Genomic DNA, 55,632 nt, shown 5'->3' on the forward strand with positions numbered 1-55,632 from the left:
GGTTCGGAGCACCCGTGCGGAGAAATCGGCTGGGGAGGGCGTGGCGATTCCCTGTTGCCACGATAGCAGAACGCGTTCGTTTCCTTTCAAGTACGTTATCGATCTTCCTCTTCACCGCGGTCTTTCGTGACGGTCCGGTCCCCCTCCGGCGGGGCCTCCTCGGTATCCGGATGCCGCTCCCCGCCGGCCTCCGTCATCTCCTCGGTCGATGGGCCGGTGCCCTGTCCACTCCGACCCTCCTCGCTTTCGGCCGGCTCGTCGGGCGCACCCGGCTGGGGACCCAGCGTCCGCTGCTCGTCGCTATCGTCGCGTGCATCAGTACCTTCGTCACGCTCGATGACGGGATCAGTGCCCTCCCCGGCCGGTTCCGCCGGAGACGAACGCTCGTCCTCGAGCCGGATCGCGGTCTCGGTGACCTCGGCCACGGCGCTCTCGTCCATCGGGACGATCTCCTCGTCGGTCTCCCACTCGAGGATCGCCTGAATCGTGCTCGTCGCTCCCTCGTTCGCATCGACGTAGGCCGTCTCCGCCTCGGTCATCCGAACGGTTCCCAGCAGGTCGCCGCTCGCGGTTTCGACCCGCTTGCCGACGTCGTCGTCGGTGAACGTTGCGCACATGCGTCGGCGTAGTGCCACCTCGCGAAAACTCGTGGTGCCTGCAGTGTCCTGTGGGTCGGTGATGGAGGTCTGGCCGTCCTCGAGTCGGGATCACTACCCTCTCAAATCGATCGCAGTTACTGCTCGCTCAGATCTGCCGTAGTTACTGCTCGCTCAGACCGCCCGTTGTCACTGCCCGCCCAGATCGGCCGCCTTCTCGAGTTCGCTCCGGAGCGTCGTCGAGTCGAACTCGTGGTCCGGACGGAGGCGGACGAAATCGAGGAACTCCCGCGCCGAGAGCAGTTTCGCCGGGCCGTAGGCCGTCGCGGCCGCGTCGACGGCATTCCGCGGCCCGATGCGGGGCTCGAGGACGGCCAGCGCGCAGGCGAGATCGTACGCGGTCGTCTCGTCGACGCGGTCCTCGTGGACGCTGGTCGCGTCGATAAAGTAGAACTCGCCCTCACAGCGCAGGATGTTCTCGGCCCGCAGGTCGCCGTGGGCGAGCCCGTGCTCGTGGAGCGTGGCGAGCATCGCGAACAGTTCGGGAGCTCGCTCGGCAACGACGTCGTCCGGAATGTCATCGAGCGACTCGAACTCGGGGAGATACTCGAGGACGAGCACGCCGAGTCCGTTGACCTCGAAGGCATCGATCGGCTGGGGGGCGTTGACGCCGATCTCGTGCATTCGCTCGGTCGCCGCGTACTCGTGTTCGACCATCTCGCGGGGCGTATCGAACCGATCGAAAAAGCCCTCGGTTCCCGAGGAGAACGCGCCGACGTTCCGGCCGGTCGTCAGTACCGCGTGAACGAGGGCGTTCTGCCGAGAGACGATCTTGACGAACCATTCCTCGTCGATGACACACGGCGTCGAGAGCCAGTTGTCGGCCTCGAGGAACTCCACCCGGACGCACTCGCGGTCGTAGCGGTCCGCCAGCGTCCGGACGACGCGCTCGATGCGGCCCCACTCGATGGTCCCTCGTGCGAGCCGGCGGATGTCCATACGTTTCAGTCACGGGCGTCCGCGTTAAATGCGTCCCGAACTGTTACGGAGGCGACGAGTCGGCTCGAGCCGCAAGCGGACGCGCCCGTCTCCTGTTGACGGAACAATACTACTATCACCGGAGACCTCCTACTCGAGCGTAATGTTCGCGATAGACGATCTAAGCGACGCGATAGATGTCACGAGGGAGTTTCTGACGCCGGTCCGTCCCGGAACGTGGCTCAAGCTGGCGCTCATCGTCTTCTTCGTCGGCGGCACCGGATTCGGGGGCCAGTCGTTCTCCGGTGGCGGCGGCGGGATCGGCAGTGAAACGCCACCCGACACGGGAACTGATCCGGGGACGGCCGTCGATTTCGCCGAGTGGCTGCCGATACTGATTGCGATCGCACTGTTCTTCCTCGTCATCGGGCTCGGATTCCTCTTCGTGAGTTCGCTGCTCGAGTTCACGCTGCTCGAGACGTTGCGCTCGGGCGAGGTTCACGTTCGTCGCTACACGTCGCGCAACGTCGGTCGCGGTGCCCACCTCTTCGGATTCCGCGTCGCGCTCGGGTTGCTCGCGCTGGTGCTCCTCGGCATCCCCCTGATCGCGATCGTTCTGTCGGGTATCGCGTGGGAGTTGATCGGCCTGTTCATCTTGTTTGCGATCCCGGTCGGCATCGGCTTCGCCGTCGTCGATCGGTTGACCACCGTCTTCGTCGCGCCGACGATGCTCGAGCGGGATCTCGGCGTCGTCGCCGCCTGGAAACGGATCTGGCCGACGCTGACCAGTCACTGGACGGAGTACGTCGTCTACCTCCTGCTCGTCTGGGTGCTCCAGCTAGTCATCGGCTTCGCGACGATGCTGCTCCTCCTCGTGCTGTTGATTCCGTTCCTGATTCTCTTCTTCATCCTCCTGCTCGTCCCGTTCCTGAACCTGCTCCTCCTCCTGTTCGTCCCGGTACTCGTCCTGCTGTTCGTCCTGTTCAGCGCCCTGATTCAGGTGCCGGTCGTCACGTATCTGCGATACTACGCGCTGTTGGTCCTCGGGGACACGGATCCGGAACTTGATCTGATCCCCGAGCAGCGAGCAGCGGTCCGTGATGGCGGCTCGGACCGCACCGGCGGAACGGGCGGTGGCTGGGACTCCGATGACGACGGCCCTGATGGGGACGACCGCGGATGGGACGACGAGTCCGATCAGTGGGGTCGCGACGAGTCCCAAGACGACGGGTGGGACGATACAGGCTCGCGAGACGATACTGACACGCGGGACGACACCGACTCCCGAGACGACACCGACTTCCGGGATACCACTGACTCGAGCGAGTCGGACGACGATCGCGACGACCGCGACGACCGCGGCGGCTGGTAACGCTCGATTCGACGGATCGCGCCGGGCGACTCGTCGGTGTCTTTATTCCTCGGCCAGGCAAGTATTGCGTATGCCCGTCGAGCTACCCGACGAACACCGGATGATCCGGGAGACCGTCAGGGACTTCTGCGAGACCGAAATCGAGCCGATCGCTCAGGAGATCGAGGACGAACACCGGTTCCCCGACGAGGTCTTCGACCAGCTCGCCGACCTCGACATGATGGGCGTGCCAATCACCGAGTCCTACGGCGGTCTCGGCGGCGATACGCTCATGTACGCGATCGTCGCCGAGGAACTCGGCCGCGTCTCCGGCGCGATCGGGCTCTCCTACGTCGCTCACACGTCTCTGGCCTCGAAACCCATCGAACTGTTCGGCACGAGCGCCCAGAAAGAGCGCTGGCTGCGCCCGCTCTCCGAGGGCGAGTACCTCGGCGGCTGGGCGCTGACCGAACCCGACAGCGGTTCGGATGCGTCAGATATGGAGACGACCGCGGAAAAGGAGGGCGACGAGTGGGTCCTCAACGGCACGAAACAGTTCATCACGAACGCCTCGGAGGCTGGCTCGATCCTCGTCAAGGCGGTCACGGATCCCGATGCCGGCTACGACGGCATCTCGACGTTCATCGTCGATCCCCGCGAGGACGACGGGTTCGAGGTGACGACCGTCTGGGAGAAGATGGGCCTCAACGCCTCGCCGACCTGCGAGATCCGACTCGAGGACGTTCGCCTCCCCGAGGACCGCCTGCTCGGCGAGGAAGGCGACGGCTGGGAACAGACCAAGAAGACCCTCGACGGCGGCCGCATCTCGATCGCCGCGCTCTCGACGGGGCTCGCACAGGGAGCCTACGAACACGCGAAGGCCTACAGCAAGGAGCGCGAGCAGTTCGGCCAGCCGATCTGCGAGTTCGACGCGATTCGAGACACGATCGTCGACATGTACCGCAAGACGGAACGAGCGCGGCTGCTCACTCGCCTGGCCGCCCGGAAATACGATCAGGGCGATCCGGTAACGAAGGAATCGGCCCTCGCGAAACTCGACGCCAGCGAGGCCGCTCGCGAGGTCGCCGAGGACGCCGTGCAAGTACTGGGCGGCTACGGCTACACCACCGACTTCGCCCCCCAGCGGTTCTACCGCGACGCGAAACTCATGGAGATCGGCGAGGGAACCAGCGAGATCCAGCACCTGGTGATCGGTCGGGAACTCGGACTCTGACGGTCCCACAGTCGCACGCACCGCGGGTACCGGCCGGTCGACCGTTTCGAGGCCGTCTAGAAGCCCTTGCTCGAGACAACGTTACCCGAGGATGCCGTCGTCACTTTCGTTGTCACCGCTTCCGTCGCCGCTTTCGTTCGTGCCGCTGCCGTCGTCGCTTTCGTTGTCGCTATCGTCCCCGCCATCCCCGGAACCGCCGGTCGAGTCGTCCGGATCGACCTCGGTGGTCACCGATTCGGTGAGCGTCGTGATGTTCGACCTCTCCTGGCTCTGCAGGTGGTGAGGGTAGACGCCGATGGTCACGAGCAGGTCGTCGTCGGCCTCGACGGCCTCGGTGATGTAAACGTCGACCTCGAGTTCCTGCCCGTCGAACGTTGCATCGGCAGTGAACCGCGACTGGGTCGTCGTCTGGTCGAGGATCGTGATCTCGCTGTCTTCCTCGTGGGAGATATCGTTGATTCCGTCGTAGTTGCTCCTGACGAGGTCGACGAGTTCCGGGGTCGACATTTCCCCGACGGGGTTGAGTTCTCGTCCGAAGATGCTGACCTGCGGAGTCGTCAACACGTTGTAGATGGCGGCGCGCCGCTCGCCGAGTCCCATGATCCCGACCTGTTTTTCGTGTTTAGTCATGTGGTTGAGGACCGTGACGGTCTCGTTCGTGGGACCGACGTCGCGCTCGATGGGGAGTTCCTCGATCTCGGTCTGTTCGTAGCCGGTCTCCTCGCGGGCGGCGGCCTCGACCCCCGCGGGCGAGGACTCGTGTTCGGCCATTCCAAGCAATCCCAGACAGCCCGATAGGCTCGCGAGGCCGGCGACCCCGAGGCCCGTGATGACGCGTCGTCGATTCAGTTGTGGATCCATTTCCTATCATATGGTGTTTCAGGTGGTAAGTGTTTATTGGAACAACGACCGTCTGTCAATATGGAATTGACTTCTCAGTTACGCTTGGAACGAATACAGACGACTGGAGGTCACTGAGCCTAATTTACCGGACAATTTCAGCAGACCTCACGGAAAGAGACAGTCGACAGAATGGACGGCAAAACGCCCGCCGAAACCACTGCTCGAGCCGCGCAAACGGCCGTCAGACTCGATTCAGGGCCAGCTACCGGCTTCCGAGAAGGCGTCGGCGACGCGCTGGATTGCGACGACGTACGCCGCGGTCCGGGGGTTCTCGAGGTTGTGTTCCTCGTAGGTGTCGACGAGGGCATCGAACGCGTCGACGATGACCGTCTCGAGTTCCTCGTTGACACGCTCTTCCGACCAGTAGAAGCGCTGGCGGTTCTGCACCCACTCGAAGTAGGAGACGGTGACGCCGCCGGCGTTCGCGAGGATGTCCGGGATAACGAAGACGTCCTTCTCCTCGAGGACCTCGTCGGCTTTCGGGGTCAGCGGTCCGTTCGCGGCCTCCGAAATGACGTCCGCCGTGACGTCCTTGGCGAGGTCGGCGTCGATGGCGTTCTCGAGCGCGGCCGGAATCAGCAGGTCGACGTCGAGCGTGAGCACGTCCTCGTTCGTGAGCTTCTGCTCGCTTTCCTCGTAGCCGACGATGCTGCCGGTCTCGTTCTTGTAGTCTTTCGCGGCGACCGGGTCGAAGCCGTCGGCGTTGTAGATACCGCCCGATGAGTCGCTGGCGGCGACGACGGTCGCGCCCATCTCGTCGATCAGTTTCGCGGCAATCCAGCCGGCGTTCCCGTAGCCCTGCACGGCGACGGTCGCGCCCTCGAGATCCTTGTCGAGGTAGTCGAAGGCCTCGCGTGCGGCGAGGACGGTCGAGCGGCCGGTCGCCTCAACGCGGCCCTCGCTGCCGCCGGAGTCGAGCGCCTTGCCCGTGATAACGCCCGGCTCGGTCGTGTTCTCGAGGGTCTCGTAGGTGTCTTTGATCCAGTTCATCTCCCGCTGGCCCGTGTTCACGTCGGGCGCGGGGACGTCGCGGTCCTCGCCGATCAGGGGGCGGAGCTCTTTCGCGAACGACCGGGTGAGCCGCTCGAGTTCCGCTTCGGAATAGTCGTCGGGGTCGATGATGATCCCGCCCTTGCCGCCGCCGAGGGGAATGTCGACGATCGCGGTCTTGTAGGTCATCCAGCCCGAGAGCGCCTTGACCTCGTCGCGGGAGACCTGCGGGTGGTATCGGATGCCGCCCTTGTACGGGCCGCGGTCGCCGTTGAACTGCGATCGGAAGGCCGTGAACCGCTCGAGTTCGCCGTCGTCGCGTTCGATCGTGAGGTTTGCCTCGAGGACACGTTCGGGGTATTTGAGCCGCTCGATCACGTCGTCGCCGACGTCGAGATACGCCGCGGCGTCGTCGATCTGTGTTTGCAGGCTTTCGAACGGGTTCGTCTCATCGGACATTGAGTACCACTTCCAAGGAAACAAAAATAAACGTAACGAATGCACCTCATAGTCCATAAGACACAATATAAGGTGTATTGGGATAATTATATACTGGGAAAAGATGACCTCAATTCAGGCTCAGTGACGCCTCAGTGCCACTCGTCCGCGGCCGCGGCACGCGAACGGATCCGCTCGGCCCGAGCGATAAGTGGTGCATCGATCATCTCGCCGTCAACTGCGAAGACACCCCGGCCCTCGGCGTCGGCATCGCGTTTGGCCGCGAAGACGCGCTCTGCCCACTCGCGTTCCTCCGCTGAGGGTGTGAACGCCTCGTTGATCACCGCGACCTGATCGGGATGGATCGCCAGTTTCCCGTCGTACCCCAATTGAATTGAGAACGTCGCGTCCTCTCGCAGGGCCGCCTCGTCCTCGAAATCGGTGACAAGGGTGTCGATCGCCGTGCAGTCGTGTGCCGCCGCTGCGAGCACGACGCGTTCTCGCGCGTAGAGCACCTCGAGACCCTCCGCGGACCGGGTCGCGCCGATATCCGCCGCGAGGTCCTCCGCGCCGAATACGAGCGCGTCGGTCGCGGGCACGGCCGCGATTTCCAGCGCAGCGAGGATTCCGCCGGCGCTCTCGAGCACCGGAAGGATCGGCAGGGACGCGTCGTATTTGTCGAGTTCGTCGGCGAGCGCGCGAATGTCGTCGGCCGAGCCGGCTTTCGGGAGCATGACGCTCTCGAGGGTCCCCTCCGCTCCCTCCCCGAGCAGGACATCGAGGTCGTCCGCGGCGGACGATCCCGTGGCGGCGTCGACCGCGTTGACTCGAACGCAGACCTCGCAGGCGGGATCGAAGCTGGGCTCCGATAGCACGTCTCGAACCGCCTCGCGGGCCTCGGCCTTGCGCTGGGGGGCGACGGCGTCCTCGAGGTCGAAGACGATCACATCCGCGCCGGCGCTGGGTGCTTTTCGAAGCATCTCGGGACGGTCGCCGGGAGTAAACAGGACGCTTCTGCGAACCATACCCATGCTTCGACCTTCCAGGATCAAAGTCGTCGGTGTGGCGGCGAGCCGTGACTGGTCGTGCGAGTCCGATACTGTCGACCATTACCGAGTGTCTGATTTGTCTCGGTGACTGACCCCCCTTATTCAGAGTGAAAGAGCAGATGAGAACCCAGTAGGTGATACCCTATGAGGATCTCGGCCAGGAGTGCCAGTCACGTGTTCGAAATACGCGGATCGGTCCCACCCCCTGTGCAGAGTGAAACAGGAACCCTCTCTAATAATAGCTGAACCGATTTATCCGCCGATCGTACAGCTGTCATCTAATCGGGCTACAGTGACTTCCAGTAGTTACTATAGCAGACGACACCATTTCACTTTGAATGGTGGATGGTCCTCTCACCTCGGCTCAACGGAAAGTAGAGGAGAAGTTGCAGGGCCCACACCCCCTGTTCAGAGTGAAACACAGTCCGGACGAAGACCGGGTGCCAATTGACTCGAACGACCTCGAGTTGAATCATTGGCCTACCACTGAAAAGATCCGTCTACCTGGTGCCCGTCACCATGGAAGTCGGTGAATCGTCGTTTTTGATCGAGTGATCGCACAGCTGTCGTACAATCGTGGTGTATTGATCGTTAGTGACTGTTAGAGGTGGTATTCCCTCACTCGCCAGTTTAGAGGTAGTATCCCCTCACCAGTCGACGAATGAACGGGTCCGGACAGCAAAGTAACTGTTTTACAGGAATCGACACCGCTATTCGTCGAGTTGTCACGAACGTAACTTATACCCAAATTCAGTCTGAATAGGGAGAAGTCATTTCGTCGGATAGAGTTCAGTCTGCATCCGGTCGGTGATTGTCAATCGAATACCCGCCCAATACCGCGCCTCTCACTGCTCTATTCAGTAATTATCAGTCTGAACTACCTTCAATAGCTTTATATTGACTGTCTTCCAGGATGGAACCATGGCTGAACAGACCGGTGGGGACCCGCTTTTCGAATCTCATGACCCCATCTTCAATCGAAAGGAACTCCTCCACGTCGGTCACGTTCCCAACGAGGACCGGATCGTCGGCCGTGACGACGAGATCCAGTCCGTCGCGGCCGAAGTCGGTGCGATTACCCGAGGCGATCCACCGAACAACGTGATGATCTACGGGAAAACCGGGACCGGAAAGAGCCTCATTTCTCGGCACGTTGCCACTCGTGCTCAGGACGCTGCCCAAAGAAACGGTATCGACTGTGCCGTCCTCTACGTCGATTGCTCCGAAGCGAACACTGAGACCCGTGCGACGCGCCAGTTGGCGCTCAATTTGAAAGACCAGACCGGCTATCAACAGAACATTCCGCTTCGAGGCGTCGGAACGATGGAATACTATCAGCACATCTGGGGGATTCTCGAGGACTGCTTCGATGCGGTCGTCGTCATCTTAGACGAAATCGACAAATTAGACAACAGTAATATTCTGATGCAGCTCTCGCGCGCTCGCGAGGCACAGAAGACGGATGCGTACATCGGTGTCATCGGAATCAGTAACAAGGTTCAGTATCGGGAGACGCTCGACGAACGCATCGATAGCAGCTTCGGGCATCGCGAACTCTTCTTTCATCCCTATGATGCCTCGCAGCTTCGTGAGATCATGCGCAACCGTCAGGATGCCTTCCAACCCGACATTTTGGAGGACGGCACGATTGAACTCTGTGCCGCTCTCGCCGCGAAGAAACACGGCGACGCGCGGAAGGCGATCGAAATCCTCAAGGAAGCCGGCGAACTCGCCCGCCGTACCGGGAGCGAGACTGTCTCGGAGAACTACATTCAGGAAGCACAGGAGGTTGCCGAAATCAACCGAATCGAGGAACTCACCAGCGGTGCAACTGTACACGCGAAACTCGCCCTGTACGCGCTCGCGAGTCGCATCATTACGGGGGATCGAGAGACGTACAAGACCCGAGAAGTGTACAAGCGCTACGTGAGTATCTGTGAACTGGTCGCCAACGACCCGATTACCGAGAACGGGCTCTACCGTCAACTCAAGGAACAGGCGTTTCTCGGTGTCATCGAGTCCGAAAAGACCGGCGGCGGTCGTTCACAGGGGAGTTACCTCCTGCATCGCCTCGTCACTGATCCAAAACACATCGTCAAGGCCGTTCGCCGGGATTCTTCTCTCGAGGGAGTGCCGACGTACGATCACCTTCGCGAAAACAGCCCGTCGGCAGGGGAACGCGAGGTCGATCTCGCGTCCTTCTCGTGAGATGAGACTCTTGCAACGACGATGTCTGTGAGAGACGGCTCTCGAGACGCGTTTTCACTCTGAACGAGGGGTGGGGGACTCACGAGAGTACGAGTATCGGGTGATAGCCAGTTGGTCTTGAGAGACATGTTTCGACGGACTGGGATTCGGTATCCCAGTCTATACCAGTTCAACGACTTCGGACCGGCGTCGCGATCGGCGATCGACGACCGACCCACAGACGGTACAGACGAGTAATCGCTCGTCCCCGGTCGTCCTGGTGTTCCAGTCGCCGGTAATCGGACTCTCGTGGCCACAGTCAGGACAGAAGAGCATGGTCTTTCGGTCTTCGGGCGGCGGATGTGAATCATCGTGATACGTGTACGTTGACATAGTCGTCGCTATGAACTCAACGTGAATAGGTGTTGTGTGGAACGAACGATCGTGACGAACTGGCCCGTCCCGTAGTGGGCAGCCCTGCGTACTAAGCGCTTCGTCGTAGTCGGACACCACGTGTCCATCGAAAGCACCAATCCAGCGACCGGAGACGTGGTCGACAGCTTCGAGGAGACGTCGGACGAGGAACGAGAGGATCGCCTCGAGCGCGCGAGCGAGACATTCGAAGAGTGGAGCGAGACGCCGATCGAGACGCGCCAGCGGCTCCTGGCGAAAGCGGCCGACGTCTTGCGGGAGAACGAGGACGACTACGCCCGCCTGATGACCGAAGAGATGGGGAAACCGATCGGGCAGGCCCACGACGAAGTCGCGAAGTGCGCGTGGGTCTGTGACTACTACGCCGAGACCGCCGCTGAGCACCTCCAGGACGAGGTCATCGCGAGCGACGAGAGCGCCCGCACGGTCGTGGCCTACCAGCCGCTCGGTCCAGTGCTGGCGATCATGCCCTGGAACTTCCCGTTCTGGCAGGTGTTTCGCTTCGCCGCGCCGAACCTCGCCGCGGGCAACGTCGGCCTGCTGAAACACGCCTCGAACGTCCCCGGCTGTGCGCAGGCCATTCAGGATGTCTTCGAGCAGGCGGGGTTCCCCGATGGCGCGTTCACGTCGCTCCTGATCAGTTCCGACGAGATCGACAACGTGATCGAGGACGACCGCGTCGCAGGCGTCACCCTCACCGGCAGCGACGGCGCGGGCCGAGCAGTCGCCGAGACCGCCGGAAGCCAGCTCAAGAAGAACGTCCTCGAGCTGGGCGGGAGCGACCCCTTCGTCGTCCTCGAGGACGCGCCGATGGACGAAACCGTTGAAACGGCGGTGCAGGCCCGACTCATCAACAACGGCCAGTCCTGTATCGCGGCCAAGCGTTTCATCGTGGTCGACGACGTCTACGACGAGTTCCTCGACCGGTTCGTCGACGAGATGGCGGCCCAGACCGTCGGTGATCCGATGAACGAGGACACCGACATCGGCCCGCAGGCCCGCGAGGACCTCATGGAGGACCTTCACGGACAGGTCGAGGAGACGCTCGAGCAGGGCGGGGAACTCGAACTCGGCGGCGAGCCGATGGACCGCGACGGGGCGTTCTACCCGCCGACGGTGCTCACCGACGTTCCCGAAAACGCGCCCGCGGATCAGGAGGAGCTGTTCGGCCCCGTCGCAACCGTCTTCCGGGTCCCCGACGAGGAAGCCGCCATCGAGAAGGCTAACGACACCCGCTTCGGGCTCGGCGCGAGCGTCTGGACCGAGGACCTCGAGCGCGGCGAGCGCGTCGCCCGCCAGTTCGAGTCGGGGCTGGCGTTCGTCAACGAACTCGTCAAGTCCGATCCCCGACTCCCCTTCGGCGGCGTGAAGGACTCGGGCTACGGCCGAGAACTCGCGCGACACGGCATTCGGGAATTCGTCAACACGAAGACGATCTGGGTCCAGCAGGACGCCGGTGAGGAGACCGACATGGTCGAATAACGTCGCGGTAGACAGTAGCTCAACGTCGGTTTTCGAACAGACGCGAGAACTGGCGCGGATACAGCCTCCCCTCACTCTGCGCGAGTGTCACGATAGCTGGCAATCGTTTCGGTGACGAGATAACTACTGACTGCAAGAACCATAACCGCGATTCCGATCGTACTGAGTGTGACAGTCGCGATCGTTCGGTCGCCGCCGTAGACGAGCGCTCCGCCACCGAGTAGCCCGCCGAGCATCGCCACGTAGCGCCACCGTGCCTCGACCGGAACCATCCCGTCGTCGCCCCGAAGGGCGAGATAGAGGTGTGCACCGCCGAAAATAATGCCATTAAAGAGCAGCGCTACTGCGATCGCAGCCGGTCCTGTCCCGACTCCGACATCGAAGTACGCAGTGACGAGCAATAGGAGGAACGCGACGGAAAGAGCGCCGATTTGGGCGGACAGCTCTCGAGAGACCATAGCGGATACTAATTCGGAACTAACATCAATCTTCTGAGAAAAGAAAAAGATTCCAAACTGGTCGCTCGGGTGTCGGAGAAACAGAGTGATACACGACCACTTACGGCCGTTTCGTTCGAAAGCATAACCGAGTCGGAGAATCACGACAGCGCCGAACTGCGCTATCGACGATCATCAGACGCCCCAGGGGTATGTTTCCGGCGGCGTCTCACCGCCCTCGATGTCGAACGGGTAGAGCGCCTCGGTCTCGTCGACGTGAACGAACGCGTCGTACCGATCCGGCAGCACCGTCCGGACGTAGTTGCCACCCTCGTAGTCGGGGTTATAGACGACGCCGATCGCTCGATGGCCGCGGGGATCCGCGAGCGGATCGTCGTCCGCATCGTCTGCGACCCCGTATCCGCGATCGAACTCGAGGATCCCGTCCTCGAGGCCGGCCCGATGAAACACGTCCTCGTAACTCCCCGCTTTCGCCTCGGGAACGGTCATCCGTTCCATCCGCGCGCCCCACTCGTCGCCGGCGACGACGGTTCCGCGGTGGGAGCCGAAACCGACCGCGGCGACGTCCGAATCGTCGTCACAGACCTCCTCGCGGGCGAGCTGACCGAGGTTGAGCTTGCCCCGATCTCGCATCGTCGTCGCGCGAGCGTCGCCGACGTGCGTGTTGTGCGCCCAGACGATCCCGGGCCCGTCGTGGAACTCGAGCAGCCGCTCGAGCGTCTCGCTCATGTGGCGGTCGCGGACGTTCCAGGACTCGCGCCCGCCGCGGGCCATCGCGCGGTAGTAGGACTCGGCGTTCTTCGCGACGAGCGCGTTCTGTTCGGCGGCGAAGTCGGCGAGCGGGTCGTCGGCGTCGACGGATTCACTACGGTCGTCCACACGGCCCGCATGTCGCTCGGAAACCTCCTCGCGGAGCTCTCGCAAGACCTCGAGTACCTCCTCCTCGCAGTCCTCGGGAACGAGCCGGATCGACGAGGCGTACTCACGGGCGTCCTCGCCGTAGGGCTCGAAACAGTGGTAGGCATCCCGGGCGCGGTCGGCCAGTTCGGGGTCCCTATCCTGCAGGTAGTCGATCACGGCGGCCATCGACTCGTAGAGGCTGTAGACGTCGAGTCCGTAGAACCCTGCCCGCTCGCTGACGGGCCGGTCGGCGTTGTACTCGGCCAGCCAGTCGAGGAACTCGGCGACCTCCCAGTTAGCCCACATCCACGTCGGCCACCGATCGAAGTCGGCGAGCACCGCACTGGCGTCGTCGGCCTCCGTTCGGCCCGTCACGTACTCCGTCACCTCGTAGCAGTCCGTCCAGTCGCCCTCGACTGCGACGAACGAGAAATCGCGTTCCTCGAGCAGGCGCACCGTCAGCCGCGCTCGGAGCCGATAATACTCCGAGGTTCCGTGCGAGGCCTCGCCCAGCAGGACGACATCCGCGTCCGCGATCCCATCGGCGAGGCCGTCGAACCCGTCGTCGACCGCCGTTGCGCGCTCGGCGACGGTGTCCGCTACTCGCTCCGGATCGGCGTCCGCCGTCTCGAATCGCTGTGCAGTCACATGACTCACCCATTCGAGGGTCGCGCTCGAGCCGGTTTCGGACTGATCCTTGCATACGTCTGCGGTTCCCGCAGGCGTTCGCGTTCGCACACGTTCGACTCCGCCGACCGCTCGACTGCCAAACGGATCCGTGTAGCCCGCACATCGCTCGAGCGCGGCACCACGTTTTTGTAGGTACTGTGTGACTCCGGACCTATGACGGGACTGTACTACGAGGAGTTCACCGTCGGCGAGACCATCGCCCACGATCGCCGGCGGACGATCTCCGAGAGCGACAACCAGCGCTTTTGCGATATGACGATGAACCAGCAGCCCCTGCACCTCGACGGGGAGTTCGCGGCCGACACCGAGTTCGGGGAACGGCTGGTCAACGGGCTCTACACGATGTCGCTCGCGGTCGGCGTCTCGATTCCCGAGACGACCGACGGGACGATCGTTGCGAACCTCTCCTACGACGCGGTCGAACACCCGAATCCGGTCTTTCACGGCGATACGATCCACGCCCAGTCGACGGTCACCGACAAGCGTGAGACCAGCGACGGCGAGCGCGGAATCGTCACGATGCACGTCGAGGCGTTCAAAGCGAACGATCTGGACGAACCGCTCGTCTGCGAGTTCGACCGGACCGTGCTCTCGCTGAAACGCGAGCACGCCGAGACGGACGGGGACGAGGAGGGTCGCGATGAGTAGCGAACCCGCAGCCGTCGACGAAACCGACCTCGAGTGGCTCTCGCTGGACGGCGACGAGGAGATCGTCTGGGCCGGCGGCCCGGACCGGCGAACGCTCATCCCGGCGTTCGCGATCGGGGTTCCGCTCGCGATCGTTCTGATCGGGATCGTCATCATCGTCAGCGAGTACCTCCGCGTGACCAACACCCACTACGTCGTGACGAACCGCGCGCTGTACGCGAAGACCGGCGTGCTCTCGCGGGACGTCAAGCGGATCGAACACGAGAAGGTCCAGGACATCTCCTACAGCCAGAGCGCCCTCGGGACCCACTTCGGCTACGGGAGCGTCGAGGTCAGCACCGCCGGCGGATCCGGCGTCGAGATGGCGTTCAAATCGGTCCCCGACCCGAAAGCCGTCCAGCGCACGATCAGCGAGCGGGTCGATCGAAACCGCGGCGAGTCGGCAGACGGCCGCTCGAGCGAAGACGTCCTCGGGGCGATCCTCACCGAACTGCGAGCGATCCGCGAGGCCGTCGAGGACGACCGCTCCGTTCGAGCGAACGGTGGCGACGCCCGCAGAACGAGCGATCGAACGACCGATCGGAGCGACAATCGACAGGCAACCGAGTATGACACGGACGAATCCGTCTGACTCGGCGGCGGAGTCGACGGGGCCGTCGGCTGGCGGCGATCCGACAGGGAATCCAGCGTGGCTCCCGCTCGAGTCCGCGGACGGCGAGCGGATCCGCTGGCAGGGGAGCCCACGAATCCAGACCGTGTTGCCGTGGGCGGCGTTCGCACTCGTCGGAATGGTGGCGCTGCTGGCCGGAGTCGTCACCGAGGTGCTACCGGTCCTCGCAGTCGTCGGAATTCCGGTCGTCGTCGCGCCGGCGCTGTGGCAGTACGCTCACGTCTCGCGGACGGCGTTCGTCGTCACGGATTCGGTGGCCGCGACCCGCCATGGTGTGTTCGGGATCCGGGTCCGAACGATCTCCCTCGAGCGGATCCAGAACACGACCGTCGAACAGGACCCGATCGGCCGCCTCGTCGGCTACGGGACCGTCACGATCGAGACGGCCAGCGGCTCGGAGCTCGCGTTCTGGAACGTCGAGGAGCCCGGTCGAATCCGCGAGCGACTCGAGGCCGAACGAAAGCGACTGACGGGCGGCGAGATTCCGGGGCGTCCCGAGCAGTGGAACGCCGTCCTCGAGGAAGTTCGGGAGTGGCGACGCGTCCTCGAGCGGAACCCGTGACCGGCTCGCCGGTCACCGAACCTCGATATCGCCGTTCATCGAGGGCGCGTGTGGTTCACAGACGTATCCCGCTATCTCCTCGGTCGCCGTGAAGTCGAGTCGCTGGCCGTCCGCTGGATCGGCGACCACCTCCGTTCTGTAGTCGTCGACGACCTCGTCGTTCTCGTCTACGAGCTGAATGTTGTGTGCAGCGCCGTCACCGGTAGACCAGCCGATCGAGTACGATTCGCCCGCCTCGAGGACCAACGTCGGGTTCTCGAGCCCCGTTATCGCTGCAGGTTCGACGCCGGCCCAGGCGGGAACTCGTGCCGCCAGATTGATCGCCGTCCCGGGCTCGATTTCGACGCGTTCGTGCCCCGTGTTCTCGAGTCCGTCGACCCACTCGGGCTCCGCGACGGTCGTCTCGCCGAACCCGCTGCACTCGAACTCGAGGTCGAGTTCGAGACGAACGTCCTCTCGATCCGTCGTTTTGCGGATCCGAACGCTGTGGATTCGACCGTCCTCGTCCACGAGGATCGTCCCCTCCTCGTCGACCGGCTCACCCGGAAGTCGCTGCGTGTCTATCGCCGTGACACTGATGGCGTGAACGTCCCCCGTCTCGGTCGTCTCCGGGCCGTCGTAGTCGCCGTCTACGTTCTGCACCCAGTGTGCCATCGTCTCGAGCGACGTCTCGAGCACCTCTTCTACGGTGCGGTGAGTCATCCGGCCACCGTCGCTCGTCGCCCCGTAATCTCCCTCGATGTAGATCCGCTTGTCCACTTCTCGTCCAGTCCAACCGTCGTACGTGATCTTTTCGACGCGTTCGGCATCGGGCTCCGCCCGGATATCGAACGATTCGGTACCGAGCGTCACGGACTCCCCGGTCGCTTCGTCCGTCCGTCGAGTCTGCGCCGTATACTCACCGGTGAACGACATCGACGACACCGCATCGCTGTGTGCGTCGAACAGCGCCGCCGAATCATCGAGACCATCGGCACTCAATCCCGGTGGAAAGGCGAGATCACGCGTGTTGCGGTCCGATCCGTCGGTAGTATCGGAGCCATCGCTGGTATCGCTGACACAGCCAGCCAGTCCGACGACACCGACTGAGCCGCAGCTGCGGAGCCACCGTCGTCGCGTTGCACTTCGATTACCTATCATAGGAGACTAATTACTGCATAAACTGATAAAAATACTGATGGAAGAAACGCGGCCCGTCGGACAGCTGGTCGACATCACGAGAGGGGCGTCAGAGAACGAGCGAAATCATGTAGAGGTTCACCCCCGCGGCGACCAGCCACGGCATCGCGAGCCCCGCCGGGACGATCGGACGGTATGCCTGCTCGAGGAGCGGTCGACAGACCAGGCCGACGCTGATCGCGAACGCCTTCAGCGCGAGCATCCCGGCTAGGCCGTAGCCCTCGATCGCTCCGCGAGCGGCCGGGTTCGACTCGGAGAGCCCCAGGTGAAGGCCGACGAACGTCGTCACGACGTCTGCGATCAGGGCGAGCGCGACGAACGCCCAGCACAGTCGCTCGAGGTCGACCGGCGTGACATTGCCTGGCAGTCGGTGGCGCAGGAACGCGCCCTCGGAACTCATAGCCTCCCTGCCGGAGTCGAACCGGCGGAGCCGTGCCACTGGGAGTACACTCCTGTTTCAGGGTTCGGTGTATTGTTATGTCAGGCATAGGCCGGCAGCCGCCATCGGTAAGTCGTCATAACTGTCGTCGACTCGAGCGAGAGCGGATTCGCAAGCGGGTATGCAGTGCTGTTCGATGGCTTCACTGGACGGTGTCGGTAATAACGTACTACCTGACGAACGAAACGGTCGACCGAGTCGAGAAACGGAAAAATTCGATTCGAGTAGCGGGTCAGTTCTCGCAAGCGCGTCTGAAGAAGGCGACCGCAGCGCCTATGAGTGCGAGGTTCTGCAGGAAGGACGTGAGTTCTTCACCGCGTGACTCGGGGTCGACGGCCCAGAAGTCGTGCATGACGGGCGTGACTCCCGCGAAGAACGCGATCACGCTCGCAGCCGACAGCTTCGGGAGCTTCCAGAGTCCGATCCCGACGCTTCCGCCGAGGAGAAGCCCGCTCGCCGCTGGGACGAGTGAATCCGCGGACGGAACGCCTTTCGCGTCCGCATAAGCGATGCGCCCCTCGAGGTTCGTGAGGTTCCGAACCGCGAGAACGGCGAGCCCGGTTGCGAAGAGGAGACGACCGAATCGAGACGGTGTACTATCGACGGTGGAATCAGGTTCCGACATCGTTCGGAGACAGGGGCGTGACTGTCATAACCCCTGTCTTTGTCGACGCGTCTGCCGCAACCTCGGTTGGAACTCGGGACTCGGATCCAACCGTCGTTCGCCCCGTCGTCAGAGGATCGTCCCGTGTTTCTTGTCCGGCAGTGACTTCTCGACGTCGGTGTAGAAATCGAAGCGAGCGGCCAGTTCCTCGCGAAGCCGACTCGGCGGGACGAGTTCGTCGATGACCACGTCGCTTGCCATCCGGTGGATATCGATGTCCTCGCGGTACTCCTCGCGAAGCCGTTCTTCCATCCGTTCGCGTTCCTCGGGATCGTCGATCTCGGCAAGTTTACGGGCATAGACCGCGTTGATCGCCGCTTCGGGACCCATGATGGCGATTTCTCCCGACGGCAGGCCGATGACGCTCTCGGGATCGTAGGCCGGTCCGCCCATCGCGTAGATCCCCGCGCCGTAGGCCTTGCGGACGACGACGGTCTGTTTGGGGACCGTCGCCGAGGACGTCGCGTAGATCAGCTTCTTGCCCTGCTCGAGGATGCCGTCCTTCTCGACCTGCGAGCCGGCCATGAAGCCGGGGGTGTCACAGAGGTAGAGTAAGGGGATATTGAACGCGTCCGACTTCCAGACGAACTCCGCGGCCTTCTCGGCCGCGTCGGGGAAGATCGCACCGGCGCGGTGGGCGGGCTGGTTGGCGACGATGCCGACCGGCCGGCCGTCGATCCGGGCGTAGGCCGTGATGATCTCCGGGCCGTAATCGGGTCGTAACTCGAAGTACGACCCTTCATCGACCAGCCGATCGATGACGTCGGTCATGTCGTACCCCTTGTTCGGCTGCTGGGGGACGACGGCGTCGATCCCGTCCGGAGACTTCGCGGGCGCCGTCGGCTCCCGTTTCGACGGCTTCTCGTCGGCGTTGTCCGGCAGGTAGGTGACCAGCTGGGCCACCAGCTCGCGAGCGTGCTCCTCGTCTCTCGCGATCAGATCCGCTGAGCCCGACTCGCGCATGTGGACCTGCGGCCCGCCGAGTTCCTGGAGATCGATGTCCTCGCCGGTGACCATCCGCACCATCCGCGGGGAGGCGATGGCCATCGCGGACATTCCCTCGACCATGATCGTGAAGTCCGCGAAGACCGGGGTGTAGGCCGCGCCGGCGATACTCGGGCCGTAGAGCACGCAGATCTGTGGCACCCGCCCGGAGAGCATCGAGTGGTTGTAGTAGTACTTCCCGATCCCCTCGCGGTTCGCGAAGAAGCCGGTCTGCTGGTCGATCCGGCCGCCCGAGGAGTCCATCAAGTAGAACACCGGATTGCCCGTCTTGAGCGCGCGCTGTTGCATCCGGAGGAACTTCTCGACGCCCTTGGCGGCCATGCTACCCCGCTTGACGGTGTAGTCGTTGGCCATGACGTGGACGTCCCGGCCCTCGAATGTGGCAGCGGCCGTGATGAGCCCGTCTGCCGGAAGTCGGTCGCCGGCGGCAGCGGCTCCGTCATCACTGTCCCCACCAGCGTCGGATCCCTCCCTGCTACCGCTATCCCCGCCCTCGTCATCCCCGGCCCCGTCGGTCCCCCTTCCGCTGGGGTGCCAGTCGTCGAACGCCGCGAATTTGCCGTCCTCGAAGCGCAGCTCGCTGTCCTCGCCGGAAAACCACAGCTCGAGCCGATCGCGGACGAATAGCTTCCCCTGGTCGGGGAGCTGTTTCTTGTACTTCTCGGGGCCGCCCTCGAGGATGTCCGCGATCTCGTCCCACAGTCGTTCCTCTCGTTCGGTCGGTCCGAGCTCGGCGTCGTCACGATCGGCGTCGGGTCGATCGCCCCCGCTATCGCTCGCGTTTGAACCGCCGTCGGTCGGGACGGCCGCGCCTCGGTCGCGGTCGTGGACCGCTGTCGGCTCCGTTTCGTCGCCAACGTACACCGAGACCGATTCGCCGAGATGATCGGCGAGGGCAGCGGCGATCGCTGCGGCCTCGTCGTCGTCGGCACCAGCCGCGATACGAACTCGCATGCTACCCCCTGTGTCCGGCGGCCGGATACCGTTTTCCCTCGTACGGGTTCAAACGAGCGGACGTTGGCCCGCTGTTGAAGGCACAGAGGGAACGGAGAGAACGGTTCGCGCCAGGTCGATCGCCATCGATCGTCCGGCGCTCGCCGCGAGCGAATGAGGAGGGACCTCGCAGTCGCGGCGCGAACCGATCGAGAGTGCGTCGTGCCCCCGTGGTCACCAACACGGAGACGATCGGTACTGACCGGCTGCGTGTCACAAACGCTCGCGTTCAGTCATACAGTCATTATATCGCACCCGCAATGTGAGTTGGACTCCGGTGGTACGAATCGGACGAGACGGCGGTGTCGGATGAGAGTCTCGAGCGTGCGTCGTAGACCACCGGTACGGCGTTCACATCGCCGGATCTGAGGGGTACTTCCGTCGGCGGCACCTGCAGGCAGAACCCCTATCGCCGATTTCGACGTTCGTTTTCATGGTTACCGGTTCCGTTCCGCGACGGGTTGCAGGTGCGGAACGGAGACAGTAGCGATAATCAGTATTTCGATATGTCGGAGGAACAAACAGATCGGTTAGCTCAGCGGCTCGCGACGGTCCGCGAGCGGCTCGATCGAGGGATGGATCGCAGATCGTTCCTTCGGACCCTCATCAGTGGCGGCTACGCCGCCGGGATGGCCGCGTGGCTCGGCGTCGACGATTTCCTCGCGGCCGACGACGGCGAGGTACCCGTGGTCACCGCCCTCGTCAGGGACGACCCCGATGATCCGTGGTCGATTCGAGAACGAACGCGGACAGTCCCCGCCAAGTGGTACGCTGCCGTCGAGACGGCCTTCGACGTGAACCAGCGGCTGGCCGACATCGCCTTTACCGGCTATCTCGGCAGTGCAGTCGTTCCCGGCGACCACGAGAGCGGAACCGCCGCGGTCTCGGTCGGCGTCTCGGGCAACGGCCACTCCGTCACCGAAATGGTCGGCGAATTCGCGGAGGGGATCGATCTCAATGAGGAGACGATCATCGACGTCGACGACATCCAGAACGGCCCGGAGCACCGAGAACCCCAACTCGTCGATGCGCTCCCGAATGGACAGGTCCCCAGCGGCGTCGCCTGTGAAACTCCCACGAGCATGGCGACCCTCGGACCGGCTCTGTATCACCCTGACGGAGAGCGCCGATTCTTCGTGACGGCCGAACACGCGTTCATGGACGACCACGATGCGATGGGCAGCACGCTCACCCTCCCGCGACAGGAGGAGGAGGCCATCGAACTGGGTACCGTCGCGCACTACCACCCCACCGAGGACATCGCCGCCGTCGAGCCGTCCGGGCGAGTCGAGCCCGCCAGCCGAATCAACACGCCGGCGCAACCTCGCGTTCGCGGCCAGTTCACCAGGTTCGGTCTCGCCGATCTCGTCGCCCGGGACGCGGAACTCGAGAAAGTCGGCGCACTGACCGGCCACACGACCGGGAAGATCCAGGGCGTCGATGCGGTGACCTGTTTCACCGAGGACTTCTGTCGCCGCGGACAGATCCGCTGGGGCGGCGAGATGGATTTAACCGATGGCGACAGCGGCTCCGTGAGCTACCACCGCGACCCCGAGGGCGAGGACGACGACGTGCTCATCGCGGGGTTCAACAATGCCCGAACCTGGTGGCCCGGGCAGAGCTACGTCTGGGGCGTCGGGGCCTATCGACTGACCGAACAACATGGTTACCACTTCTGATCGCCGACTGATCACAGCACGACGACAACACCGACCGATCCCGAATGAGTAACGATACTCCTCGGTCATCACGAACCGGACGCGCTCGTCAGGGCCTTAGCGCGGTCATGAGCGGTGCCTTCCGCCTCCTCGTCGACCTGCTCGTCATCTCGCTGTGGGTCCTGTTGCTGACGCTCGTGTTCCTCGAGACGGGGTGGCCCCGCTGGGCGTTCTACGGCGTTCTGTTCGGTGGAATCGGTCTCTACGTCGCCGTGACGGCGGCCTGGGCTGGCGGCGATCGGGAAAAGTGAGTTGTGGCAGTCGTGACGCCGCCGGTACCCGCCGCTCGACAGCTACGCGAGCGCGTCCTCGAGCCGGTCGATCAGTTCCTCGTTGCCGACGTGAACCGGTGTCCGGTCGTGGAGGTCGTCGGGCTCGACGGTCAGTAGCGACTGCGAGCCGTTCGAGGAGCGACCGCCGGCCCGCTCGACGACGTAGCCGATCGGGTTCCCCTCGAACTGTAAGCGAAGCTTGCCCTCCGGCCGGGACTCGAGTCCCGGATAGCCGAAGGTGCCGCCGTAGGTGAGCACCTGATTGACATCGCCGATCAGCGCGCCGCCGTAGCGGAGTTTGAGCTCCGATTCGATCTCCCGGGCGTACGCGCGGAAGTCGTCGGGCCAGTCGGGAACCCGGCCACCGAAGCCGTAGACGACCGGTTCCGCGGGGAGGGTCACGTCGCGGTCGACGACGGTCCGCTCGCCGCCGGAGAGTTCGTACTCGGTGATGAGTTCGTCGGTCGCGATCACCATCGTCGTGATCGGTCCGTAGAGGACGAAGCCGGCGGCGACGAGGGTGTCACCGCGGGCGGGAAGCGCGGCGTCGTAGACGCCGAAGATCGTTCCCATCGCGTTGTTCGATTTGAGGTTCGAGGAGCCGTCGAGCGGATCCACCGCGACCGCGTACGCGTCGGTCGACGACGGGTCGTCGCCGCAGTCGACGATCTCTGCTCGCTCCTCGCTGGCGTACTGGCCGACGCCGTCGATTGCGGCGAGGCGGTCGCCGAGTAACTCGTCGGCCCAGACGTCGGCCTCGGCCTGGGTCTCGCCGCTCGGATTCTCCTCGTCGACCGTCCCACGGCGACCGATCAGTCCCTGCCGGATCTCGGTCGCCGAACGGCTGATCGTCGCCACGACGCTCTCGACGACTGGGTCGGAGACCGTCATCCTATTCGGTCGCCTCGAGTGCAGCGTCGGCGGTCGCCTCCTCGTAGATGACCTCCTCGAGCGCGTCGAGGATCTGCGTCGGGTTCTCGCGCTGCCAGACGTTGCGGCCGACGGCGAGCCCGCTCGCGCCGGCGGTGACGGCGGACTCGACGGTCGAGCAGAAGTCGTAGTCGGAGGTCTTCGAGCCGCCGCTCATGACGACCTTCATGTCGCCTGCGGCCTTGCAGGCGTGCTCCATGGCGTCGGCGCTGCCGGGGTACTTGACCTTCGCGATGTCGGCACCGATCTCGAGGGCGATGCGCGTGGCATAGGAGATCGTGCTCGGTTTGGTGTCGTTTTTGAGTCCCTGGCCGCGCGGATAGGACCACATGACGACGGGGAGGTCGTACTCGCGGGCCTTCTCCTGGACTCGGCGGAACTCCTCGTACATCTCGACTTCGTGGTTCGAGCCGCTGTAGACGGTGAAGCCGACCGCGTCGGCACCGATCTCGGCCGCGTAGTCGACCGAGCAGTTGATCGCTGAATCGGGCTCGCCCATCCACATGTTCGAGGTCCCGTTGAGTTTCACGAGGAGGTTGACGTCGTCCTCGTAGCTCGGGTAGTAGCCCTCCGCGATCCCCTTCTGGACGGCGATCGACGTGACGGCGTCGTGCGTCGCCGTCTCGAAGACCGTCGACGGATCGAGTTTCTCCGGGACCGCCTCGAAGTCGACGGGGCCGTGCTCGAGCCCGTGGTCCATCGCCAGAATCAGTGACTTGCCGTCGCGAACGATCGGAGAGTCGTCGATCGGAATCATCTGTAAGACGGTCCAACAGGCCGCTATAAATCTCTGATGATCCGGGTTATAGAAATTGCGTACGAAAGTAGTAATTAGGCTACCGTTCGCCTAGTGGTCGTGTCAAAAACCTGCAGTTCGTTTCGGCGATGAAGCCGAAAAACCCTATTTGAGCAGTTCGCGCGCATTGTGACGCCACGTTCGGACGTGCAACACATTCAACTCGAGGAGGCGTGCGACCGTCATCGCGTCGACCGTCGCCAGTCGTTCCGCGGATCGGACACCGGCTTCGGCCAACGCCTCGGCGTCGTCGGGACCGACACCCGCCACCGTCGTGATCGGGGTCGGCTTCGGATACGGCCGCTCCGACGGTCGCTCCCGTCCGACCGAGATCGGCCCCGCATGTTCGTACTCGAAGGTCTGCCAGCCCTCGTCCCCGCTGACGGCGATCCACTCGCGTTCAGCGTCGCCGAGTCCCCGCACCTCCGTCGACCGTCGACCGAGGTCGCCGTCGGACTCGAACGACCACGGCAGCGAGAACCGCCTTCGGAGGGTGCTGGCGACCGACTCGTCGACCCCATCGTCCAATAACAGCCGGTAGGAGTACTCCTTCTCCGCGACCGCGTCCGGATCGATATCGCACTCCTCGAGCGCTTCGCGTTCGTCGGCCTCGAGCGCAGACGCTGGATGTGTGTCGGTCTCAGCGGACGCCTCGGTCGACTCGGCCGCCTCGAGTCGCTCTTCCTCGTCGAACTCGAGTTCGATAGTGTCGGCGTCACCATCGGTCTCTGGATCGTCGCCGCAGACGTCGACGGTGATACCGATATCGACGACGCCGGTCTCGTCGGTCGTGCTCTCACTCGTTGTCCCCGTTCCCGCGTCGCTGGCGACGTCTTTCTTGCTCACGCGATCCACCGGTTATACGTAGCTCACACTCTCTTGCCTTGAAACTTATCCTCACCTGTCGCTTCAACAACCAGTTCGTCCCGTCCCGGTCGAGTTCTCCACGGCACAACGCGACTCTCACCAGCACGCTTACGGCCACGACGAGGGAAGCGTCCGTATGGTTCGCGAGCAGATCGACCGGATCGGCGTGGTCGGTGCAGGCACGATGGGCAGCGGTATCGCACAGGTCGCCGCCACGCACGGCTACGACGTGGTGATGCGCGACATCGAATCGGAGTTCGTCGAAAACGGTTTTGACACCATCGACGACAGCCTCGGGCGTCTGGACACGCGAGGCGATCTCGAGGCGGACCCCGAGACGATCCGCGACCGGATCGAGGGGACGACGCTCCTCGAGGACCTCGCGGACTGCGATATCGTCGTCGAGGCCGCACTCGAGGAACTGGAGGTTAAACGGGAGATCTTCGCCGACCTCGAGCGGGTCTGTGACGAGGACGTCATGCTGGCGACGAACACGAGCACGATCTCGATCACCTCGATCGCGGCCGACCTCGAGTCCCCAGAACGGGTGATCGGCCTGCACTTCATGAACCCGGTTCCGATCATGGAGGGCGTCGAGGTCGTCGTCGGCGAGAAGACGACCGACGACGCGACCGAACTGGCCCACGAACTCGCCGAAGACCTCGAGAAGACGACCTGGGAGGCCGACGACAAACCCGGGTTCGTCACCAACCGGATTCTGATGCCGTGGATCAACGAGGGGATCCGGGCCTACGACGAGGGCGTCGCGTCGAAGGAGGACATCGATACGGGCATGGAACTCGGAACGAACGTGCCGATGGGACCGCTCACCCTCGCGGATCACATCGGACTGGACATCTGTCTGCACGCCTCCGAAACGCTCCACGAGGAACTGGGGGACCGCTACCAGCCCGCCTACCTCCTCAAACGAAAGGTCGAAGCCGGCGATCTCGGGAAGAAGACGGGCGAGGGATTCTACGAGTACGAGTAGCCGAATCGCAGCGCTCGTTCGGGCGAGAAAAACTTCAACTATACACAATTTATTTCTGCCAGACATCCGTAGCTCGAGTCGATGCGAACCGTCCGACTCGCCGTCGCTGTGCTCCTTTGTTCCCTCCTCGGAGTCGCCGGCGTCGCAACCGTCGCCGGCGCACCTCCGCCGACCCAACTCTGTGGCGTCTGCGGGGACGGACTCGCGGGAGAGCGCGGTATCGACGGGTCGACCGAACCCGGGACGCTCGACATCTACGTCGACGACGCGGGCGATTCGCACTGGCAGGCTCGCGTTCCGATCACCGACTCGGCCGCAGAGCGCTACCGGACTAATACGAGCGCGCTCGAGGCCGCAGTCGACGACGCGTGGACGCGCTATCACGGCGCCGAAGGAGACGTTCACTCCGTCGAGACGGCGCTCGAGAACGAGACCGTCGTCGTGAACTACACCGTCGACGACGTCGCTCGACGGGGCGTCGGCGAGACCTGGCTCGTCGACTACTTCGCCGTCGGGACGTCGAACACCCGCTATGTGGTAGCGGCCGATCGGGTGACGATCCACACGCCTGAGGGGACGGCCGTGACGAACCGGCCGTCCCGCGCCAGCGTCGACGGCAACGCCGCAACGTGGACTCAGGGCGGCGGCTTCGACAGGCAGACGTACGTCACCTACGGCAGTGCCGGTGTTCTCGGCACCGCGAGCGGGTACGCGACGATCGCTCTCGAGGTCGGTCCGACGGCACTCGATCACGGCATACGTGGCGGAGTCGTCCCTGGAATCCTGATCGGACTCGTCGGAGTCACGATCGGTCGATCCGACTGGGGGAGCGCGGCCGTCGACGCTGCGACGCTCGAGCGGTTGATCGTCGCCGTCGGATCCGTCGGGGCGGTCGGCTTCCTCGTTATCGGTGCGGTCTCGACCGATGCCGGCCTCGCGCCGGGAGCCGTCGTGCTGGCGTCCCTCGGGGTCGGCTACGCGCTGCTGGGGTGCACGGCGCGTCGTCTCGGCAGTCGGCTCGAGACCCGCGGACTGATCGGTCTGTCGGCGCTCGCGACGATCGTCGCCGCGGGGACCACCCTCCTGTTCGCCGGACCGCCCGTCTACGCGTTCCCGCTCTGCTTCGGACTGGCGACCGCGCTCTGTCTCCCGATCGGTCACGCGTCCGAGCGTGGACGACGCCCGGTCGGTCCCATCGCCGTCGCCGCGCTCACGCCGGTCGCCGCGATCGCAGCCGTCGCTCCCGTTTCCGTATTCGGGTACGGGCCGACCCTGTACGGCCTCCTGCTGTTGCCGTGGGTCGCGACCGTCACCGCGTTCGGCTACCCGCTCGCACTGCTCGGTCGACGGCTGGCTATCGGTCTCGATTGAACCGCAAACCGGGACTCATCGACGTCTCACTCGAGGAACCGCGCACCGACGTCCACGTCGGCCGGCGGCATGGCACACTGGTTTCTCTTGCCGAACCAACGATAGCGGCGTGCGGCGACGAAGTCGTAGGCCCAGTCCCGGAGCCGACGCGGCAGGAATCGAGACGGGCCGAGCAGCGCGTAGCCGCCACCGAGGAGCCGCGCGATCCGGATGACCGCACTCGACTTCACGTAGCAGTCGTCGCCCTCGATCAGGACGATCGACTCGAGTTCGTCGGTCGGCAGGCCGTGCTCGGCGAGCAACGCCGTGCCGATATCGGACTGGAGCGACGCGAAGCGGAACGTCCCTGCCGTATCCCGGGGCAGAACGAACTGGACGAACCCGTTACAGAGGTTGCAGACGCCGTCGAAGAGGATGATCGGGTGGTCGTCAGGTACCGCTTCGCTCATCTGTTACCTCAGGTTAGGGCCACCCCCAATTCAGGGTTCCGGTCGGGAGTATCGTCGTCGGACGAACACGACTGCTCGACCACCCTACCAGTCGTCGGCGCTTTCGGTTCGCCCTCGAGAACGATCGGCTGATTGGTGTAGGTCACGGCGACGCTTCGGACTGGGGCGGCGGTCTGTGCGCTCGCCGTCTCGCACATGTGCGCAGCGAACCGGTCGGCGCGCTCGTCGCTGTCGGACAGCGAGTTCAGGTACTTGCGCCACCGGAAATCCGGGAGCGTCTCGGCGGCGTCCGGTGGTGGTTCGGTCCGGAGTTTCGTTCCTCGGAGGACGTCGAGATTTTCCCCGCCGTCGATCTCTGCTTCGACCACGTACCAGCCGTAACTCGTGCTCGGATCGGGGGCGAACATCTCCCACTGGTGGTCCTCGGGCTCGACCGAGTCGATCGGTTCGAACGGGTCCGCCACACCGAGGAGCGCGACGCTCCAGAGGACGACGCCGAGCAGCAGACAGGTAACGATCACCGACCAGCACTGTCGTTTCCGTCGCCGGATCGGTTCCGTCCACAGCGAACCCAGCGTTCGCGGTCGGCGCAGGCGACCGGTCAGCGCCCGGAACGTCGCGACGATGCGCTCGAGGACACCGACTCGATCGACGGCAGCGGCCCCGACGGACTCGAGCGCGTCCCAGACCCGCGGCGGGAGAAACAGGAGGAACGCACCGGCCAGAACGGCGGGGAAGAGGCCGACGGCCATCGAGAGGGCCATTCCGGTGACCGCCGCGATGAACGCGATGGCGTACACGGTTCGGAGGCGATCGGTGAGCAGGAGCAACAGCGGTGCGCCGGTCACCAGCCCCGCCCAGACGTAGGTCCCGACCTCGAGGAAGAGCGGAGAGTTCACGGCGTGGTTTCCCAGCAGAACGGTCATGTGGTCCTGGCGGAGCGCGTAGTGCAGCGCTTCGCCGCTGTGCCAGGTGTCGCCCTCGGCCTTGCGGAGTGCGTTACTAACGAAGACGACGACGATAGAGCCGAGCATCGCTGCGGTCGCCGGCGTGACGATCATCGGGCTACCATTGGAGCCCTCTCCGGGGTCCGATCCGCACTCGTCACCATCGGCATCACCGGCATCGCCCAGCGCGTCGATCGACCAGCGCGTTCCGAGCGGCAGGAACACGGCCAGAAACACCAGTTCGTGGAGGAGCCTGTCGCCGCCGTTCAGCAGGAACGGGTTTCGGTACTGCATCGAGACGAGCAGGACGAGCGAGAGGACGGTCGCGGTCCGCGTCCGATAGCCGACGAGCAACGCGACGGCGACGACTGCCCCACAGCCGAACAACAGCGTCTGTACCCACGGCTCCACCGAGAGGGCGTGAATCGAGTACGTCGCGGTCGGGTACTGTTCGAAGAGCAGCGCCCGCGGGAGCACCCCGTCGTCGGTGTAGAACGTGACGAGATACCGCGACCGGTGAAGGATGTCGACCAATAGAATGAGTCCGAGTGTGATACGGAACGCGGCGAGCGCACGCGCGTCGATACCGAATCGCTGCTCGAGCGCATCGCGAGCCCGCGCTCGCAGCCGATCCGTTCGAGAGTGGGTCGAACCGATATCGGTCATGGACGGTGGGAGATGGTGTTCATGGGGACTCGATCACTCCGTTCCCGTTGATCGGGGTATCGAACGCCGAATTCAGGTCCGGCAGTCGATTACGGATCGACGTTCGTCGGCTTCAACCAGCTGTTTCCCACCTCTCGTTCGGTATATCTGATATGCTTTGTGTCTCTCATCGAACGCGGGGCTCCTCGAGAAACGCAGTCCGGGGGATTCACAGAAACAGTGGGCCGACCGAGTGCTACTGCAAGCAAACTCGTCGCATCGTCTCAGCAGCGGCCGCCAGCGCTCACTGGTGGAGCGGCTGCTCCGACATCTTGGCGCGGAGTTCGTCCAGTCGCGAGCGAGAGACGCCGTCCTCGAACTGCTGGAGGAGGGCGAACACCTCTGCTCGAGACACCTTGACGTCGCCCTCGCGGACGACATCCTCGGGACGTTCGCGCAGCTCCCGGAGGGTGCCGACCGCGAGCAGGTAGGGGATCGCCCACGCCGAGAGCCGGTTGCCGTGGTGTTCGGGCACGACCTCGAGGTAGCGATGAGCGTCGTCGAGATAGTGTTCGGCGCGACTCGTCACCCGCTTGATGACGTTCGTGACGCCACCGTGGTGGTCCTCGTCGGTCACCGATTCGACGTCGACGTTCTCCGCCGCGAGCCACTCGGCGGGGAGGTAGACGTTGTTCTCCTCGCGATAGTCGTCGTCTACGTCCTTCGCGATGTTGACCAACTGGAGGAGGAGCGCGAACGATCGGGCGTTCCCCCGCATCTCGTCGGCGCGTTCCTGCGAGGTTCCTCGGGCGACCAACCCGGTGATCAGGGTGCCGACGGTGCCGGCGGCGTACCAGCAGTACTCCTCGAGTTCCTCGATCGTCTGGAGGCGCAATCCGCCCTCGCTCGCGTAGCGATCGGTGAACATCGCCATCCCGTCGACGAGTTCGCGGACCGGTTCGCGCATAATCTCGCGAGGTTCCTCCTCGAACGATTCGAACGTTCGCAGGACGCGGGGCGTCTCAGCGACGACCGTCCAGTCCTGCGTTCGTTCGTCGGGAATCCACGGCTCGACGTCGTCCATGAACGCCGAGACGGAGCTGTCAGCGTCCGGATCGAGCAGTCGATCGTACCTCGTGAGCAGCTCCGTCTGTACGTCCGGCGGGATGTGGCCCGCATCCTCGATCGTGTCGGCGATCCGGCACAGGAGGTAGCCGACACAGATGTGTCTCGCCATCGGCTCCTCGAGCCGGTCGATCGTAATCGAGAAGGTCCGCGAAACGCCGTGAACCGCGTCGTAACACCACTCGAGGTCGGCGTCAGTGGGGGATTCGGGCTGGCCCGTAGTCATCTACTCGAGTTAGTTTGGTGACCATCGGGGAAAAACACCGCGGTCGCGGCGTGTTCTTCCGATCGGTGGCGAACTGGGCGTTCGATCCGTGGCGAATTCGCATCCGATCCGTGGCGGTATTTGCGTCCGATCGGTGCCAAGGTGTGCGTCCGATCAGTGGCAACGGAGGACTCACTGAGCGCAGACGCGATCCACTGCGACCCGGCGTTTCCCGACAAAACCGGTATCACGGAGCGACGCGAAGCCGAGGTCGTGACCGAAACCGTACTCATCGCCGGCGCTCACGGGCAGGTCGGACAGCACGTGACGGAACTGCTCGGCGCGAGCGATCGCACTGCTCGAGCGATGGTTCGCGACGAGTCCCAGACCGACGAGATGGCGGAACTGGGCGGGGAGCCGGTCGTAGCGGACCTGACCGATGACGTCGACCACGCGGTCGAGGGCTGTGATGCGATCGTTTTCGCTGCCGGCTCCGGCGGCGAGGACGTCTACGGCGTCGACCGCGACGGTGCGATCAATCTGATCGACGCGGCGAGCGAGGCGGGCGTCAACCGGTTCGTCATGCTCAGTTCGATGGGTGCCGACGATCCGGAATCGGGGCCCGAGGCGCTTCGGGACTACCTGATCGCCAAGGCCGAGGCCGACGAGTACCTCCGCAACAGTGGCGTCGACTATACGATCGTTCGGCCGGGCGAGCTAACCAACGAACCCGGCACCGGCGAAATTCGGGCTGGCGAGGGACTCGAGCTGGGAGACGGTGATATCCCTCGCGAAGACGTCGCTCGGACGCTCGTGACCGCGATCGACGTCGAGTCCGTCTCCGGCGAGACGTTCGAGATTCTCTCGGGTGACGAGTCGATCGAGGAGGCGCTCGAGTCGATCGGCTCTCAGTGACTGACCGACCGATCCGGCTCGCCGAATCGACCGACGTGGCGGTTACAGGACTGTGCGGATGATCCGCGACTCCGCCTTCTGGAGGTGCTCTGCCGCGGTGCTCCTCGCACACCCCAGCTCCGCTGCGACGTCCTCGATCGTCGCCCGACGCGGTGTCTCGTAGTAGCCCGCCGCCAGCGCGGTGCGGACCGTCTCGCGCTGTCGCGAGGTGAGAGCGGCGTCCACGGTTTCACGCGGCGTATCGTACTCCCCGACGCGTTCGACCGCGACGTCGATCCCGTCGGGAACGGTCGCCAGCGCCGTTCGGAGCGCGTCGGCCTCGCCGACCACTTCGAAGCGGACTCCGCCGTCGTCCCTGTACGTCAACGGCGGGAGGACGACGAGTCCGTCGCGGGTGAACGCATCGTACAGCGTTCGCTCGAGTTCGGTCGTCCGTCCCTGCGTGTAGCAGTACAGCCGACGGTCGTCGATCCGCGTGATGGAGAACGCCTCGGTCTCGGGGATCGACTCGAGCGCGTCCGCGAGCCGTCCGGCGTCGCCGACGATATAGAACAGGATGGCGGGGACGTCGACATCTACGATGTTCCAGTGGAGCATCTGCACGCGGTCGACGAACGCTCGCTCCGTCATGGCCGTATGCACCGGGTGGATTTCGCGGTCCGTCGGGCGAACGGTCAGGCGGAGATACCGCATGGCTCGGCGTTCGCTCTTGATTGATATAAAAGTCCGAATATGTCTCGCAGAATCGACGTTCGGGAACAGTTCGTAACCGTCGCACATGACGCTACTTCCCGAGGCGATCGCTCGAGCGGTGTTCGGCGGCTCGCCGACCGTCCTCGAGCAGACCGTCGCCGCGGTCGCAGCCGCCGTTCTCGTCGCGTTGGTCCCGCTGGGCTGTGCGGCAGTCGTCGTCTGGGCGAAGCGCAAAGTGACGGCCGCGTTTACCGATCGGATCGCCCCGAACCAAATCGGCCCGTTCGGGGTTCTCATTATCGTCGCCGACGTCGTCCGGCTGCTCAGTAAGGAACTGATCGTCCCGGACGCCGTCGACCGCCCCGCATACGACCTCGGTCCGGTCATCGTCGTGTTTTCGGCCGTCGTCGGGTTCGCGGTCATACCGATGGGATCGATTTTCGGCGTCAACGTGCAGCTCGCTGACCCCGAGACGGGACTCGTCTACGTCTTCGCGGTCGCCTCCCTCGCCACGATCGGACTCACGATGTGTGGCTACGCGTCGAACAACAAGTACTCGCTGCTCGGCGGACTGCGAGCGGTCGCACAGAACCTCGCATACGAGATCCCGTTGCTCGTAACCGCCGCGTCAGTCGTTCTCTTCGCGGGCTCTCTGCAGACGAGCGAAATCGTCGCAGCCCAGCGGACAACGCTTCTCGAGATCGGCGGGCTGTCCGTCCCGTCGTGGTACGCGATCGTCAATCCCTTCGCCTTCGTATTGTTCCTGACCGCGAATCTCGCGGAAGTGGGCCGCAACCCCTTCGACACGCCGGAGGCGCCGACCGAAATCGTCGCCGGCTACCAGACGGAGTACTCCTCGGTCTACTTCGTGCTCGTCTACATGGGTGAGTTCGTTCACGTCTTCCTGGGCGGTGCGATCGTCGCGACAGTCTTCCTCGGTGGGCCGGCTGGCCCGCTCCTCCCCGGTTTCATCTGGTTCCTCGCTAAGATCTGGGCCGTGTTCCTGTTCACACAGTGGGCGCGCTCCGCACTGCCGCGGGTTCGGATCGACCAGCTGATCGAAATCGGCTGGAAGGGGCTGCTCGTGCTCTCCTTCGCTAACCTGCTCAGTACCGCCGTCATCGTCGGTCTGCTGGCCGCGTGAGCCGGTCGAGATGGCGCTTCGACGAGCGTTCGTTCGGCCGTCCGGTGACCCCGCTGTCTGAATCCGGTGACTCCGCTGTCGAAAGAGCGAACTATAAAGAAGCGAGGCCACACATTCGACCGTATGGATTTCGCACTCTCGGCCGAGCAGCAACAGATTCGAGATATGGTCTCGGAGTTCGTCGACGAGGAGGTCGTCCCCGTCGCCGACGAGATCGACCACGAGGACGAGTTCCCCGCCGACCTCGTCAGCGAGATGGCCGACCTCGGTCTAATGGGGATGCCGTTCCCCGAGGAGTACGGCGGTGCCGGGCTGGACTACCACTCCTACGCGATCGGCCTCGAGGAAATCTCCCGCGGCTCGGGCGGTCTCGGCACGATCGTCGCCGCTCACACCTCGCTGGCGGGGAACATGCTCTACGAGTTCGGTGATGACTCCCAGAAGGAGGAGTACCTGATGCCGCTGGCCGAGGGTCGAGACATCGGCGCGTTCGCGCTCTCGGAGGCGGGCGCGGGCAGCGACGTCCCCGCGATGGACACCACTGCGACAAAAGAGGGCGACGAGTACGTCATCAACGGCGGCAAACTCTGGATCTCGAACGGCTCCGTGGCCGAGACGGTCACCCTGTTCGCGAAAACAGATCCGGAGGCAGGTAACAAGGGAATCACCTCCTTTATCGTTCGGCCCGAGGAGGACGACGGCTTCATCGTCGAGGGAACGGAGGACAAACTCGGCGACAAAGGCTGTCCGACCGCAGAGCTCCGATTCGACGACCTCCGGATTCCGGAATCGCGCCGGCTCGGCGAGGAGGGCGAGGGTTTCGTCCACGCGCTGAAGACCCTCAACGGCGGCCGGATCACGATTGCCGCTCGAGGCGTCGGTATCGCCCGCGCGGCCTTCGAGGAGGCCCGCGACTACGCCAACGAGCGCGAGCAGTTCGGCCAGCCCATCGGCGAGTTCCAGTCGATCAAGCACAAGCTGGCAGATATGGACACGAAGATTCAGGCCGCGAAAATGCTCATGCACAAGGCCGCGGACAAGAAGATCCGCGGCGAGGACTACATCAAGGACGCCTCCCAGGCCAAGCTCTACGCCTCTGAGGTGAGCCGCGAGGTCGCGAACGAAGGAATACAGATCCACGGCGGCTACGGCTACACGAAGGACTTCGCCGCACAGCGGTTCTACCGCGACGCCAAGCTCAACGAGATCTACGAGGGCACCAGCGAGGTGCTCCGGAACACGATTGGCGACCAACTGCTCGAGGAATAGCCTCTCAGTCCGCCTCTCGAGCGCCGGCCGCCGCGATCCGTCGCCAGCAGCGTTTGTTCCATCGATCCTATTACAGTACGCTTACAGTATTCCAGCGTGCAGTGGGCGCATGGACCGAACTGAGCTGTTCCTCGCGATCATCGCGTACACGCTGATCGTGATGACGTTCACAATTGAGGGCGAATACGTCGATTTCGCGATGGTCCCACTTTTCGGACTGTTGTTCGCCATCCCGCTGTACGTGGCCGTCCGCCTCATCAGAAACCCGTCTCTCGAGTGACCGATACGGTGCTCCACAGCCTACCCGTCGGTCTCGTCGCCGCTCTCGAGACAGTCCCGAACCCATTCGGCGTGTTCACGGACCCGCCGATCCCCGCCATCGGTCAGCGCGTAGACGTCGTGCAGCCCCTCGGTACGTTTCTCGACGAAGCCCGCGTCGACCAGCGCCGACAGCGAGCCGTAGAACGATTTGGGCTCGAGCCGGTCGTCGTAGTGTGACTCGAGGCGCGATTTCAGCTGTTGTCCGCGCAGTTCGCCCGCCTCTGCCGCCGCGAGCAGGAAACAGATGTCCCGACGGCGACCGCTCCGGAGCCACTTGCTCATACCTCGAGTTGCGTCCGAGAGACGCTCGAGCGTTACGGTTTTCCTCCCGCTCGCACGTCCCGGCTCAGTCGCGCTCGAGCTGCCGGAGGGCGGTCGCGACGACCGACCAGACGAGCCCGCCGAGTACGGCCGCGGCGAGCAGCGCTCGATCGCCGATTTCGAGGAGGGCAGTGCCGTCGGGGTGGCGATCGTGACGGAAGAGCAGCCAGCCCCCCTCCGGGTCACCGAGGACGACATCGCCGGTGCCGACCGCGAGCGAGAGCAGGACGGCGAACAGCGCGTACGTCACGATCGCGGCGAGGGTTCCGACGCTCCCGGTCAGAAATCGTGCGAGAAGCGGCGTGCCCGGAAGGCGGCTGACGGAGCGATCGTTCGCGCCGTAGATTCCGAACCCCTGCACGCCGCCGGGCGGGTCGCCGACGCGAACGTCGGCGGGGTACTGGCAGAGGACGGCGGCCATCCAGAGGTCGCCGATCGAGCCGGCGGCGTTCGCCGCCAGCGGAACGATCAGCAGGGGAGACGGAACGACGACCATCGCGGCGAGCCCGAGGGTCGTGATCACCACGAACGGCGCGAGCAGGGCGACGAGCAACTGATTCCGGGAGTAACTCGCGCCGCTCGTTTCGGCGTAGGCGTACGGCAACACGAAGTACGAGAAACCGATGCCGAAGTCCGGCGTGCCGCCGTAGCGAGCCATGAACACCCCGTGGAGCAGTTCGTGGGGGACGACCACGCAGACGAGCAGTCCGAGGGAGACGGCGACCGCACCGGCGACCGTCGGCGGCGAGGACGGCGCGATCACGATCGGCTCGAGAGACGCTCCACGAATCGACGCGAGGACGTGTCCGAACCCGTACGCGAACCCGAAAAATCCGACCGCGGAGACGACGAGCCACTGCAGCGCGACCGCTCGCGTGAGTCGAAACGTCGCGAGCGGACGCGGGACCGAGGCGGATTCCGATCGGCTCACGGGACGGACCTCGAAGTCAACTGGAAAATCGGTGTCGATGTTCGCTGCTCTCCGGGCCGCCAGCCGGAACCGACAGCTTCCCGGTGGTCGCCCCGCGAGTTGCCGGCATGACCGACGATCGGACGGCCGAGGCCGACGGTATCAGGGCCACCTACGACGAAACCGAGACGGAACGCATCCTCTCCTTCGAGCGCGTGGAGGCCGACGGCGGCGGGACCGGCCCCACGGCTGCGATCGCCCAGAACCGCGAGGGGTATGCGATGTTGAAAGTACGACCGACAGTCGAGGGCGACGAACTCGAGCGCTACTACGGGTTCGACATGGCCCTCGACCACGCCGGGGAGTTGCTCGGCGTCTCGCCACACGTCCTCCCGGTTCCGGCTGCGGCCGAAGATATGGGGATGTGACTCGGACGACGAACGCGGGGCTCAGACGACGAACGCGGGGCTCAGACGACGAACGCGGCGACGATCAGCAGTCCGAAGTACAGCAGGACCAGGACGCCGAGCGCGTACAGCCGAAAGCGGCGCGTCTCCGCGCGTTCCTCGCGGACGGCCCGCTCGACGGTCGCTCGTTCGCGCTCCGAGAGTCGGTCGGGGTGCTCGAGGCCGCGGTGAAGCGACTCGTAGCGCGCTCGCCGAAACGGCCGGTCACAGTAGGGACAGCGAACCGGCGGCTCATCGCGCACGTCGAGTTCGCGCTCCCCGGTGGCCGTGCTCGCTCCGGAGAGGGTATCGATCGCAGGGGCTTGCCCTCGTGAGTCGCCGGACACGCTCCCCACTATGCGGGCCGGCCCAATCCCTTTTCGGTCGGCCCTCGACTGCTGGGTGTCGACGGCGATGCCGATGGCTGTCAGTCTACTCCCCGTGAACCAGTTCAGTGGGCGGGAAAATCGCTGCAAGCGGGACGAAGCGGGAGCCATAAATACGCGGAGTCGAAGGGTGTAGACGAGACTAGCCGTGGCAAGAGAGTCGTTTCCCCGTCCGATCGGCACCCGCCGGCGCTTCTCCGCACTGCTCGCAGCGACCGCGCTGGGCGTCTACTTGCTGTTGATCGTCGGCGCGACGACCTCACTGACGAACGCGGCCGCGTCGTGTTCGACGTGGCCGACCTGTCACGCACCCATCGATCCCCTGAACCAGACCGAACTCGCGATCGCGTGGGGCCACCGGCTCACCGCCGTCGTCGTCGGCCTGCTCGTCGTCACGACCGCCGCGACGGCGGTCCTCGGTGACACCTCGAGAAACGTCCGAGCGACACTGGTCGCCGCCGCCGTCCTCTACGTCGTCCAGATCGGCGTCGGCGCCGTCACCGCGACGACCGGCCCCGCTGCGATCCTCCCCGGACTCCACCTCGCGCTCGGCCTCGTGATCTTCTCGGGGGTCGTCCTCGCGCTCGCGTGGGACCTCGAGATCGCAACCGGAAGCGACGACGACGCCATCGACTCGCCGGAACCGCTCGCGGACCTCGAGGAATCGGTCCCGACCGCGTCCGAGCGCACGCTCCCCGCGAGTCGGCTGGCTCGCGCCCGGCTCACCGCCTTCGCCTACTTCCAGATGATGAAACCGCGGCTGATGTGGCTGCTCTGCCTCGTCGCCGCCGCCGGAATGGCGCTGGCGGCCGGCCCCGGCCTCGAGATCTACACCATCGTCGCGACGCTCGGCGGCGGCGTCCTCGCGATCGGCGCGAGCGGGACCTTCAACCACGTCCTCGAGCGGGACATCGATCAGAAGATGTCCCGCACCGCGGATCGACCGCTGGCGGTCGACCTGATCCCGGTTCGAAACGCGCTCGCGTTCGGACTCGGGCTGACCGTCCTGTCGCTCGGAGCGTTCCTGACGATCAATCGGCTCGCGGCGGCGCTCGGACTGGCCGCGATCATGTTCTACAGCGTCGTCTACACACTGGTGCTCAAACCGAACACGGTGCAGAACACCGTCATCGGCGGCGCTGCGGGCGCGCTCCCCGCGCTGATCGGCTGGGCGGCCGTGACGAACGAGATCGGCTGGCCCGGGCTCGCGCTCGCGGGCGTCATCTTCCTCTGGACGCCGGCACACTTCTACAACCTCGCGCTGGCGTACAAGGACGACTACGCTCGCGGCGGCTTTCCCATGATGCCGGTCGTTCGAGGCGAGACCGTCACTCGCAAACACATCCTCTACTACATCGCCGCGACGTTCGTGAGCACGATCGCGCTGGCGTGGATCACCGAACTCGGCGCGCTGTACGCCGGCACGGTCGTCGTCTTCGGCGGGATCTTCCTCTGGGCCGCCGTTCGACTGCACTTCGAACAGACCGAAGCCGCCGCGTTCCGGTCGTTCCACGCCTCGAACGCGTTCCTCGGGGCCGTGCTGGTCGCGATCCTCGTGGACGCGCTCGCGTTCTAGACAGGTCGCCTGCTCACTTTCTCACAGACTCGCTTCCCGTGTGTGGACTCAACGCGCAAACTCGCTCGCTGCCAGCCAGCGGCCCCGACAGCGCAGCCGGCTGTCGGCCGACTCGAGTCGCCACGCGATAAGATCCGCAGCTCAAAAGGAGGGGGAGGTGCTCGGTCGCCCTCGTTACAGCGTGTAATCGAACTCCCCGTCTTCGGTCGCCAGAAACGCCTCGAGCAGGTCGATCGTCGCTGCAATGTCGTCGACGTGGGCAGTCTCGGTTACGGTGTGGAGATACCGCGTCGGAACCGAGATCGCACCGACCGGTTTCGCGCCGGACGCCTGCTGGAACCCCGCCGTGTCGGTGCCGCCCGCGGGGAGGATCTCGAGCTGGTAGTCGATTCCCTCCTCGTCGGCGATCGACTGGAGGCGGCCGTGAAGCTTCGGGTTGGTGATGACGCTCGAGTCCTTGAGCTTGATCGCGGTGCCGTCGCCGAGTTCGGTGACGCGCTCGCCGGCGTCGAAGCCGGGGATGTCGTTGGCGACGGTGACGTCCAGCGCGAGCGCGAGGTCGGGGTCGATGTCGACGCCCAGCGTGCGAGCCCCCCGCAGGCCGACTTCCTCCTGGACGGTCGCACAGAAGTGAATCGTCACGTGTGGGTCCGTCAGTCGGCGGGCCGCCTCGAGCATGGCGAACAGGCAGACCCGGTCGTCCAGGGCCTTCCCGGTGATCGTCTCGCCGACGCGCTCGGTGGTCTGGGCCATCGTGACGAGGTCACCGGGCGAGACGCGTTCCTCGAGCTCCTCGTAGGGGAGGCCGGGATCGACGACGACGTCCTCGACCTCGGGGGTCTTCTCTTTCTGTTTCTCGTCGAGCGTGTGCGGCGGCGGCGAGCCGATGACGGCCGGGATGTCCTCGTCGTCGGTGTGAATCGTCACCCGCTGGGCCTTGAGTACGCGCGCGTCCCAGCCGCCGAGCGCGTCGAGTTCGACGAAGCCGTACTCGTCCTCGCTCCCCCGGATGTGGCGCACCATGAACCCCACTTCATCCATGTGAGCGGCAACGGCGACCGAGTAGTCGCTCTCGCCCTCGAGGGTTCCGACGACGTTACCCATCGCGTCGGTACGGATGCGGTCGACGGACTCCTCGAACTCTCGGACGACGAGGTCGCGAACGCGGTCCTCGTAGCCGGGGACGCCACTCGTCTCGGTGAGTTCCGTCAGGAGATCCAGATCGAACGGAACGGATGTCATGCCCACATATGGGGCGTCAAATCATATAAGATCGCGGAAATAGCGACCGTCCCGTCACGAACCGGGCAGTAAGACGAGTCTGCCGATTAAATCTCCAGAAGCTGGGTTTCACCGATCGATGACGGTCTCTGCGTGCGAGGTATCACCAATCGTGAGAACGGATCCGTAACCGCGGAGTATTAACGGATCCGACCACTAACTGTGTCTATGAGTGACGTACGTGTGGCAGGAACGGGGCTGACGCCGTTCGGGAACAGTCCTGAACGGACCAGTCGAGATCTCTTTGCCGAAGCGAGCATCACGGCCTTCGAATCGAGCGGCGTCCCCCGAGACGACGTCGAGGCGGTCCTCTACGGCAACTTCATGGGCGAACTCTCCGAGCATCAGGGCCATCAGGGACCGCTCATGGCCGAAGCCGCGGGCGTACAGGCTCCCGCGACTCGCTACGAATCCGCGTGTGCCTCGAGCGGCACCGCGGTCCGCGAGGCGGTCAAGCGGATCCGAAACGGCGAGAACGACGTGTTGCTCGTCGGCGGCGCGGAGCGGATGACCAACCTCGGCACCGCGGGCGCGACCGAGGCGCTCGCGATCGCCGCGGACGACCTCTGGGAGGTGCGGGCCGGCGTGACTTTCCCCGGCGCGTACGCACTGATGGCCCAGGCGTACTTCGACGAGTTCGGCGGTGAGCGCGAGGATCTGGCCCACATCGCCGTCAAGAACCACGCGAACGCCCTGACCAACGACAAGGCTCAGTACCAGCGCGCGATCGAGGTCTCGGACGTCCTCGAGGCCCCGCCGGTCTCCGAACCGCTCGGACTGTACGACGCCTGTCCGATCTCTGACGGCGCGTCCGCGCTCGTCCTGACGAGCGAGTCCTACGCCGAAGAACACGACCTCGAGGCCCCGGTCGCGATCACGGGCACCGGGCAGGGCGGCGACCGGATGGCGCTACACGACCGCGAGCACCTCGTCCGCTCGCCCGCCGCACGCGAGGCCGGCGAAGAGGCTTACGCCGACGCCGGCGTCGACGCGGGCGACGTGGACGTCGCGGAGGTCCACGACTGCTTTACCATCGCCGAGGTGCTCGCGCTCGAGGCACTGGATCTCGAGCCGATCGGCGAAGGCATTTCTGCGGCCCGCGACGGGCGGACGACGGCGGACGGCGAGACACCGATCAATCTCTCCGGCGGGCTGAAAGCCAAGGGCCACCCGGTCGGCGCGACCGGCGCGTCTCAAATCGCCGAAGTCACTGATCTGCTGGCCGGCGAGCATCCCAACAGCGAACACATCGACGGCGCGACGACCGGCGTCGCGCACAACGCGGGTGGCACTGTCGCCAGTGCAACCGTTCACGTCCTGGAGGTGACCGACCGATGAGCGACTCCGAATCCGTCGCCGACGCCGGCTTCGACGAATGGCTCGAGGCCGCCGCGGACGGCGATGCATATTGCCTCGAGTGTGCCAACGGTCACGGCTCCCTGCCGCCGCGACGGGTCTGTCCCGACTGTGGCTCGACGGACCTCGCGGAAACGGAGCTTCCCGATACCGGGAAGATCCAGACGTTTACCGTTACGCACGTCCCGACGCCAGCCTTCGAGGAGGACGCGCCGTACGCAAACGCCATCGTGGATTTCGGCGCGGTGCGGATCACGGGACAGGTCGTCGGTATTGACCCCGGAGACGTCGAGACCGGCATGACGGTCGAACTCGAGATCACGGTCTCGGAGACGACCGGCGAGCGCGTGATTGCACTCCGCCCGGTGTAGTCTCCGGTTCGGACGCGACGACAGCGCGTCGCTCTCTCCTCGATCCCGGGACCTGCTTTTGATCGTCCGATGACGATAGTGACGGGACCGTCGCGGTCGCTAGCGGCGCGAAACGCGACGAAAAACTGACCGCTCGATTATTCGTCGGAGCCGATACCGGCCCGTGGGAGTTCCGCACTCAGGTACTCGACGAACTTGTCCGGGTGTTCGGCGTGTGGCAGTTGGGTCGCGTAGTCGATGACGACCAGATCGAGGTCGGCGGCCTCGGCGAGATCGCGGCCCTCCCGGAGCGGGACGAGCTCCGCGTCGCGGCCCCAGACGAGTGTCGTCGGCGTCTCGAGGGCGGCCAGCGCCGTCGCGAGGTCGAACTCGGGATCGAGGGTACCCGCAGCGAAGGAGGCGGGCGCGTAACGCGCACCGGGCTGGTGGGCGCTGTCCCAGGCGTACTGGACTTCCTCGGCGTCGATCCGGTCGGAGTCGTAGTAGCCGTCCCGATCGTAGAAGTACCGGATCGACGGCTTGCTGGCGAGGAAGTTGTACAGCGTCGTGCCGACGATCGGCGTCCGAAGCAGGGTCCGGACCCACGGCCGCTCGTCGCCCGTCTCGTCGGTCGGGCAGATCAGTACGAGCCGTTCGAACTCGGTTTCGTCGGCGGCGTCGGCCGCGAACGCGCCGGTCAGCGAGGAGGCGACGACGATCGGCTCGTCGGTGACGTCGTCGGCGAAATCACGGACGAACTCGGCGTAGAGCGTCGCGGAGTAGACCAGCGGCGGCCGCTCGGAGCGACCGAAACCGGGGAGATCGACCGCGTAGACGTGGTAGTCCTCCGCCAGTTGCTCGAGGATGGGCTGGAACTCGTTGCTGCTCGCCCCCGTGTGGACTCCGTGAAGCAAGAGCATGTCCGGATCGTTCGGGTCGCCGGCGACGGTGTACGTCGTCTCGATTCCCCGCCAGCGATACGTGCGTTCGATGCCGGGAAGCGGGTTCTCGAGGCCGCTCGCACGGCGCTTGAGGAGCCGATTTCCGAGGACGGCACCACCGACGGTTCCGAGGGCTGCACCGAGGACTGTTCGGGCTTTCATAGGGGATCATAAGTGGCCAACGGCCTTAGACTTCAGGTTCGGGTTCAGACCTGCTGGAATCGGGACGCCGGATATGACTGATAATCGACTGATGGACCCGGATGGGTGAAGCCGCGCGATCCATCGCACGGTCGATGACTCGACCGAAACGCTGGCTCGTCACCGAATCTCGCCCGCGTGGGTGTACGTCTCCTCCCCGTCCGCGAGAATCCACATCGTCTCGAGTTGCTCGTCCGTCGCATCCGGCGGATAGAGGACGCACGCGTTTCCGTTCACGTTTTCGATGACGACAGCAGTCAACTCGCTTTTTCGTGAGGGGGTGTCGGAACTCGAGGTCACGTTACGTCGGTATCGTCTGGTCCGGTGGGGGTCGTCTCTGAACGCAGTCGACGATGTCGTTCAGCAGCAGGTCGATCGCCCGCTCGTGTGCTTCTTTTCGGCGGTGGATGTGTGCCGGTCGAACCGGTTGCGCGTCGTAGTCCTCGAAGCTGCTGGACGGAACACCGTCCTCTCGCTCGAGGGACGCACGTACTTCGAACAGCAGTGCGTGAAGGTTTATGAGCTCCTGTTCCCTCATGCGGACCAATCACGTGCCACTCGACAATAGTGATTTCTGAGATAGATATTAAATGTGCGAATCTGGGTGACAGATACACTCACTTGGTCCGTTCGGAATCTAGTACCGAGATCGTCGTTACGAAGTGACAGTACCGAACCGAAAGAGTACTACCGAAACGACGACACGATGACAGCCACGCTTCCCAGTTCCCGACCGGGACGTTACGTCGGGCTCGAGCCGTCGCCACCCGACTCGGTCTCGAGATTCTCGACGCAGGCCTCGACGGGCGCGAGCACGGCACTGGCGATCGAGTAGGGATCGGTCTCGCCCCGACGGACGGCTTCGGCGAGGTCGTCGACGCCGCCGCGTTCGGCGAGTTCGTCCTCGAGCAGGGCGTGGACGTCCTCGCGCAGGAGCGTCCGTATTTCCTCGGCGTAGCGCTGGCGGGTCCGTTCGGCGTGCGTCCCGGAGTCGACGAGGTACGTGCGGTGGTTCGATAGTTCGTCGATGAAGGTCTCGACGCCGGTGCCTTTCGTGGCGACCGTCTCGACGATCGGTGGGGACCAGCTCTCGTCTTCGTCATCCCCGCCCTCGTCGGCCGTCTCGCCCCAGTCGTCGCCACCGCTGTCCATCGCGTCGGCACCGTGGTGGCCGCCGCTCCCGCCCGCGAGCCCGCTTTCCTCGCCGAGATGGACCATCTCTCGCAGTTCTTGTACCGTGCGGTCCGCGCCGTCGCGGTCGGCCTTGTTGACGACGAAGATATCGGCAATCTCGAGGATGCCGGCTTTCAGCGTCTGGATGTCGTCACCGGAGCCCGGCGGGACGAGCACGGCGACGGTGTCGGCGGTGCGGACGATATCGATCTCGTTTTGCCCCGCGCCGACGGTCTCGATGATGATCTTGTCCTTGCCGAAGGCGTCCATCGCTTTGACCGCGTCCGCGGTCGCCGTCGAGAGTCCACCGAGGGTCCCTCGGGCGCTCATCGAGCGGACGAAGACGTCCATGTCGCCGACGGTGGAGGCCATCCGGATCCGATCGCCCAGCACGGCCCCGCCGGTAAACGGTGAGGAGGGATCGATCGCGATGATTCCGACCGTGTCACCGCGCTCGCGGTAAGACTCCGCGAGCTTGTCGACCAGCGTCGACTTGCCCGCGCCCGGCGAGCCGGTGATCCCGATGACGTCGGCGTTGCCGGTGTGGGCGTAGAGCTCCGAGACGAGGTCGCGATAGCCCGGCGAGCGGTTCTCGATCTTCGAGATGACCCGGGCGAGCGCGCGGTGTTCCCCCGAAAGCAGCGCCTCGAGCAGCGACTGATCGTCGGGGTCCATGCTCATCGCTGGGGCGCGTTCTCGCGGACGAATTCGATGGTCTCCTCGACCGAGGTGCCGGGCCCGAAGATGGCCGCGACGCCCTGCTCTTTGAGCCCCTCGCGATCCTCGTCGGGAATGACGCCGCCGGCGAGGACGAGCGTGTCGTCTTTGGCACCGTACTCCTCGAGGCCGTCCATGATCTTCGGGAGGAGCGTGTCGTGTGCGCCCGAGAGGATCGAGATGCCGAGGACGTCGACGTCCTCTTGCACCGCTGCCTGGACGATTTCGTCGGGTGCTTTGTGCAGTCCGGAATAGATGACCTCGAAGCCGGCGTCTCGGAACGCGCGGGCGATGACGTGGGCCCCGCGGTCGTGGCCGTCGAGTCCGACTTTGGCGACGAGACACCGAATCGACTCCGCTTCCTGTTCGCTGCTCATACCCACACCTTCCCGAGCCGACCGTTTGACTTTAACGGAAAATAGTTCGCATCCGACGCGCAGCGACGGGATTTGATCGGTAGCGATCCGACGGTCGAACGGCCGACGGTCGAACATTCTTCATGTCGTGACTGTCACGTTCTCCCGAAACCGTTCCGAACCAAAGGCTAAAGAGCGAAACGACCGAACATTCCGGTAATGACTATCATTCGTCTGCTGCGGAGGGATCTATCGTGGGCGTTGAAATAAAAGAAACGCGAGTGGCCGACGCCGAGTTCGAGGCGATGAAAGGCTTCGTCTTCGAGTATCTCGCCGCGAGCGTCGAGAAAGAAGAGGAAGGCGGTCGGATGCGCTGGTACCCCTGGCACTCCGCCGAATACCGGCACAACCACATCCTCAACGTCGTCGACCTCGCGGTCGAGATCGCCGAGAAGGAGGGCGCGGACACCGACGTCACCCGCGTCGCCGCCCTCTTTCACGACGTCGCCAAACTCGAGACCGATCAGGAACTCCACGCGGAGGCCGGCGCTCGCGTCGCCCGCGAGTACCTCGAGTCGCGCGGGGAGTACCCCGACTCGTTCATCCAGCAGGTGTGTCGCGCCATCGAACAGCACTCCCACCAGGGAGATCTGACCGACCTCGCACTGGAGACCCAGTGCCTCATCGAGGCCGACCTGCTCGATAAGGTCGGCGCGAACGGCACCGCCCTGATGTTGCTCCGGATGGGCTACGAGGCCCGCACTCACATGGAGTGCGACGAGATGATCGAGCGCGTGCTCGAACGCGGCTACGACGCCGCCTCGCGGGTCGAGAGCGACACCGCCGAGAGCATCGCCCACCAACGGCTCAAACGCGTCAAGTGGTTCAGCGAGTGGCTCGAGGACGAGATCGCCGCGCTGGGCGAGTAGCTCGTCGGCCGACTGCCGCCGGTCGTAACAGCGTATTGATTAGTGTGTGCTATAGGCCGGTTTCATCGGTCGGACTCGGTGATAACAGATATTTGATAAATTTGCCGAGTCGGCCAGTGCGTTCATACTGATGTGGTCTCCAGACGAGTATAATGGTATCCCCCCGTCGGACGAGTCTCATCGCGACCTGCGTGCTCTGCTGTCTCGTTCTCTTCGCAGCCGCTCCGATCACGACGGCTACCCAGGAGTCATCCGCGCGCGATCAGATTGCTGCCGATTCGAACGGACAGCCGGTCTCGACGTGTTTCACCGGTGGGGGACACACGTTTACCATCGGTTCTGAAGAGAGCACACACATCTGGGTACGGCTCCACGCGGCGATGCTGACCGACTCGGGCGGCTCCGTCGGGGCGGAACTCGTCGACTCGACCGGCGACAGCTCGATCATTGAAGTCATGGCGGGATTCAACTACGTTGGCGACGGGTTCCTCGATCTGCTGACGAGTCCCACCGACGCGTTCGACCTGGTCCACGGCTATGGATTCCAGATCCCGGTGCTCGACGTCGGACCCGAAACGGAGAACGGAGCGTCTTCCGACGCCGCTACCGCCCACTCGAGCGACGACAGTCCGTTCGAACTGCTCAGGTGTTGATCCGCGTCGGTTCGAACGACGGTCGATGGCAATGCAGGGCTGACTCAGCGCGGCCGTCGCCGCTATCGAACGCCGCGTGACTCAGACGATGCGGAGCGCCCCCATCACGAGAAATAGCAGTCCGAATCCGACGAGGACGACGGCGCTCAACACGGCGACCGCGGGTGCGAAGGCGTCGACGCGTCGTCCCGCCGCGACCAGCGCCGCCGGATAGGCGACGATCCAGCACGCGACGCCACCGAAGAAGCCGACCAGCAGCGCCGGAGAGCCGGTCTGGACGACCAACGTGCCCTCGAGCGCCTGCCCGACCGCCGGGGCGTGTGCGAGCACGTCCAGCGTCCCCGGCTCGAGCAGGCCGACGCCGACGGTGAGCCAGAAGCCGATCTGATAGGGGTTGGTCAGCGACAGGACGAAGGTCTTCCTGAACCCCGAGGCAGCGGCTCGACCCGCGTCGGTGAACGACGTGGCGGTTCTGGCCTCGTTGATCGCGCCGATCGCGAAGTACAGCATGAGACAGCCGCCGGCCAGATAGAGCGCGGGGCGGACGCCCGAAACGCGATCGATCACGGCGGCGATACCGGCCAGCGTGAGGGCGAAGAAGATCACGTCCGCGACCATCGCACCGAGGCCGGCCCGAAAGCCGGCCGCCCAGCCGCGGACGACGCTTTCCTCAGCGATGATCGCGTTCATCGGCCCCGGCGGGGCAGCGAGCGCGAGCCCGAAGCAGACGCCGGCCAGGACTGTGACGACGAGAGAAGCCACGAGTTTCAGTACCGAATGGGCGCGCTGCCGTGAAAAGGATAGTGACTTCGGCCGTACCGGCCCGCTGGACGCTGTCAGACGTGGACACCGTCGCCATCTCCGCGCAGGCCGTGATGGTCATAGAGTGTCCTTCAAGTGCGAGACGCTCTCCGAAGGCGTCCGGAAGGTCGAAAAGCGGGTCTGAATCGGTCGACGGGCGAAAAAGCCTAGTCCTACGCCTTTGCCTGCCAGCTCCGGACGCGGTCGGCGCTGACGCCCTCAACATCCGACGCGATTGCGTCGGGATCGGCGTCGGTCAGGTCCTCGAGGTCCTCGATCCCCGCGTCGGCCAGCTTCTCGACGGTCTTCGCGCCGACGCCGTCGAGCGCCTCGAGGTCCGAGCCCGTCTCGCTCTCGCGGGCCTGGAACTCCTGGTAGTTGCAGATGGGACAGCCCAGCTCCCAGGGCTCGTCGCCGCTGTGGACGACGATCTCGGGCAGCTCGTGTTCGTCGCAGTACTCGTCGGTGACCTCGATATCGCCGCGCCGGGGGAGGGGCAGCGAGTACTCGCAGTCGGGGTAGCGCGTACAGCCCACGAGTCGTGAACCGCTCTGGAGCGTTTTGACGGCGAGTTCGCCGCCGTGCTCGTCTCCACACTCGGGACACTCGCCCAGCACCGGCCCCTCGCCGGCGTCCTCGGCCTTACAGAGGGGGCAGCCGTGGACGAATGTCTGCCGGCCCGCGAGCATCTTGACCTCGTTCAGGCCGTGGTCCTCGCACTCCTCCTCGAGGATGAGCGGCTTGCCGGTCGAGGGCAGCGGTAGCGTGTTCTCGCAGTCGGGGTAGCCGTCGCAGCCGATGAAGTACGATCCGTGGCGACTCCGGCGCACGAGCAGGTCCTCGCCGCACTCGGGACACGGCCCTAGCCGCTTGTCGTCTTTCAGCGACTTGCGGAGGTGGTCGCCGATCTCGTCGCGCGAGTCGGCGAGGTTCTCGAAGATCTCCTCGAGCATCTCCCGGGACTCGTCGGTCACGTCGTCGAGCGTCGCCTCGCCGTTCGCGATGGCGTCCATGTCCTGCTCGAGCTGGGCGGTCATCTCCTCGCTGACGATCCGGTCGGCGTAGTTCTCGGCCGCGTCGACGACGGCCATCGCGAGTTTCGTCGGCCGCGGCGGATCGCTCTCGATGTAGCCCCGATCGTACAGCTTCTCGAGGGTGTTGTGACGCGTCGACTTCGTCCCGATCCCCATGTCCTCCATCGTCTCGATGAGCCGCGACTGGCCGTATCTGCGCGGCGGCTGGGTCTCCTTGCCCTCGAGTTCGACGTCCGTCAGCGCCAGTTCCTCACCTTCGTCGACGTCGGGAACGTGGTTCTCCGTCGTACTGAAGTACGGATAGACGTCGTGATAGCCGGGTTCGACGAGCCGCTTGCCGTTGGCCTTCAGCCGGCAGTCGTCGACCTCGGCGACGACCTTGAGGTGTTCCCAGACCGCCGCGTCGGCGACGGTCGCGTAGAACCGCCGGACGACGAGTTCGAAGACCTCCCACTCGTCGTCGCTCACGTCGCCGCGGGTCGGAATCTCGCCCGTCGGGTGAATCGGCGGGTGGTCGGTCGTCTCCTCGTCACCTTCCGTCGGATTGATCTCGTCGGCCTCGAGCAGTGACTCGGCCGAGTCGCCGAGCGTGGGATGGCTGGCGAACTCGTCCAGGAGCGCTTCGGGATCGAGGTCGTCCGGATAGACGGTGTTGTCGGTCCGCGGATAGGTGATGTAACCGGCCGTGTAGAGGTCCTCGGCAATCGACATCGCCCGTTTGGCCGAGTAGCCGATGGCGCTCGCCGCGCGGATGAACTGGGTCGTGTTGAACGGCTCGGGCGGCGCGTCGGTGCGGGTCCGCCGGTTGACGTCGACGACGGTCGCCGCGTCGCGGCTCGAGAGCGTGTCGTAGACCGCGTCCGCAGTCGACTCGTCCCAGACGCGTTCGGCCTCGTTGCCGTCCTCGTCGCGGTAGAAGTACTGCGCTTCGAACGTCGTCTCATCTTTCGTCAGATCCGCGAAGATTTCCCAGTAGTCCTCCGGATCGAACGCCTCGATCTCGCGCTCGCGGTCGACGATCAGCTTCAGCGTCGGCGACTGCACCCGGCCGACGGAGATGAAGTCGTTGCCCAGCTGGCCCGCGGACAGCGAGAGGTAGCGGGTGAGTGCGGCCCCCCAGACGAGGTCGATGATCTGGCGGGCCTCGCCGGCGGCCGCGAGATCGAAGTCGAGCTCGTCGGGTTCGTCGAACGCGCTCTGGACCTCGTTTTCCGTAATCGAGGAGAACCGTACTCGGCGGATCGGCACGTCATCGTCGACGTTGCGGACGATGTCGTAGGCCTCCTTCCCGATCAGTTCCCCCTCGCGGTCGTAGTCCGTCGCGATCGTCACGCGGTTTGCGCGACGGGACAGCAATCGCAGCGTCGCGACGATGTTCTCCTTCGTCGCGGTCTTCTCGACGTTCGCGTCGATCAGTTCGACCGGCTCGACATCCCGCCAATCGGAGTACTCCGAAGGGAAGTCCACGCCGACGACGTGGCCCGATAGCCCCACGCAGCGCTTGCCGCCCCACTCGTAGATGTTGACGCCGTTCTCGCGACTCGAGTCGTAGGTCCCGCCGCTCAGGATGTCGGCGATCCGGCGGGCTGCGTTGTCCTTCTCCGTGATTATCAGTTCCACCGCGGCTCACCTCCCGGTCCTCGAGCGTCCGGTCGTCGCGGACGAGTATCGTTCATCGTCGCTCGATACGAGTGAAGATCTGATAACGTTTTCGCCAAAATCGACCGACAGCGCGGGTGTGCGCGCTGCGCGGGCTCGCGTGGGTGCGGTCGCGCGTGCGAAGGACCGTGCGGAGCCGGCAACCGAATCCCGCTCGTGGCCGTCCTCGCCTTCTCCTGGACCGTGACGATCCCCGGAACCGGCGTGACGATTACCGCACTGGGATGGGGCGTCGACGGAATCTGGTGGGCGTTCGCCGTCGGCATGATCGCGGCCTTCGTCGTGGCCGTCATTTGGTTCCGGCTCGGAACCTGGACCGAGGGCGTCATCGACGACGGCGCTACCGAGACCGATAGCGAGGGCGGCGTTCCTCGAGACGAATCGGCAACCGGCGGCGAGAGCGAGCCGGATTTCGTCGACGATTGAGCGCTCGAGTCAGCCGATTCGCATTGGGGCTCGAGTTACCAATCGATAACCGAAGTTGCGCTTCTCTTCTTCGATCTCTCTCCCCGGAGAGAAGCACACGAACGTTGATTTATCACGGATAGCGACTACGACAGACTTATCACTACTCTGTGTTACTACCCAGTTGTATGAGCGAATTCGAGCAATTCAGTCAGGTCGGCGAAGCCGACGTTACCCGCGCCATCGGACAGGAGTGGACCGAGGAGTTCATGGACTTCTCGGACTCGGACGTCATCATCATCGGCGGCGGACCATCGGGGCTCACGGCCGCAAAGGAGCTCTCCGAGCGGGGCGTGAAGGTAATGGTCGTCGAGAAGAACAACTACCTCGGCGGCGGCTTCTGGCTCGGCGGGTTCCTGATGAACAAGGTGACCGTGCGCCATCCGGCCCAGAAGGTTCTCGACGAACTCGAGGTGGACTACAAGGAGTCCCAGGACAGCGAGGGGCTCTACGTCGCGAACGGCCCCGAGGCCTGTTCGGGTCTCATCAAGGCCGCCTGCGACGCGGGCGCGAAGATGCAGAACATGACCGAGTTCACCGACATCGTCATCCGCGAGGACCACCGCGTCGGCGGCATCGTCATGAACTGGACGCCCGTCCACGCGCTGCCCCGCGAGATCACCTGCGTCGATCCGATCGCGGTCGAAGCCGATCTGGTGATCGACGCCACCGGCCACGACGCGATGGCCGTCAAGAAACTCGACGAGCGCGGCGTCCTCGACGCGCCGGGCCTTGAGGAGGAGGCCAGCGGCATGGACAGCACCGGCGACGACACCTACGGCGCGCCCGGTCACGACTCGCCCGGTCACGACTCGATGTGGGTCGGCAAGTCCGAGGACGCCGTCGTCGAACACACCGGACTCGTCCACGAGGGCCTGATCGCCACCGGGATGGCGACCGCGACGACCTACGGCCTCCCGCGGATGGGACCGACCTTCGGTGCCATGCTCGTCTCCGGCAAGCGCGCCGCACAGGTCGCGCTGGACGAACTCGAGGTCGACGCCGATCCCGTGGAACTGACTTCGCGCGCCGCACCGGCCGACGACTGAGCGGGACGATCACGCATCGACGTCGTCAATCGTTTTCCACCCATCGTCTCTCAGCCGTTCGAAACAGCGGCTGATCCCTCGCGGGGGACGCGTTCGTCGGACGGGACGAACTCCACCTGCGTAAATCGAAGCGGGCACCGCCGGCCTCGCCCTCGCCGATCGATAGCGACCAGCCGTGAGCGTCGGCGATCGAGGAGACGATTGCCAGCCCCAGTCCCGTCCCGCCGTCCCCCGAGTAGCCGTACTCGAACACGCGCTCGCGTTCCGCCTCGGGAATGCCCGGGCCGTCGTCGGCGACGTAAAAGCCGGGCTCGAGCGGGCCGACCCAGACCGTCTCACCGCCGTGATCGGCCGCGTTGCGAAACAGGTTCTCGAACATCGTCTTCAACCGCGACGGATCGGCGCGGACGAGGTCGTCACCGACCTCGTTCTCGAGCGCGGCGTCGCCGGTGTCGCTGGTTGCCCACGCGTCCGCGACGACGTCGCGAAGGGACACCACTTCGGGGTCGTCGATCGACTCGCCCTCCCGCGAGAGCATCAGGAGATTCCCGATGGTGTCTTCGATCCGTTCGAGCGCGACCAGTACGTCCGTTACGTGCTCAACGTCACCGGTCGCCTGCGCCTGCTGGGCGTAGCCGAGCGCGACCGAAACCGGGTTCCGCAGATCGTGGGAGAGGACGCTGGCGAACTGCTCTAACTGGTCCGTCTTTCGTTCGAGTTCGGTCGCGTACGTCTCGAGTTCGGAGATATCTCGCATGATCAGCGCGTAGCCTCGCGGCTCACCGCCGCTCGAGATCGCGGAGGCGCTGATGCGGAGCGTACGCGTTTCTCCCTCGATGGAGACGCGAACCGTCCCGGCGAACGGGGAGTCGAGCGTCCCTTCGATCCGCTCGACGATCGCCTCGGCACCACCGCCGTCGGCGGTCGGCTCGTCTTCTGGCACCACCAGCGCCGGATAGACGTCCTCGAGCGTGCAGCCAACGTGTTCGTCGAGATCCGGAAAGAGCTCAGCGGCCTGGTCGTTGAAGTCGACGATCGTTCGTCTGGCGTCGACGACCATGATCGCGTCCTCGAGCGACTTGAAGATCGCGTCTCGAGCCAGTGGTGCTACTGCGAACATTCGGGTTCGGAACAGTCCGAGGGCGACGACGATGCCATAGACGCCTCCGCCGAACAGCCCGTAGGGGAAGCCAGGTGCGGGGACGAAGCTGGCGTAAGTGAGCGCAGACGAAACGAAGATCACCAGCATGCCGACCACCACCGCGGCCGCCTGCCAGCGGGTGCTGCGCTCCGTGAAGAGAAACATCTGGAGGAAGAGGCCGAACCCGAAGATCGTATAGAGGTTTATGATGGTCGCCGACCACGTACTGGCGGCGGTAAGCTCGGGCACCACGTAGTGAAACGGCTCCATCACGGGAACGAACCCGCTGACCATGAGCCCGTCAGGGTTGGCGAGCCACAGGGCACCGGGCACGATCGGACTGGCGAGTAACAGCGCCCATACCGGTTTCGTCAACCAGTACTCCCGGCCCGTGTAGTAGACGGCCAACAGGAGCCAGATAACGGGATTCACGAGACCGATGAAGTACCACAGCTGGTACCAGAACGCCTGGGTCGCGGGAGTCGACGAGAGCAACTGGAACGTCGCGAACGTCGCCTGAAGCGCGTGCGCCGACAGGAGGGCGATCATCACCGTTCCGGCCCGGTCGTGGGTCTGCTTGCGGACCCACCACGCGGCGGTAATCGAGATGAGCGCTGTCAACACCAATCCCGCGAGGTGCGCGAGATACAGCATTACACGTGAAACTCGGTTGAATGGGGTTACAGCTTTCGGCTATCTGTAGGTCTACTGACTCACTTCCGGACCGTGTACGCGTTATCGACCCAATTAGTCACAGTCGGCCGTTCGTGGACTGCACCGACCGACCGCAACTGTTTCATCGAGTGGTAACACTCGTTCATATATGGTCGAGCGAGTCATCTGCTACCGAGCGCCGTCGACGGTCGCTGCCGTCGACGAGATCGCTGACTGGCTGCGAGCGCGGATCGACGCCGACGTCACTGTCCGGGACCGCTTTCTCGACGTTCACCGAACGGACGACCTCGCGGAGCGGTTCGCCGAGGTACGGGTCCCATCACCGTACGAACGCGACACGGGCAACACGATGCTCGGCACGATCCGCTACGAGGAACGCGCGCTCGAGCACCCCGAACGAGAGGGCGGGGTCCTCTACGACGGCGTCCGAATCCAGCGCGCGCTCAACGCCGCCCTCCCCGCCGAGGAACGGGGCCTCGAGACGCTCCACCTGGCGATTCTCGACCGGGCGATCGGGACCTGGGGCGAGCACGACGGCCGCTGGCACAAGCGCGTGAACGTCCTCGGACAGCCGGCGCTGCTTTCGGTTCCCGGGCTCTACGAAGCACCCGCGAAACCCGAGGCGTACTACAAGGAACAGCAACGTCACGCACTACTCTCCGGCGATACGCCGCCGCGAGAGGTCCTCGAGAACCAGGTCGACGGCGAGTTTCTGGTCGAAGACGACCCGCGGACCACCGACGCGCTGAAAGGGTACGCGCTGCAGGCGTACCACTTCCTCGAGACCGGCGAGCCGTTCTGCGATCGGGAGGTGTGCCGGCTGTTCAACGCTCACTATCACGAGGACCTGATCGACGCCCAGTTGCGCGAGCCCGAATTCTGCGGTGAGCACGCGCGACTATACGAGTGAGGAATGCGCAGATCGGTATGTAAAGAGGAAGAACGTATTATTCGAGACTGATCAACCGTCATGCGGTGGCGCGCGCTGTCGGCCGACCGAACGAGAGTGAGGTCGGCCGCCGATGCCGTGCGAGGGATGAGTGAGGGAGCGTAGCGACCGAACGAATCGGTTGGGGAGGACGTGGCGATTCCCTATTGCCACGATAGCAGGCCACTTCCTCTTATCTGACATTCACAAAACACACCATTCAATAAACAGCGCTAGTGATCATCCTCGAGCAACAGACCTGTATTGGAACCGGTGCGTACTTTTGTCTCAGCCCACTTCGACAACGTACAATGAGTGAAGAGTTCACCGTCGAGGTTCCCGTTCGCTACCGCGATCTCGATCCGATGAACCACGTCAACCACGCCGTCTACGCGAGCTACCTCGAGGCCGCCCGAACCGACTACCTCGAGGAAGTGGCCACCCTCGAGTCCGAAGACCTCTCCTTCGTCATCGCGAACCTCGAGATTTCCTACGAGCGGCCGATCACGACGGATGACGACCCCACGGTCGCGCTCTCGGTCACTCACCTCGGTGACTCGAGTTGCACCATGCGCTACGAGATCCGCGCCGACGGCAACACGGCAGCGACCGCCGAAACGACGCTCGTTCACGTCGACCCCGAGACGAAGCGACCGAGCCCGATTCCCGACGTGATGGCCCGACGGATTCGAGAGCACGAGGGACTCGAGGCGACGGCGTAGTCAGCAAGAGGTGCGTGTAATTTGAAAATTGTCTTATAAAAGGATATGATCGGGACGGCGGTGAAGGAGTCGTGTGAAACTCGATGAGACAGACCGCAAAATTCTGTACCTCTTGGAGAAAGAGACGGGGACGGGTCTCACTCATGATGATATCGCCGACCGAATCGATGTCTCCTCGAGTACGGTCACCAATCGTATCCAGCGACTCAAAGCGGACGAGATTTTAGAGGGGTTCCAGCCACAGCTCAACTACGAGAAGGCAGGGATTCCATTTCACATCCTGTTCGTTTGTACAGTTCCAATCGAACGGCGCAAAGCCCTCGCGGAAGAAGCGATCGATGTCGATGGCGTCGTCGAAACGAGGGAGTTGCTGACCGGAACGAGAAACCTCCACGTAGAAGTCGTGAGCCAGGATATCGATACGATCGAAGAATGCTCCGAAGAACTCGAGTCGCTCGGGATCGACATAGAGCAGTCCGATATTCTCCGTCGAGAAAACTCGCAGCCGTTCAATCACTTGGCCGAGGAAATGGTCGGTGAATCGAAGGAGGAGTAACTACGCCCAAGTACAGCTGACTGTCGTGGAACAGCTTGGGTAGCAGCCACTGTATCGGATTTCTTCTGGAGTTTGGCAAAGAGACTGTCCCTTCGGCTTATACGGCTGACGGCGCTACGATAGCTGTATGATTGCGACACCTCCACAACGCTCTTCGGAAGCGGTCTCCCTCGAGATAGTAACCAAAGTAGCCGAGAGAAACGGCGTCGAGCCGGAAGAACTCACCCCGCCACTCCATTCAGCGATCGACACGGAGGCGCTGAACAATCTCTTCGAACCGACAAAGAACGGGCCGAGAGAGGGAGCGGTCACCTTCGAGTACAACGGATACACGGTGAAAGTGGTGGCGAACGGTAGCGTTGACGTCGAAATAGCGGATCTCTCTCAGTGAACGCCGGCTCTCGTTCCCTGACCGCCTGAACTGGTCTCACTCGAGTCGCCCGCCCGTCAGTCGGACGACACCGAAGATGTGGGTCTCGTCCGCGACGGCAACCGCGCGC

At 64.4% G+C, this 55,632-nt stretch carries 59 protein-coding genes (1 of these 59 cut by a window edge); 27 read left to right on the forward strand and 32 right to left on the reverse strand.

All coding sequences use genetic code 11. The features are described 5' to 3' along the window. Positions 1-95 precede the first annotated feature (95 nt). Together HYG81_RS35500 and HYG81_RS35505 are read right to left on the reverse strand one after the other, a co-directional pair. Positions 96-617 carry a hypothetical protein gene (locus HYG81_RS35500; protein WP_180840871.1) on the reverse strand — a complete coding sequence of 174 codons (522 nt, stop codon included), beginning with the start codon at positions 615-617 and terminating at the stop codon, positions 96-98. A 168-nt stretch (positions 618-785) separates the two neighbouring features. Further along, positions 786-1,595 (reverse strand): RIO1 family regulatory kinase/ATPase domain-containing protein, encoded by an 810-nt coding sequence (locus tag HYG81_RS35505; RefSeq protein ID WP_180840872.1) that lies wholly within the window; start codon positions 1,593-1,595, stop codon positions 786-788. A 142-nt stretch (positions 1,596-1,737) separates the two neighbouring features. Here HYG81_RS35505 and HYG81_RS35510 point away from each other — a divergent pair, with 142 nt between their 5' ends. Together HYG81_RS35510 and HYG81_RS35515 are read left to right on the forward strand one after the other, a co-directional pair. Then, positions 1,738-2,946, forward strand: coding sequence for a DUF7544 domain-containing protein (locus tag HYG81_RS35510; protein WP_180840873.1), 1,209 nt, complete (start codon positions 1,738-1,740; stop codon positions 2,944-2,946). 70 nt (positions 2,947-3,016) lie between these two features. After that, entirely contained in the window at positions 3,017-4,159 is a 1,143-nt protein-coding gene (locus HYG81_RS35515) for an acyl-CoA dehydrogenase family protein (protein ID WP_180840874.1), read from the forward strand. Between the two features lie 81 nt (positions 4,160-4,240). On the opposite strand, the gene HYG81_RS35520 is transcribed toward HYG81_RS35515, so the two are convergent. The 3 genes from HYG81_RS35520 to HYG81_RS35530 form a co-directional block, all read right to left on the reverse strand. Further along, positions 4,241-5,008, reverse strand: a complete 768-nt coding sequence (locus HYG81_RS35520; protein WP_180843054.1) for a DUF6517 family protein — start codon at positions 5,006-5,008, stop codon at positions 4,241-4,243. A 246-nt stretch (positions 5,009-5,254) separates the two neighbouring features. Continuing rightward, positions 5,255-6,511: a Glu/Leu/Phe/Val family dehydrogenase gene (locus tag HYG81_RS35525; RefSeq protein WP_180840875.1), complete on the reverse strand. Its 1,257-nt coding sequence runs from the start codon at positions 6,509-6,511 to the stop codon at positions 5,255-5,257. 131 nt (positions 6,512-6,642) lie between these two features. Beyond that, positions 6,643-7,515, reverse strand: a complete 873-nt coding sequence (locus HYG81_RS35530; protein WP_180840876.1) for an HpcH/HpaI aldolase/citrate lyase family protein — start codon at positions 7,513-7,515, stop codon at positions 6,643-6,645. Positions 7,516-8,460: 945 nt separating this feature from the next. Here HYG81_RS35530 and HYG81_RS35535 point away from each other — a divergent pair. Continuing rightward, the gene (locus HYG81_RS35535; protein ID WP_180840877.1) at positions 8,461-9,747 is read left to right on the forward strand and encodes a Cdc6/Cdc18 family protein; all 1,287 of its coding nucleotides are present in this window, start codon (positions 8,461-8,463) and stop codon (positions 9,745-9,747) included. A gap of 159 nt (positions 9,748-9,906) precedes the next feature. On the opposite strand, the gene HYG81_RS35540 is transcribed toward HYG81_RS35535, so the two are convergent. Beyond that, a complete protein-coding gene (locus tag HYG81_RS35540) occupies positions 9,907-10,119 on the reverse strand; it encodes a DUF8106 domain-containing protein (protein ID WP_180840878.1) in 213 nt (70 codons plus the stop codon). A 120-nt stretch (positions 10,120-10,239) separates the two neighbouring features. Between HYG81_RS35540 and HYG81_RS35545 the strand changes: the two genes are divergently transcribed. Then, a complete protein-coding gene (locus HYG81_RS35545; RefSeq protein ID WP_180840879.1) occupies positions 10,240-11,640 on the forward strand; it encodes an NAD-dependent succinate-semialdehyde dehydrogenase in 1,401 nt (466 codons plus the stop codon). A 71-nt stretch (positions 11,641-11,711) separates the two neighbouring features. On the opposite strand, the gene HYG81_RS35550 is transcribed toward HYG81_RS35545, so the two are convergent. After that, a complete protein-coding gene (locus HYG81_RS35550) occupies positions 11,712-12,098 on the reverse strand; it encodes a hypothetical protein (RefSeq protein WP_180840880.1) in 387 nt (128 codons plus the stop codon). A gap of 174 nt (positions 12,099-12,272) precedes the next feature. Beyond that, the gene (locus tag HYG81_RS35555; RefSeq protein ID WP_226777502.1) at positions 12,273-13,736 is read right to left on the reverse strand and encodes an erythromycin esterase family protein; all 1,464 of its coding nucleotides are present in this window, start codon (positions 13,734-13,736) and stop codon (positions 12,273-12,275) included. A 105-nt stretch (positions 13,737-13,841) separates the two neighbouring features. On the opposite strand from HYG81_RS35555, the gene HYG81_RS35560 reads away from it, so the two are divergent. The 3 genes from HYG81_RS35560 to HYG81_RS35570 are packed head-to-tail and all read left to right on the forward strand — an operon-like array spanning position 13,842 to position 15,568. Then, positions 13,842-14,336, forward strand: a complete 495-nt coding sequence (locus HYG81_RS35560) for a MaoC family dehydratase (protein ID WP_180840881.1) — start codon at positions 13,842-13,844, stop codon at positions 14,334-14,336. Continuing rightward, positions 14,329-14,967: a PH domain-containing protein gene (locus tag HYG81_RS35565; protein ID WP_180840882.1), complete on the forward strand. Its 639-nt coding sequence runs from the start codon at positions 14,329-14,331 to the stop codon at positions 14,965-14,967. The genes HYG81_RS35560 and HYG81_RS35565 overlap by 8 nt, the downstream gene beginning before the upstream one ends. Next, a complete protein-coding gene (locus tag HYG81_RS35570) occupies positions 14,945-15,568 on the forward strand; it encodes a PH domain-containing protein (protein ID WP_180840883.1) in 624 nt (207 codons plus the stop codon). Before HYG81_RS35565 ends, HYG81_RS35570 begins: the two co-directional genes overlap by 23 nt. A gap of 12 nt (positions 15,569-15,580) precedes the next feature. Here HYG81_RS35570 and HYG81_RS35575 read toward each other — a convergent pair whose 3' ends face one another. The 4 genes from HYG81_RS35575 to HYG81_RS35590 all read right to left on the reverse strand — a co-directional run bounded on the left by HYG81_RS35575 (position 15,581) and on the right by HYG81_RS35590 (position 19,809). Beyond that, positions 15,581-16,708 carry a plastocyanin/azurin family copper-binding protein gene (locus HYG81_RS35575; RefSeq protein WP_180840884.1) on the reverse strand — a complete coding sequence of 376 codons (1,128 nt, stop codon included), beginning with the start codon at positions 16,706-16,708 and terminating at the stop codon, positions 15,581-15,583. Positions 16,709-16,796: 88 nt separating this feature from the next. Next, positions 16,797-17,147: a DUF5658 family protein gene (locus tag HYG81_RS35580; RefSeq protein ID WP_180840885.1), complete on the reverse strand. Its 351-nt coding sequence runs from the start codon at positions 17,145-17,147 to the stop codon at positions 16,797-16,799. 271 nt (positions 17,148-17,418) lie between these two features. Then, on the reverse strand, positions 17,419-17,811 hold the full coding sequence (locus HYG81_RS35585; RefSeq protein WP_180840886.1) for a DoxX family protein: 393 nt from the start codon (positions 17,809-17,811) through the stop codon (positions 17,419-17,421). Positions 17,812-17,919: 108 nt separating this feature from the next. Next, positions 17,920-19,809: an acyl-CoA carboxylase subunit beta gene (locus HYG81_RS35590; RefSeq protein WP_180840887.1), complete on the reverse strand. Its 1,890-nt coding sequence runs from the start codon at positions 19,807-19,809 to the stop codon at positions 17,920-17,922. Positions 19,810-20,354: 545 nt separating this feature from the next. On the opposite strand from HYG81_RS35590, the gene HYG81_RS35595 reads away from it, so the two are divergent. Together HYG81_RS35595 and HYG81_RS35600 are read left to right on the forward strand one after the other, a co-directional pair. Then, positions 20,355-21,527, forward strand: coding sequence for a hypothetical protein (locus tag HYG81_RS35595; RefSeq protein ID WP_180840888.1), 1,173 nt, complete (start codon positions 20,355-20,357; stop codon positions 21,525-21,527). 107 nt (positions 21,528-21,634) lie between these two features. Next, a complete protein-coding gene (locus HYG81_RS35600; protein ID WP_340674427.1) occupies positions 21,635-21,817 on the forward strand; it encodes a DUF8119 family protein in 183 nt (60 codons plus the stop codon). 42 nt (positions 21,818-21,859) lie between these two features. Here the strand turns inward: HYG81_RS35600 and HYG81_RS35605 are convergent, their stop codons facing one another. The 3 genes from HYG81_RS35605 to HYG81_RS35615 form a co-directional block, all read right to left on the reverse strand. After that, positions 21,860-22,729 carry a class 1 fructose-bisphosphatase gene (locus tag HYG81_RS35605; RefSeq protein WP_180840890.1) on the reverse strand — a complete coding sequence of 290 codons (870 nt, stop codon included), beginning with the start codon at positions 22,727-22,729 and terminating at the stop codon, positions 21,860-21,862. Position 22,730: 1 nt separating this feature from the next. Next, on the reverse strand, positions 22,731-23,525 hold the full coding sequence (locus HYG81_RS35610) for a class I fructose-bisphosphate aldolase (RefSeq protein WP_180840891.1): 795 nt from the start codon (positions 23,523-23,525) through the stop codon (positions 22,731-22,733). A gap of 144 nt (positions 23,526-23,669) precedes the next feature. Beyond that, positions 23,670-24,410: a helix-hairpin-helix domain-containing protein gene (locus HYG81_RS35615; protein WP_180840892.1), complete on the reverse strand. Its 741-nt coding sequence runs from the start codon at positions 24,408-24,410 to the stop codon at positions 23,670-23,672. Positions 24,411-24,567: 157 nt separating this feature from the next. Between HYG81_RS35615 and HYG81_RS35620 the strand changes: the two genes are divergently transcribed. Continuing rightward, the gene (locus HYG81_RS35620; RefSeq protein WP_180840893.1) at positions 24,568-25,422 is read left to right on the forward strand and encodes a 3-hydroxyacyl-CoA dehydrogenase family protein; all 855 of its coding nucleotides are present in this window, start codon (positions 24,568-24,570) and stop codon (positions 25,420-25,422) included. Positions 25,423-25,503: 81 nt separating this feature from the next. After that, positions 25,504-26,793, forward strand: coding sequence for a hypothetical protein (locus HYG81_RS35625; protein ID WP_180840894.1), 1,290 nt, complete (start codon positions 25,504-25,506; stop codon positions 26,791-26,793). Positions 26,794-26,819: 26 nt separating this feature from the next. Here the strand turns inward: HYG81_RS35625 and HYG81_RS35630 are convergent, their stop codons facing one another. The 3 genes from HYG81_RS35630 to HYG81_RS35640 form a co-directional block, all read right to left on the reverse strand. After that, positions 26,820-27,242 carry a thiol-disulfide oxidoreductase DCC family protein gene (locus HYG81_RS35630; protein ID WP_180840895.1) on the reverse strand — a complete coding sequence of 141 codons (423 nt, stop codon included), beginning with the start codon at positions 27,240-27,242 and terminating at the stop codon, positions 26,820-26,822. Between the two features lie 8 nt (positions 27,243-27,250). Continuing rightward, complete coding sequence (locus tag HYG81_RS35635) at positions 27,251-28,855, reverse strand: HTTM domain-containing protein (RefSeq protein ID WP_180840896.1); 1,605 nt, start codon at positions 28,853-28,855, stop codon at positions 27,251-27,253. Positions 28,856-29,138: 283 nt separating this feature from the next. Next, entirely contained in the window at positions 29,139-30,185 is a 1,047-nt protein-coding gene (locus tag HYG81_RS35640; RefSeq protein ID WP_180840897.1) for a phytoene/squalene synthase family protein, read from the reverse strand. A gap of 252 nt (positions 30,186-30,437) precedes the next feature. Here HYG81_RS35640 and HYG81_RS35645 point away from each other — a divergent pair, with 252 nt between their 5' ends. Continuing rightward, positions 30,438-31,079 (forward strand): SDR family oxidoreductase, encoded by a 642-nt coding sequence (locus HYG81_RS35645; RefSeq protein WP_180843056.1) that lies wholly within the window; start codon positions 30,438-30,440, stop codon positions 31,077-31,079. A 42-nt stretch (positions 31,080-31,121) separates the two neighbouring features. Here HYG81_RS35645 and HYG81_RS35650 read toward each other — a convergent pair whose 3' ends face one another. Continuing rightward, positions 31,122-31,772, reverse strand: a complete 651-nt coding sequence (locus tag HYG81_RS35650) for a helix-turn-helix domain-containing protein (protein ID WP_180840898.1) — start codon at positions 31,770-31,772, stop codon at positions 31,122-31,124. Positions 31,773-31,857: 85 nt separating this feature from the next. Between HYG81_RS35650 and HYG81_RS35655 the strand changes: the two genes are divergently transcribed. The 3 genes from HYG81_RS35655 (at position 31,858) to HYG81_RS35665 (ending at position 34,465) form a co-directional block, all read left to right on the forward strand. Further along, on the forward strand, positions 31,858-32,916 hold the full coding sequence (locus tag HYG81_RS35655) for a complex I subunit 1/NuoH family protein (RefSeq protein ID WP_180840899.1): 1,059 nt from the start codon (positions 31,858-31,860) through the stop codon (positions 32,914-32,916). A gap of 123 nt (positions 32,917-33,039) precedes the next feature. After that, positions 33,040-34,185, forward strand: a complete 1,146-nt coding sequence (locus HYG81_RS35660) for an acyl-CoA dehydrogenase (protein WP_180840900.1) — start codon at positions 33,040-33,042, stop codon at positions 34,183-34,185. A 109-nt stretch (positions 34,186-34,294) separates the two neighbouring features. Further along, positions 34,295-34,465 carry a hypothetical protein gene (locus HYG81_RS35665; protein WP_180840901.1) on the forward strand — a complete coding sequence of 57 codons (171 nt, stop codon included), beginning with the start codon at positions 34,295-34,297 and terminating at the stop codon, positions 34,463-34,465. Positions 34,466-34,485: 20 nt separating this feature from the next. Here the strand turns inward: HYG81_RS35665 and HYG81_RS35670 are convergent, their stop codons facing one another. Together HYG81_RS35670 and HYG81_RS35675 are read right to left on the reverse strand one after the other, a co-directional pair. After that, positions 34,486-34,788, reverse strand: coding sequence for a PadR family transcriptional regulator (locus HYG81_RS35670; RefSeq protein ID WP_180840902.1), 303 nt, complete (start codon positions 34,786-34,788; stop codon positions 34,486-34,488). Positions 34,789-34,852: 64 nt separating this feature from the next. Continuing rightward, positions 34,853-35,758 carry a DUF3267 domain-containing protein gene (locus HYG81_RS35675; protein WP_180840903.1) on the reverse strand — a complete coding sequence of 302 codons (906 nt, stop codon included), beginning with the start codon at positions 35,756-35,758 and terminating at the stop codon, positions 34,853-34,855. 107 nt (positions 35,759-35,865) lie between these two features. Here HYG81_RS35675 and HYG81_RS35680 point away from each other — a divergent pair, with 107 nt between their 5' ends. Next, positions 35,866-36,165, forward strand: coding sequence for a DUF7111 family protein (locus HYG81_RS35680; protein WP_180840904.1), 300 nt, complete (start codon positions 35,866-35,868; stop codon positions 36,163-36,165). A gap of 41 nt (positions 36,166-36,206) precedes the next feature. On the opposite strand, the gene HYG81_RS35685 is transcribed toward HYG81_RS35680, so the two are convergent. Further along, positions 36,207-36,530, reverse strand: a complete 324-nt coding sequence (locus HYG81_RS35685; protein WP_425607524.1) for a DUF7410 domain-containing protein — start codon at positions 36,528-36,530, stop codon at positions 36,207-36,209. A gap of 187 nt (positions 36,531-36,717) precedes the next feature. Between HYG81_RS35685 and HYG81_RS35690 the strand changes: the two genes are divergently transcribed. Then, entirely contained in the window at positions 36,718-38,145 is a 1,428-nt protein-coding gene (locus tag HYG81_RS35690; protein ID WP_180840905.1) for a heme o synthase, read from the forward strand. 174 nt (positions 38,146-38,319) lie between these two features. On the opposite strand, the gene HYG81_RS35695 is transcribed toward HYG81_RS35690, so the two are convergent. After that, entirely contained in the window at positions 38,320-39,387 is a 1,068-nt protein-coding gene (locus HYG81_RS35695; protein WP_180840906.1) for a M42 family metallopeptidase, read from the reverse strand. Positions 39,388-39,594: 207 nt separating this feature from the next. Here HYG81_RS35695 and HYG81_RS35700 point away from each other — a divergent pair, with 207 nt between their 5' ends. After that, entirely contained in the window at positions 39,595-40,764 is a 1,170-nt protein-coding gene (locus tag HYG81_RS35700) for a thiolase C-terminal domain-containing protein (protein ID WP_180840907.1), read from the forward strand. Beyond that, positions 40,761-41,153, forward strand: coding sequence for a Zn-ribbon domain-containing OB-fold protein (locus HYG81_RS35705; protein ID WP_180840908.1), 393 nt, complete (start codon positions 40,761-40,763; stop codon positions 41,151-41,153). The genes HYG81_RS35700 and HYG81_RS35705 overlap by 4 nt, the downstream gene beginning before the upstream one ends. Before the next feature lie 137 nt (positions 41,154-41,290). Here HYG81_RS35705 and HYG81_RS35710 read toward each other — a convergent pair whose 3' ends face one another. The 5 genes from HYG81_RS35710 to HYG81_RS35730 all read right to left on the reverse strand — a co-directional run bounded on the left by HYG81_RS35710 (position 41,291) and on the right by HYG81_RS35730 (position 44,541). Continuing rightward, complete coding sequence (locus HYG81_RS35710) at positions 41,291-42,235, reverse strand: alpha/beta fold hydrolase (protein ID WP_180840909.1); 945 nt, start codon at positions 42,233-42,235, stop codon at positions 41,291-41,293. Positions 42,236-42,394: 159 nt separating this feature from the next. After that, the gene (locus HYG81_RS35715; RefSeq protein ID WP_226777503.1) at positions 42,395-42,574 is read right to left on the reverse strand and encodes a DUF7511 domain-containing protein; all 180 of its coding nucleotides are present in this window, start codon (positions 42,572-42,574) and stop codon (positions 42,395-42,397) included. Position 42,575: 1 nt separating this feature from the next. Continuing rightward, positions 42,576-42,812, reverse strand: coding sequence for a UPF0058 family protein (locus tag HYG81_RS35720; protein ID WP_180840910.1), 237 nt, complete (start codon positions 42,810-42,812; stop codon positions 42,576-42,578). A gap of 203 nt (positions 42,813-43,015) precedes the next feature. Beyond that, positions 43,016-44,122, reverse strand: a complete 1,107-nt coding sequence (gene meaB / locus HYG81_RS35725; protein ID WP_180843058.1) for a methylmalonyl Co-A mutase-associated GTPase MeaB — start codon at positions 44,120-44,122, stop codon at positions 43,016-43,018. Positions 44,123-44,124: 2 nt separating this feature from the next. Next, complete coding sequence (locus HYG81_RS35730; RefSeq protein ID WP_180840911.1) at positions 44,125-44,541, reverse strand: cobalamin B12-binding domain-containing protein; 417 nt, start codon at positions 44,539-44,541, stop codon at positions 44,125-44,127. A gap of 233 nt (positions 44,542-44,774) precedes the next feature. Between HYG81_RS35730 and HYG81_RS35735 the strand changes: the two genes are divergently transcribed. Beyond that, positions 44,775-45,449, forward strand: a complete 675-nt coding sequence (locus tag HYG81_RS35735) for an HD domain-containing protein (RefSeq protein ID WP_180840912.1) — start codon at positions 44,775-44,777, stop codon at positions 45,447-45,449. A gap of 152 nt (positions 45,450-45,601) precedes the next feature. Next, positions 45,602-46,102: a DUF7332 family protein gene (locus tag HYG81_RS35740; RefSeq protein ID WP_180840913.1), complete on the forward strand. Its 501-nt coding sequence runs from the start codon at positions 45,602-45,604 to the stop codon at positions 46,100-46,102. 81 nt (positions 46,103-46,183) lie between these two features. On the opposite strand, the gene HYG81_RS35745 is transcribed toward HYG81_RS35740, so the two are convergent. Further along, positions 46,184-46,864, reverse strand: a complete 681-nt coding sequence (locus tag HYG81_RS35745; protein ID WP_180840914.1) for a LysE family translocator — start codon at positions 46,862-46,864, stop codon at positions 46,184-46,186. A 212-nt stretch (positions 46,865-47,076) separates the two neighbouring features. Beyond that, positions 47,077-49,557: a DNA topoisomerase I gene (locus HYG81_RS35750; RefSeq protein WP_180840915.1), complete on the reverse strand. Its 2,481-nt coding sequence runs from the start codon at positions 49,555-49,557 to the stop codon at positions 47,077-47,079. A gap of 195 nt (positions 49,558-49,752) precedes the next feature. Here HYG81_RS35750 and HYG81_RS35755 point away from each other — a divergent pair, with 195 nt between their 5' ends. Beyond that, positions 49,753-50,022, forward strand: coding sequence for a hypothetical protein (locus HYG81_RS35755; RefSeq protein WP_180840916.1), 270 nt, complete (start codon positions 49,753-49,755; stop codon positions 50,020-50,022). A gap of 167 nt (positions 50,023-50,189) precedes the next feature. Beyond that, complete coding sequence (locus HYG81_RS35760) at positions 50,190-51,110, forward strand: sulfide-dependent adenosine diphosphate thiazole synthase (RefSeq protein ID WP_180840917.1); 921 nt, start codon at positions 50,190-50,192, stop codon at positions 51,108-51,110. Positions 51,111-51,135: 25 nt separating this feature from the next. Here the strand turns inward: HYG81_RS35760 and HYG81_RS35765 are convergent, their stop codons facing one another. After that, the gene (locus HYG81_RS35765; RefSeq protein WP_180840918.1) at positions 51,136-52,905 is read right to left on the reverse strand and encodes a histidine kinase N-terminal 7TM domain-containing protein; all 1,770 of its coding nucleotides are present in this window, start codon (positions 52,903-52,905) and stop codon (positions 51,136-51,138) included. A gap of 169 nt (positions 52,906-53,074) precedes the next feature. On the opposite strand from HYG81_RS35765, the gene HYG81_RS35770 reads away from it, so the two are divergent. The 4 genes from HYG81_RS35770 to ddfA all read left to right on the forward strand — a co-directional run bounded on the left by HYG81_RS35770 (position 53,075) and on the right by ddfA (position 55,523). Further along, positions 53,075-53,836: a DUF7001 family protein gene (locus HYG81_RS35770; protein WP_180840919.1), complete on the forward strand. Its 762-nt coding sequence runs from the start codon at positions 53,075-53,077 to the stop codon at positions 53,834-53,836. Positions 53,837-54,165: 329 nt separating this feature from the next. Next, complete coding sequence (locus HYG81_RS35775; protein ID WP_180840920.1) at positions 54,166-54,576, forward strand: acyl-CoA thioesterase; 411 nt, start codon at positions 54,166-54,168, stop codon at positions 54,574-54,576. A 73-nt stretch (positions 54,577-54,649) separates the two neighbouring features. Beyond that, positions 54,650-55,132 (forward strand): Lrp/AsnC family transcriptional regulator, encoded by a 483-nt coding sequence (locus HYG81_RS35780; protein ID WP_180840921.1) that lies wholly within the window; start codon positions 54,650-54,652, stop codon positions 55,130-55,132. Positions 55,133-55,259: 127 nt separating this feature from the next. Next, entirely contained in the window at positions 55,260-55,523 is a 264-nt protein-coding gene (gene ddfA, locus HYG81_RS35785; protein ID WP_180840922.1) for a DdfA family disk-determining factor, read from the forward strand. A gap of 36 nt (positions 55,524-55,559) precedes the next feature. On the opposite strand, the gene HYG81_RS35790 is transcribed toward ddfA, so the two are convergent. Continuing rightward, positions 55,560-55,632, reverse strand: partial view of a class I SAM-dependent methyltransferase gene (locus HYG81_RS35790; RefSeq protein ID WP_180840923.1) — the final stretch only. Its footprint extends 620 nt past the window's final position; 73 of the gene's 693 nt are visible here — the last part of the coding sequence; the start codon falls outside the window, past its right edge — the gene reads right to left on this strand; it ends in the stop codon at positions 55,560-55,562.

Origin of the sequence: Natrinema zhouii (genome assembly GCF_013456555.2) — an archaeon.
Taxonomy (GTDB): Archaea; Halobacteriota; Halobacteria; order Halobacteriales; family Natrialbaceae; genus Natrinema; species Natrinema zhouii.

Excerpts from the sequence above, each read along its gene's own strand:
- HYG81_RS35500 (WP_180840871.1), bottom strand. The coding sequence starts at position 617 with ATGTGCGCAACGTTCACCGACGACGACGTCGGCAAGCGGGTCGAAACC.
- HYG81_RS35505 (WP_180840872.1), bottom strand. The coding sequence starts at position 1,595 with ATGGACATCCGCCGGCTCGCACGAGGGACCATCGAGTGGGGCCGCATC.
- HYG81_RS35510 (WP_180840873.1), top strand. The coding sequence starts at position 1,738 with ATGTTCGCGATAGACGATCTAAGCGACGCGATAGATGTCACGAGGGAG.
- HYG81_RS35515 (WP_180840874.1), top strand. The coding sequence starts at position 3,017 with ATGCCCGTCGAGCTACCCGACGAACACCGGATGATCCGGGAGACCGTC.
- HYG81_RS35525 (WP_180840875.1), bottom strand. The coding sequence starts at position 6,511 with ATGTCCGATGAGACGAACCCGTTCGAAAGCCTGCAAACACAGATCGAC.
- HYG81_RS35530 (WP_180840876.1), bottom strand. The coding sequence starts at position 7,515 with ATGGTTCGCAGAAGCGTCCTGTTTACTCCCGGCGACCGTCCCGAGATG.
- HYG81_RS35535 (WP_180840877.1), top strand. The coding sequence starts at position 8,461 with ATGGCTGAACAGACCGGTGGGGACCCGCTTTTCGAATCTCATGACCCC.
- HYG81_RS35540 (WP_180840878.1), bottom strand. The coding sequence starts at position 10,119 with ATGTCAACGTACACGTATCACGATGATTCACATCCGCCGCCCGAAGAC.
- HYG81_RS35550 (WP_180840880.1), bottom strand. The coding sequence starts at position 12,098 with ATGGTCTCTCGAGAGCTGTCCGCCCAAATCGGCGCTCTTTCCGTCGCG.
- HYG81_RS35560 (WP_180840881.1), top strand. The coding sequence starts at position 13,842 with ATGACGGGACTGTACTACGAGGAGTTCACCGTCGGCGAGACCATCGCC.
- HYG81_RS35565 (WP_180840882.1), top strand. The coding sequence starts at position 14,329 with ATGAGTAGCGAACCCGCAGCCGTCGACGAAACCGACCTCGAGTGGCTC.
- HYG81_RS35570 (WP_180840883.1), top strand. The coding sequence starts at position 14,945 with ATGACACGGACGAATCCGTCTGACTCGGCGGCGGAGTCGACGGGGCCG.
- HYG81_RS35575 (WP_180840884.1), bottom strand. The coding sequence starts at position 16,708 with ATGATAGGTAATCGAAGTGCAACGCGACGACGGTGGCTCCGCAGCTGC.
- HYG81_RS35580 (WP_180840885.1), bottom strand. The coding sequence starts at position 17,147 with ATGAGTTCCGAGGGCGCGTTCCTGCGCCACCGACTGCCAGGCAATGTC.
- HYG81_RS35585 (WP_180840886.1), bottom strand. The coding sequence starts at position 17,811 with ATGTCGGAACCTGATTCCACCGTCGATAGTACACCGTCTCGATTCGGT.
- HYG81_RS35590 (WP_180840887.1), bottom strand. The coding sequence starts at position 19,809 with ATGCGAGTTCGTATCGCGGCTGGTGCCGACGACGACGAGGCCGCAGCG.
- HYG81_RS35595 (WP_180840888.1), top strand. The coding sequence starts at position 20,355 with ATGTCGGAGGAACAAACAGATCGGTTAGCTCAGCGGCTCGCGACGGTC.
- HYG81_RS35600 (WP_340674427.1), top strand. The coding sequence starts at position 21,635 with ATGAGCGGTGCCTTCCGCCTCCTCGTCGACCTGCTCGTCATCTCGCTG.
- HYG81_RS35605 (WP_180840890.1), bottom strand. The coding sequence starts at position 22,729 with ATGACGGTCTCCGACCCAGTCGTCGAGAGCGTCGTGGCGACGATCAGC.
- HYG81_RS35610 (WP_180840891.1), bottom strand. The coding sequence starts at position 23,525 with ATGATTCCGATCGACGACTCTCCGATCGTTCGCGACGGCAAGTCACTG.
- HYG81_RS35620 (WP_180840893.1), top strand. The coding sequence starts at position 24,568 with ATGGTTCGCGAGCAGATCGACCGGATCGGCGTGGTCGGTGCAGGCACG.
- HYG81_RS35625 (WP_180840894.1), top strand. The coding sequence starts at position 25,504 with ATGCGAACCGTCCGACTCGCCGTCGCTGTGCTCCTTTGTTCCCTCCTC.
- HYG81_RS35630 (WP_180840895.1), bottom strand. The coding sequence starts at position 27,242 with ATGAGCGAAGCGGTACCTGACGACCACCCGATCATCCTCTTCGACGGC.
- HYG81_RS35635 (WP_180840896.1), bottom strand. The coding sequence starts at position 28,855 with ATGACCGATATCGGTTCGACCCACTCTCGAACGGATCGGCTGCGAGCG.
- HYG81_RS35640 (WP_180840897.1), bottom strand. The coding sequence starts at position 30,185 with ATGACTACGGGCCAGCCCGAATCCCCCACTGACGCCGACCTCGAGTGG.
- HYG81_RS35650 (WP_180840898.1), bottom strand. The coding sequence starts at position 31,772 with ATGCGGTATCTCCGCCTGACCGTTCGCCCGACGGACCGCGAAATCCAC.
- HYG81_RS35655 (WP_180840899.1), top strand. The coding sequence starts at position 31,858 with ATGACGCTACTTCCCGAGGCGATCGCTCGAGCGGTGTTCGGCGGCTCG.
- HYG81_RS35660 (WP_180840900.1), top strand. The coding sequence starts at position 33,040 with ATGGATTTCGCACTCTCGGCCGAGCAGCAACAGATTCGAGATATGGTC.
- HYG81_RS35665 (WP_180840901.1), top strand. The coding sequence starts at position 34,295 with ATGGACCGAACTGAGCTGTTCCTCGCGATCATCGCGTACACGCTGATC.
- HYG81_RS35670 (WP_180840902.1), bottom strand. The coding sequence starts at position 34,788 with ATGAGCAAGTGGCTCCGGAGCGGTCGCCGTCGGGACATCTGTTTCCTG.
- HYG81_RS35680 (WP_180840904.1), top strand. The coding sequence starts at position 35,866 with ATGACCGACGATCGGACGGCCGAGGCCGACGGTATCAGGGCCACCTAC.
- HYG81_RS35695 (WP_180840906.1), bottom strand. The coding sequence starts at position 39,387 with ATGACATCCGTTCCGTTCGATCTGGATCTCCTGACGGAACTCACCGAG.
- HYG81_RS35700 (WP_180840907.1), top strand. The coding sequence starts at position 39,595 with ATGAGTGACGTACGTGTGGCAGGAACGGGGCTGACGCCGTTCGGGAAC.
- HYG81_RS35705 (WP_180840908.1), top strand. The coding sequence starts at position 40,761 with ATGAGCGACTCCGAATCCGTCGCCGACGCCGGCTTCGACGAATGGCTC.
- HYG81_RS35710 (WP_180840909.1), bottom strand. The coding sequence starts at position 42,235 with ATGAAAGCCCGAACAGTCCTCGGTGCAGCCCTCGGAACCGTCGGTGGT.
- HYG81_RS35720 (WP_180840910.1), bottom strand. The coding sequence starts at position 42,812 with ATGAGGGAACAGGAGCTCATAAACCTTCACGCACTGCTGTTCGAAGTA.
- meaB (WP_180843058.1), bottom strand. The coding sequence starts at position 44,122 with ATGGACCCCGACGATCAGTCGCTGCTCGAGGCGCTGCTTTCGGGGGAA.
- HYG81_RS35730 (WP_180840911.1), bottom strand. The coding sequence starts at position 44,541 with ATGAGCAGCGAACAGGAAGCGGAGTCGATTCGGTGTCTCGTCGCCAAA.
- HYG81_RS35740 (WP_180840913.1), top strand. The coding sequence starts at position 45,602 with ATGGTATCCCCCCGTCGGACGAGTCTCATCGCGACCTGCGTGCTCTGC.
- HYG81_RS35760 (WP_180840917.1), top strand. The coding sequence starts at position 50,190 with ATGAGCGAATTCGAGCAATTCAGTCAGGTCGGCGAAGCCGACGTTACC.
- HYG81_RS35765 (WP_180840918.1), bottom strand. The coding sequence starts at position 52,905 with ATGCTGTATCTCGCGCACCTCGCGGGATTGGTGTTGACAGCGCTCATC.
- HYG81_RS35770 (WP_180840919.1), top strand. The coding sequence starts at position 53,075 with ATGGTCGAGCGAGTCATCTGCTACCGAGCGCCGTCGACGGTCGCTGCC.
- HYG81_RS35775 (WP_180840920.1), top strand. The coding sequence starts at position 54,166 with ATGAGTGAAGAGTTCACCGTCGAGGTTCCCGTTCGCTACCGCGATCTC.
- ddfA (WP_180840922.1), top strand. The coding sequence starts at position 55,260 with ATGATTGCGACACCTCCACAACGCTCTTCGGAAGCGGTCTCCCTCGAG.